The 55,461-nt window shown below is 61.0% G+C and carries 56 protein-coding genes (1 of these 56 running past the window's edge); 28 read left to right on the top strand and 28 right to left on the bottom strand.

Annotated elements, in window-relative coordinates; genetic code table 11:
• From ACA043_RS27760 to ACA043_RS27740, 5 genes are all read right to left on the bottom strand, one after another.
• A protein-coding gene (locus ACA043_RS27760) for a M16 family metallopeptidase (RefSeq protein ID WP_497658261.1) crosses the window boundary here: on the bottom strand, positions 1–1,319 show its 5' portion. Its footprint begins 94 nt before the window's first position; 1,319 of the gene's 1,413 nt are visible here — the first part of the coding sequence; its start codon is at positions 1,317–1,319; its stop codon lies off the left edge, out of view.
• Between the two features lie 82 nt (positions 1,320–1,401).
• Entirely contained in the window at positions 1,402–2,745 is a 1,344-nt protein-coding gene (locus ACA043_RS27755; RefSeq protein WP_489879314.1) for a M16 family metallopeptidase, read from the bottom strand.
• A gap of 116 nt (positions 2,746–2,861) precedes the next feature.
• The gene (gene rsmD / locus ACA043_RS27750; RefSeq protein WP_401270302.1) at positions 2,862–3,464 is read right to left on the bottom strand and encodes a 16S rRNA (guanine(966)-N(2))-methyltransferase RsmD; all 603 of its coding nucleotides are present in this window, start codon (positions 3,462–3,464) and stop codon (positions 2,862–2,864) included.
• On the bottom strand, positions 3,464–4,951 hold the full coding sequence (locus ACA043_RS27745; protein WP_401270299.1) for a M16 family metallopeptidase: 1,488 nt from the start codon (positions 4,949–4,951) through the stop codon (positions 3,464–3,466). The genes rsmD and ACA043_RS27745 overlap by 1 nt, the downstream gene beginning before the upstream one ends.
• Entirely contained in the window at positions 4,944–6,299 is a 1,356-nt protein-coding gene (locus tag ACA043_RS27740; protein ID WP_497658260.1) for a M16 family metallopeptidase, read from the bottom strand. Before ACA043_RS27740 ends, ACA043_RS27745 begins: the two co-directional genes overlap by 8 nt.
• Before the next feature lie 344 nt (positions 6,300–6,643).
• On the opposite strand from ACA043_RS27740, the gene ftsY reads away from it, so the two are divergent.
• From ftsY to rpoH, 4 genes are all read left to right on the top strand, one after another.
• Complete coding sequence (ftsY, locus tag ACA043_RS27735; protein WP_497658259.1) at positions 6,644–8,161, top strand: signal recognition particle-docking protein FtsY; 1,518 nt, start codon at positions 6,644–6,646, stop codon at positions 8,159–8,161.
• The gene (ftsE, locus tag ACA043_RS27730; RefSeq protein WP_008065082.1) at positions 8,158–8,829 is read left to right on the top strand and encodes a cell division ATP-binding protein FtsE; all 672 of its coding nucleotides are present in this window, start codon (positions 8,158–8,160) and stop codon (positions 8,827–8,829) included. The genes ftsY and ftsE overlap by 4 nt, the downstream gene beginning before the upstream one ends.
• Positions 8,826–9,851 carry a permease-like cell division protein FtsX gene (gene ftsX / locus ACA043_RS27725; protein WP_187679044.1) on the top strand — a complete coding sequence of 342 codons (1,026 nt, stop codon included), beginning with the start codon at positions 8,826–8,828 and terminating at the stop codon, positions 9,849–9,851. The genes ftsE and ftsX overlap by 4 nt, the downstream gene beginning before the upstream one ends.
• A 116-nt stretch (positions 9,852–9,967) precedes the next feature.
• Positions 9,968–10,822, top strand: coding sequence for an RNA polymerase sigma factor RpoH (gene rpoH, locus ACA043_RS27720; protein ID WP_007913617.1), 855 nt, complete (start codon positions 9,968–9,970; stop codon positions 10,820–10,822).
• 153 nt (positions 10,823–10,975) lie between these two features.
• Here rpoH and mtgA read toward each other — a convergent pair whose 3' ends face one another.
• Positions 10,976–11,698 carry a monofunctional biosynthetic peptidoglycan transglycosylase gene (mtgA, locus tag ACA043_RS27715; protein WP_187679043.1) on the bottom strand — a complete coding sequence of 241 codons (723 nt, stop codon included), beginning with the start codon at positions 11,696–11,698 and terminating at the stop codon, positions 10,976–10,978.
• 74 nt (positions 11,699–11,772) lie between these two features.
• On the opposite strand from mtgA, the gene ACA043_RS27710 reads away from it, so the two are divergent.
• From ACA043_RS27710 to ACA043_RS27690, 5 genes are all read left to right on the top strand, one after another.
• On the top strand, positions 11,773–12,144 hold the full coding sequence (locus tag ACA043_RS27710; protein ID WP_401269382.1) for a DUF423 domain-containing protein: 372 nt from the start codon (positions 11,773–11,775) through the stop codon (positions 12,142–12,144).
• Positions 12,145–12,234: 90 nt separating this feature from the next.
• Positions 12,235–12,435, top strand: coding sequence for a sulfur carrier protein ThiS (gene thiS, locus ACA043_RS27705; RefSeq protein ID WP_167394879.1), 201 nt, complete (start codon positions 12,235–12,237; stop codon positions 12,433–12,435).
• A gap of 60 nt (positions 12,436–12,495) precedes the next feature.
• The gene (locus ACA043_RS27700) at positions 12,496–13,290 is read left to right on the top strand and encodes a thiazole synthase (RefSeq protein WP_042561554.1); all 795 of its coding nucleotides are present in this window, start codon (positions 12,496–12,498) and stop codon (positions 13,288–13,290) included.
• 9 nt (positions 13,291–13,299) lie between these two features.
• On the top strand, positions 13,300–14,025 hold the full coding sequence (gene trmB / locus ACA043_RS27695; protein ID WP_489879318.1) for a tRNA (guanosine(46)-N7)-methyltransferase TrmB: 726 nt from the start codon (positions 13,300–13,302) through the stop codon (positions 14,023–14,025).
• Between the two features lie 221 nt (positions 14,026–14,246).
• Positions 14,247–15,014 carry a hypothetical protein gene (locus ACA043_RS27690; protein ID WP_497658258.1) on the top strand — a complete coding sequence of 256 codons (768 nt, stop codon included), beginning with the start codon at positions 14,247–14,249 and terminating at the stop codon, positions 15,012–15,014.
• A 19-nt stretch (positions 15,015–15,033) separates the two neighbouring features.
• On the opposite strand, the gene ACA043_RS27685 is transcribed toward ACA043_RS27690, so the two are convergent.
• From ACA043_RS27685 to ACA043_RS27635, 11 genes are all read right to left on the bottom strand, one after another.
• Positions 15,034–15,582, bottom strand: a complete 549-nt coding sequence (locus tag ACA043_RS27685; RefSeq protein ID WP_401269376.1) for an RNA 2'-phosphotransferase — start codon at positions 15,580–15,582, stop codon at positions 15,034–15,036.
• 25 nt (positions 15,583–15,607) lie between these two features.
• Entirely contained in the window at positions 15,608–15,931 is a 324-nt protein-coding gene (locus ACA043_RS27680; RefSeq protein WP_008083808.1) for a DUF3392 domain-containing protein, read from the bottom strand.
• A 35-nt stretch (positions 15,932–15,966) separates the two neighbouring features.
• Positions 15,967–17,172, bottom strand: coding sequence for a radical SAM family heme chaperone HemW (hemW, locus tag ACA043_RS27675; RefSeq protein ID WP_497658257.1), 1,206 nt, complete (start codon positions 17,170–17,172; stop codon positions 15,967–15,969).
• Positions 17,169–17,765 (bottom strand): RdgB/HAM1 family non-canonical purine NTP pyrophosphatase, encoded by a 597-nt coding sequence (gene rdgB, locus ACA043_RS27670; protein ID WP_095186987.1) that lies wholly within the window; start codon positions 17,763–17,765, stop codon positions 17,169–17,171. The genes hemW and rdgB overlap by 4 nt, the downstream gene beginning before the upstream one ends.
• Positions 17,762–18,196, bottom strand: a complete 435-nt coding sequence (locus ACA043_RS27665; protein WP_187679038.1) for a DUF4426 domain-containing protein — start codon at positions 18,194–18,196, stop codon at positions 17,762–17,764. The genes rdgB and ACA043_RS27665 overlap by 4 nt, the downstream gene beginning before the upstream one ends.
• Positions 18,197–18,222: 26 nt before the next feature.
• On the bottom strand, positions 18,223–18,843 hold the full coding sequence (metW, locus tag ACA043_RS27660; RefSeq protein ID WP_095186989.1) for a methionine biosynthesis protein MetW: 621 nt from the start codon (positions 18,841–18,843) through the stop codon (positions 18,223–18,225).
• 7 nt (positions 18,844–18,850) lie between these two features.
• Positions 18,851–19,990 carry a homoserine O-succinyltransferase MetX gene (metX, locus tag ACA043_RS27655; RefSeq protein ID WP_187679037.1) on the bottom strand — a complete coding sequence of 380 codons (1,140 nt, stop codon included), beginning with the start codon at positions 19,988–19,990 and terminating at the stop codon, positions 18,851–18,853.
• Positions 19,991–20,224: 234 nt separating this feature from the next.
• On the bottom strand, positions 20,225–20,515 hold the full coding sequence (locus ACA043_RS27650) for a DUF167 domain-containing protein (protein ID WP_401269367.1): 291 nt from the start codon (positions 20,513–20,515) through the stop codon (positions 20,225–20,227).
• Positions 20,512–21,102, bottom strand: coding sequence for a YggT family protein (locus tag ACA043_RS27645; protein WP_187679035.1), 591 nt, complete (start codon positions 21,100–21,102; stop codon positions 20,512–20,514). Before ACA043_RS27645 ends, ACA043_RS27650 begins: the two co-directional genes overlap by 4 nt.
• Before the next feature lie 10 nt (positions 21,103–21,112).
• The gene (gene proC, locus ACA043_RS27640) at positions 21,113–21,931 is read right to left on the bottom strand and encodes a pyrroline-5-carboxylate reductase (protein ID WP_401269364.1); all 819 of its coding nucleotides are present in this window, start codon (positions 21,929–21,931) and stop codon (positions 21,113–21,115) included.
• Between the two features lie 23 nt (positions 21,932–21,954).
• Entirely contained in the window at positions 21,955–22,641 is a 687-nt protein-coding gene (locus tag ACA043_RS27635) for a YggS family pyridoxal phosphate-dependent enzyme (RefSeq protein WP_489879322.1), read from the bottom strand.
• Positions 22,642–22,697: 56 nt separating this feature from the next.
• Here ACA043_RS27635 and ACA043_RS27630 point away from each other — a divergent pair, with 56 nt between their 5' ends.
• Complete coding sequence (locus tag ACA043_RS27630; RefSeq protein ID WP_187679032.1) at positions 22,698–23,732, top strand: type IV pilus twitching motility protein PilT; 1,035 nt, start codon at positions 22,698–22,700, stop codon at positions 23,730–23,732.
• A 47-nt stretch (positions 23,733–23,779) separates the two neighbouring features.
• Here ACA043_RS27630 and ACA043_RS27625 read toward each other — a convergent pair whose 3' ends face one another.
• A complete protein-coding gene (locus ACA043_RS27625) occupies positions 23,780–24,403 on the bottom strand; it encodes a C40 family peptidase (protein WP_187679031.1) in 624 nt (207 codons plus the stop codon).
• A gap of 248 nt (positions 24,404–24,651) precedes the next feature.
• On the opposite strand from ACA043_RS27625, the gene ACA043_RS27620 reads away from it, so the two are divergent.
• Positions 24,652–25,086 (top strand): NINE protein, encoded by a 435-nt coding sequence (locus ACA043_RS27620; protein ID WP_489879323.1) that lies wholly within the window; start codon positions 24,652–24,654, stop codon positions 25,084–25,086.
• Between the two features lie 93 nt (positions 25,087–25,179).
• Here ACA043_RS27620 and ACA043_RS27615 read toward each other — a convergent pair whose 3' ends face one another.
• From ACA043_RS27615 to gshB, 7 genes are all read right to left on the bottom strand, one after another.
• Positions 25,180–26,451, bottom strand: a complete 1,272-nt coding sequence (locus ACA043_RS27615; RefSeq protein ID WP_497658256.1) for a dihydroorotase — start codon at positions 26,449–26,451, stop codon at positions 25,180–25,182.
• A complete protein-coding gene (locus ACA043_RS27610; RefSeq protein ID WP_007913665.1) occupies positions 26,448–27,452 on the bottom strand; it encodes an aspartate carbamoyltransferase catalytic subunit in 1,005 nt (334 codons plus the stop codon). The genes ACA043_RS27615 and ACA043_RS27610 overlap by 4 nt, the downstream gene beginning before the upstream one ends.
• Before the next feature lie 27 nt (positions 27,453–27,479).
• Complete coding sequence (pyrR, locus tag ACA043_RS27605; protein ID WP_497658255.1) at positions 27,480–27,986, bottom strand: bifunctional pyr operon transcriptional regulator/uracil phosphoribosyltransferase PyrR; 507 nt, start codon at positions 27,984–27,986, stop codon at positions 27,480–27,482.
• 97 nt (positions 27,987–28,083) lie between these two features.
• Positions 28,084–28,521: a Holliday junction resolvase RuvX gene (gene ruvX, locus ACA043_RS27600; protein ID WP_497658254.1), complete on the bottom strand. Its 438-nt coding sequence runs from the start codon at positions 28,519–28,521 to the stop codon at positions 28,084–28,086.
• The gene (locus tag ACA043_RS27595; RefSeq protein WP_100846946.1) at positions 28,521–29,093 is read right to left on the bottom strand and encodes a YqgE/AlgH family protein; all 573 of its coding nucleotides are present in this window, start codon (positions 29,091–29,093) and stop codon (positions 28,521–28,523) included. The genes ruvX and ACA043_RS27595 overlap by 1 nt, the downstream gene beginning before the upstream one ends.
• Before the next feature lie 76 nt (positions 29,094–29,169).
• Entirely contained in the window at positions 29,170–30,069 is a 900-nt protein-coding gene (locus tag ACA043_RS27590) for an energy transducer TonB (RefSeq protein WP_008077848.1), read from the bottom strand.
• Positions 30,070–30,176: 107 nt separating this feature from the next.
• Positions 30,177–31,148, bottom strand: a complete 972-nt coding sequence (gene gshB, locus ACA043_RS27585) for a glutathione synthase (RefSeq protein WP_489879325.1) — start codon at positions 31,146–31,148, stop codon at positions 30,177–30,179.
• 225 nt (positions 31,149–31,373) lie between these two features.
• Here gshB and pilG point away from each other — a divergent pair, with 225 nt between their 5' ends.
• The 15 genes from pilG (at position 31,374) to madM (ending at position 48,805) form a co-directional block, all read left to right on the top strand.
• Entirely contained in the window at positions 31,374–31,778 is a 405-nt protein-coding gene (gene pilG / locus ACA043_RS27580; protein WP_497658253.1) for a twitching motility response regulator PilG, read from the top strand.
• Positions 31,779–31,838: 60 nt separating this feature from the next.
• Complete coding sequence (gene pilH, locus ACA043_RS27575) at positions 31,839–32,204, top strand: twitching motility response regulator PilH (RefSeq protein WP_027926574.1); 366 nt, start codon at positions 31,839–31,841, stop codon at positions 32,202–32,204.
• 10 nt (positions 32,205–32,214) lie between these two features.
• On the top strand, positions 32,215–32,754 hold the full coding sequence (locus ACA043_RS27570) for a chemotaxis protein CheW (RefSeq protein ID WP_497658252.1): 540 nt from the start codon (positions 32,215–32,217) through the stop codon (positions 32,752–32,754).
• Positions 32,755–32,866: 112 nt separating this feature from the next.
• Entirely contained in the window at positions 32,867–34,927 is a 2,061-nt protein-coding gene (locus ACA043_RS27565) for a methyl-accepting chemotaxis protein (protein WP_401269345.1), read from the top strand.
• A gap of 11 nt (positions 34,928–34,938) precedes the next feature.
• On the top strand, positions 34,939–40,863 hold the full coding sequence (locus tag ACA043_RS27560) for a hybrid sensor histidine kinase/response regulator (RefSeq protein WP_497658251.1): 5,925 nt from the start codon (positions 34,939–34,941) through the stop codon (positions 40,861–40,863).
• On the top strand, positions 40,856–41,326 hold the full coding sequence (locus ACA043_RS27555) for a chemotaxis protein CheW (RefSeq protein WP_489879327.1): 471 nt from the start codon (positions 40,856–40,858) through the stop codon (positions 41,324–41,326). The genes ACA043_RS27560 and ACA043_RS27555 overlap by 8 nt, the downstream gene beginning before the upstream one ends.
• Before the next feature lie 233 nt (positions 41,327–41,559).
• Positions 41,560–43,230, top strand: a complete 1,671-nt coding sequence (gene mdcA / locus ACA043_RS27550) for a malonate decarboxylase subunit alpha (protein WP_497658250.1) — start codon at positions 41,560–41,562, stop codon at positions 43,228–43,230.
• Positions 43,230–44,102 carry a triphosphoribosyl-dephospho-CoA synthase gene (locus ACA043_RS27545; RefSeq protein WP_497658249.1) on the top strand — a complete coding sequence of 291 codons (873 nt, stop codon included), beginning with the start codon at positions 43,230–43,232 and terminating at the stop codon, positions 44,100–44,102. Before mdcA ends, ACA043_RS27545 begins: the two co-directional genes overlap by 1 nt.
• A complete protein-coding gene (locus tag ACA043_RS27540; protein WP_497615520.1) occupies positions 44,102–44,401 on the top strand; it encodes a malonate decarboxylase subunit delta in 300 nt (99 codons plus the stop codon). Before ACA043_RS27545 ends, ACA043_RS27540 begins: the two co-directional genes overlap by 1 nt.
• The gene (locus tag ACA043_RS27535) at positions 44,394–45,245 is read left to right on the top strand and encodes a biotin-independent malonate decarboxylase subunit beta (protein WP_497615519.1); all 852 of its coding nucleotides are present in this window, start codon (positions 44,394–44,396) and stop codon (positions 45,243–45,245) included. Before ACA043_RS27540 ends, ACA043_RS27535 begins: the two co-directional genes overlap by 8 nt.
• The gene (mdcE, locus tag ACA043_RS27530) at positions 45,242–46,027 is read left to right on the top strand and encodes a biotin-independent malonate decarboxylase subunit gamma (RefSeq protein WP_497658248.1); all 786 of its coding nucleotides are present in this window, start codon (positions 45,242–45,244) and stop codon (positions 46,025–46,027) included. The genes ACA043_RS27535 and mdcE overlap by 4 nt, the downstream gene beginning before the upstream one ends.
• A complete protein-coding gene (locus tag ACA043_RS27525) occupies positions 46,021–46,641 on the top strand; it encodes a malonate decarboxylase holo-ACP synthase (protein ID WP_497658247.1) in 621 nt (206 codons plus the stop codon). The genes mdcE and ACA043_RS27525 overlap by 7 nt, the downstream gene beginning before the upstream one ends.
• The gene (mdcH, locus tag ACA043_RS27520) at positions 46,638–47,558 is read left to right on the top strand and encodes a malonate decarboxylase subunit epsilon (RefSeq protein WP_497658246.1); all 921 of its coding nucleotides are present in this window, start codon (positions 46,638–46,640) and stop codon (positions 47,556–47,558) included. The genes ACA043_RS27525 and mdcH overlap by 4 nt, the downstream gene beginning before the upstream one ends.
• Before the next feature lie 64 nt (positions 47,559–47,622).
• The gene (gene madL, locus ACA043_RS27515) at positions 47,623–48,039 is read left to right on the top strand and encodes a malonate transporter subunit MadL (protein WP_401269322.1); all 417 of its coding nucleotides are present in this window, start codon (positions 47,623–47,625) and stop codon (positions 48,037–48,039) included.
• A 1-nt stretch (position 48,040) separates the two neighbouring features.
• Positions 48,041–48,805 carry a malonate transporter subunit MadM gene (madM, locus tag ACA043_RS27510; RefSeq protein WP_401269319.1) on the top strand — a complete coding sequence of 255 codons (765 nt, stop codon included), beginning with the start codon at positions 48,041–48,043 and terminating at the stop codon, positions 48,803–48,805.
• Between the two features lie 111 nt (positions 48,806–48,916).
• Here madM and ACA043_RS27505 read toward each other — a convergent pair whose 3' ends face one another.
• Positions 48,917–49,831 carry a LysR family transcriptional regulator gene (locus ACA043_RS27505; RefSeq protein ID WP_095187015.1) on the bottom strand — a complete coding sequence of 305 codons (915 nt, stop codon included), beginning with the start codon at positions 49,829–49,831 and terminating at the stop codon, positions 48,917–48,919.
• Between the two features lie 162 nt (positions 49,832–49,993).
• Between ACA043_RS27505 and trhA the strand changes: the two genes are divergently transcribed.
• Positions 49,994–50,611 (top strand): PAQR family membrane homeostasis protein TrhA, encoded by a 618-nt coding sequence (gene trhA, locus ACA043_RS27500; RefSeq protein WP_489879333.1) that lies wholly within the window; start codon positions 49,994–49,996, stop codon positions 50,609–50,611.
• Between the two features lie 186 nt (positions 50,612–50,797).
• On the opposite strand, the gene ACA043_RS27495 is transcribed toward trhA, so the two are convergent.
• Together ACA043_RS27495 and ACA043_RS27490 are read right to left on the bottom strand one after the other, a co-directional pair.
• Entirely contained in the window at positions 50,798–51,517 is a 720-nt protein-coding gene (locus ACA043_RS27495) for a 16S rRNA (uracil(1498)-N(3))-methyltransferase (RefSeq protein ID WP_497658245.1), read from the bottom strand.
• Between the two features lie 205 nt (positions 51,518–51,722).
• Complete coding sequence (locus ACA043_RS27490) at positions 51,723–53,129, bottom strand: adenosylmethionine--8-amino-7-oxononanoate transaminase (RefSeq protein ID WP_497658244.1); 1,407 nt, start codon at positions 53,127–53,129, stop codon at positions 51,723–51,725.
• A 222-nt stretch (positions 53,130–53,351) separates the two neighbouring features.
• Between ACA043_RS27490 and ACA043_RS27485 the strand changes: the two genes are divergently transcribed.
• On the top strand, positions 53,352–55,121 hold the full coding sequence (locus ACA043_RS27485; RefSeq protein ID WP_497658243.1) for a flavin monoamine oxidase family protein: 1,770 nt from the start codon (positions 53,352–53,354) through the stop codon (positions 55,119–55,121).
• Positions 55,122–55,461 lie beyond the last annotated feature (340 nt).

The following is a 55,461-nucleotide window of genomic DNA, read 5'->3' as shown; positions in this document are numbered from 1 at the left end:
ACGGTGGCCCCGACTGTCACCACGCGCCAGCGGTCGGCGGTCAAATGCCGATTCAGCGCCTCATGGATTTGTTTGAGTGTCAGGCGTTGCACCTGTTGCACGGTGTGGTCGAGGTCGAGTGGCAGATCATGGCGATTGATTGTCACCAGTTGCTTGAGAATCTGCCTGTTGCTGGAGCTGTTCAGTGCACTCCTGTTGGCGACTTGAAGCTTGACCTGATCGAGCTCCTGTTGTGTCGGCCCGTCGCGCAGGTAGTCACTGAACAGCGACCGGGTCAACGCCAGCGTAGCCTGGCTGAATGCTGGATTGACCTGCAGGGAAATGGTCAGCAAACCCGCCGTGGCCCAAGGGGCGTTTTCTGAATAGACGTCGTACACCAGCCCGCGCTTTTCCCGTAGTTCGTTCATCAGTCGGCTGTTGGTCGTGCCGCCAAAAATCAGGTTGGCGGTGTACAGCGCGGCATAGTCCGCATGGCTTCGCGACACGCTGGGCTGGGCGAGTATCAGGTTGATCTGGGCCAGTGGCTGTTCCTCGTGCAGGGTTCGTTCGGTGCCAACGGGTTTGTGCCCGGGCATTGGCATGACGGTGCCTGCAGGCATGACCGGTAAGGCGTTGCTGATTTGCAGACTGATCGCCTTTGCCTGCGCCAGCGTCAGGTCACCGACCAGGGTGATTTGCGCCTGACTGGCGCTGTAGAAACGCTGGTGGAAATCTTTTACCTCCGTCCCGGTCAGCGCCTGCAACCCTTGAACCGTGCCATAGAACGGCAGCGAGTATGGGCCGTAGGGCGCGAGCAGTGTCTTGACCAGATGCTCTGGCGAATTTCCTGCATCCTGCGCGGCGGCAGTGAGGCTGTCGCGCAGCTCGATTTTCACCCTCTTCAGCGCATCGTCGGTCAGTGTCGGCGCGCCTAGAATCTGCGAAAACAGCTGCAACGCCGGAGCACGTTTCTGTTCATCGCTCAAGCTGCGCAAAGCCAATGTGGCGCGGTCATGATCGATGTTCATGTCGAGTTGCGCGCCCAGACCGTCAAAGACTTCAACGATGGCGGACAGGTCTTTGCCCGGTATGCCTTCATTGAGCATGCTGAACGTGGCGGCGGCGAGGCCCGGCGTGTTGCCATCTCGCGCGCTGCCTGCGGCGAAGCTGACATGCAGATCGAACATCGGCAGCTCTGTGGTGCGGATGAACAACACTTTGGTGCCGGTCAGGGTTTTCCAGCCTTTGATCGACAGTGCTCGCGCAGTGCCGGCGACAGGAACCGGCCCCAGTAGCGATTGCAGACGTGGCGCGGGGTAATTTGCCGGCGCGACCGTCACGGTATCTGCCTGCGTTTGAAAGCCCGTCAGGCCTGCTACGATTCCCAGCCCGAGCAAAACGCCCCTTGCCTTCCGAAGGCCATTATTCATGAGCCGCCTCCGCCAATACATGCGCAACCGTCAGGCGTTCGCGGGTCAAAAACGTTGACGCCGCCTGCTGGATGTCAGCCGGTGTCACCTGTGCTAGCTCGTCTGAGTCCTTATCCATCAACTGCCAGGGCAGGTCGATACTCGCCAATGTGGCCAGCTCGTGGGCCTGCTCGACGATGGAGTCTTGTGTATAGATCTGTCGGGCAATCAATTGAGTGCGTGCGCGCTCCAATTCTTCGGCTGTCGGCGGGTGGGCATGCAGTTCTTCAATCAGTTGCCAGACCCGTGCCTCGGCCGCGTCCAGATCGTCAGCGTGGGCGCTGGCGAGTTCGGCCGTCATGAATAGAAGACTGTCGCCGCGTGTGAGCGCGTCATAAGAAGTACTGACGTCGCTGAACAACTGTTCGGTGAATTCCAGGCGTTTTTTCAGGCGTGCACTTTGTGTCCCTCCCAGTAATGCGTCGATCAGGCGCAGGGCGTGTACAGATCGCCGATTTTCGGCGGTGGCAAGCCCCGGCACGTTAAAGGCCATGATCAGTTGGGGGGTCGGGACGGCCAGAGACAGCGTCAGTTTGCGCTCACCTGCCTGTGCCAGCTCAGTGGGCCGTAGCAGGCGAGGAGCAGGGTGCGCTGGCAAGGGGCCAAAGTGGCGCTGCGCCAACCGTTTGACCTGATCGAGCGTCACATCACCGACAACCACTAGCGTGGCGTTGCCAGGTGAGTAGCGGAGCGCATACCAGTGGCGCAGATCGTCGGCATTCAAACGGTGCAGGTCATGCATCCAGCCAAGAATCGGTGTGCGATAGCTATTGGCCAAATGCGCCACACCGGTCAGACGCTCCAGTGCCAGATCATGGGGGTCATCGTCGGTGCGCAAGCGCCGTTCTTCGCGTATCACCGCCATTTCCGGGGTCAAGTCCGAGGTGCGCAAGTGGGCGGTCGACATCAGATCGGCCATCAACTCGAATGCCACGCCCAGATACCTGGGTGCCAGGGTTTGGTAATAGGCGGTGGCATCTTTGCTGGTGAAGGCGTTTTCCCGGGCACCGAGTGTTTGCAAAATGGCCGAGGCCTCGCCGGCGCAGGTTTTGCTGCTGCCTTTGTAGAGCATGTGTTCGAGTGCGTGGGAGATTCCGCTCTGGCCGGGCGCCTCGTCGGCAGAGCCAACCTTGAACCAGAGTTGTGAGGTCACCAGCGGTGCACGATGGTCTTCACGCACAAGCACGTTCAGACCATTGTCCAGGGTGAATTGATGAGTCGGTGGGGGTGGGGCGGCCAGGGACATCAATGGCGCCAGGCCAAGAATGAGCAGCATCCTGCTGCATAACGTATCCATACATGAATCGTCCGAAGTGGTTAACGCAGATTGCGGTAACCACTTTGGCGAGATGCGAGGAGCGATGTGCGGTATCTATTTATTGCTGATGCATTGAGCGCACATCAAACCCGGGATCAGGCGCTGCGTTGCCACAACGCGTAATACACGCGCCCGGATTTCTGTTCGCGGTGCAAGCGCCAGTTGGCCGGGAAGCCGAGGGTCGATGGTGCCGTTTCGCTTTCGGTATACACCCAGGCGTCGTCGGCCAGCCACTGACGCTCTTCGAGCAACGTGCACACGGCTGGCAGCAGGTTCTGGTTGAACGGCGGGTCGAGGAATACCAGGTCGAACGGCGTAGCGGTCTGGGTTTCCAGGTAGCGCAGGGCGTCGGCAGTCTGCACCTGACCGTTGGTGCAGCGCAGCGTGCCGAGGTGCTCTTTAAGGCTGGAAACCGCGATATTGCTGGCGTCCAGCGCCTGCCCCATGGCCGCGCCACGGGACAAAGCCTCGAGAAACAGCGCGCCGCTGCCGGCGAACGGGTCAAGGACCTTGGCGCCGGCCACGTAGGGTGCGAGCCAGTTGAACAGGGTTTCACGCACGCGATCCGGCGTCGGGCGCAGGCCCGGGGCGTCGGGGAAGCTCAGCTTGCGGCTGCGCCATTCGCCACCAATGATGCGTAACTGATTCACGCCGTTATGCACGTTTTGCGCAGGTTTTTTCGGTGCTCGAGTAGCCATTAATGCTCCGGAACCCCGAGCGGTTGCTCGGCAGGTTTATCAGATGGGGCCGGTAACGGCTTTTGCGGCACGGTCGGGCCAGCGGTGACGATGACCATTTTGTCCGTGCTCAAGTGTTTGTTCAGCGCGTCGCGGACTTGTTCCACGGTCAGGCTCTGGGACTCACGCATGAAGTCATCCAGATAACTCAGCGGCAGATTGTAGAAGCCCATGGCGCCGAGTTGGCCGACGATGTCGGCGTTGCTCGCGGTGGACAGCGGGAAGCTGCCGGCCAGTTCGCGTTTGGCGTCGTCGAGTTCTTTCTGGGTCGGGCCGGTTTTCAGGTAATCGGCGAGAACGTCCTGCACCAGTTTCAGGGTGCCCTCGCTCATTTCCGCGCGGGTTTGCAGGTTGATCATGAACGGGCCACGGGCCTGCATCGGGCTGAAGCCGGAGTACACGCCGTAGGCCAGGCCACGTTTCTCGCGGACTTCGCTCATCAGGCGCGTACCGAAACCGCCGCCGCCGAGGATCTGGTTGCCCATCGACAGTGCGGCGTAGTCCGGATCGTCGCGATCGATGCCCAGTTGCGCGAGCATCAGGTTGGTTTGCTTCGACGGAAACTCGATATGGCCAACGCTGGCTTTCGGCTCTTGCGGCTGAGCGATCTTCGCCAGCGCCGGACCCTTCGGCAGGGCGGCGGACACCTGATTGGCAATCGACTCGGCATCGGCGCGGGACAAGTCACCCACCAGCGCGATCACTACATTGCCCGCCGCGTAGGCCTTGGCGTGGAATTCGCGCAGCTGTGCCACGGTGATTTTCGGCACACTTTGCGCACTGCCATCACTCGAGTGCGCGTAGGGGTGATCGCCGTACAAGCGCTTCATCAGTTCCAGACTGGCGAGTTTGCCGGGGTTCTGTTTCTGGTATTCGAAACCGGCGAGCATCTGATTCTTGATGCGTGCGAATGAGTCGGTCGGGAAGGTCGGTTTGCCGATCACTTCCGAGAACAGTTTCAGCGCGGGTTCACGTTGTTCGGTGGCACTCAGGCTGCGCAGCGAAGCCAGCGCCATGTCCTTGAAGGCACCGTTGCCGAAATCTGCACCAAGACCTTCGAAACCCTGCGCGATGGCGCCGACGTCCTTGCCCGCAACGCCTTCGTTGAGCATCGCGTTGGTCAGTACTGCCAGACCCGGCGCATTGCCGTCCTGACTGCTGCCGGCAGCGAAAATCAGGCGCATGTCGAACATTGGCAACTCGTGGGCCTCGACGAACAGCACCTTGGCGCCTTCGGCGGTGTTCCAGGTCTGCACGTCAAGCTTGCGGCTGGCCGGAGCCTTGCCGTCGAGTTCGGCCAGCGATTGAAGTTTCTGGCTGGACTTGGCGCTGTCCAGCGCTTCGCTGGCGTCGGTTTTCGCGCCGGGAGCCAGATAAAATGCGGCGGAACCGATGACCGCTACGGCGATCAGGCCGAGCAACAGGCGTGGGGTCTTGCGCTTACTCATGAGTCGTCTCCAGTGGCAGGACGTGGGCGACGCTGAGACGTTCGCGGGTGAAATACAGCTTGGCGGCGTTCTGGATGTCTTGCGGGGTTACGCTTTCCAGATCGGCGAGCTCGGTGTCCATCAGTTTCCATGACAGACCGACCGTCTCCAATTGGCCGATGGCAGTGGCCTGGCTGGTGATCGAGTCACGCTCGTAGACCAGGCCGGCAATCACTTGAGCCCGCACGCGTTCCAGCTCTTCGGCGGACGGTGCGGTGGTTTTCAGTTGTTCCAGCAGCTTCCAGAGACCGGCCTCGGCTTGCGCCATGGTCTTTTTCTTCTGGGTGTTCGGCGTCGCCGACAGGGTAAACAGACTGTCGCCACGGGTGTAGGCGTCGTAGCTCGACGAACCGCCGGACACCAGCTCTTCGCCGCGCTCCAGTTGGGTCGGGATGCGACCGCTGTAACCGCCGTCGAGCAGCGCCGAAATCAGGCGCAGGGCGTTGACCGAACGTTTATCTTCAGCAGTGGCGATGCTTGGCACGTTGAAGCCGAGCATCAGGCTAGGCAGTTGCGTCTGCACATGCAGGGTGATCTGCCGTTCGCCGGGTTCGGCCAGTTCCAGCGGTTGTTTTGCCGGTGGCACGTCGCGTTTGGCGATCGGTCCGAAGTAACGCTGGGCAAGGGTTTTAACTTCATCCGGCGTGACGTCGCCAACCACCACCAGTGTGGCGTTGTTCGGCACATACCAGGATTGATACCAGTGGCGTAGCTCTTCGACCTTCATCCGGTCCAGGTCAGCCATCCAGCCGATGGTCGGCGTGTGGTAGCCGCTGGCCGGGTAAGCCATTGCCTTGTAACGCTCGTAGGCCTTGGACATCGGCTTGTCGTCAGTGCGCAGGCGGCGCTCTTCCTTGATGACTTCGATTTCCTTGGCGAACTCGTCGGCCGGCAGGCGCAGATTGGCCATGCGGTCGGCTTCCAGTTCGAAGGCCACACCCAGACGGTCGCGGGCCAGCACTTGGTAATAGGCGGTGAAGTCGTCGCTGGTGAAGGCGTTCTCTTCGGCGCCGAGGTCGCGCAGGATCAGCGAGGCTTCGCCGGGGCCGACTTTCTCGCTGCCCTTGAACATCATGTGCTCAAGGGCGTGGGACAGACCGGTCTGGCCCGGGGTTTCGTAGCTGGAGCCGACCTTGTACCAGACCTGCGACACCACCACCGGCGCGCGATGGTCTTCGCGCACGACGACCTTCAGGCCGTTATCGAGGGTGAATTCGTGAGTCGGTTGCGGGTCGGCCGCCAGGGCCGAAAGTGGCAGGCAGACTGTGCTGAGCAGCAGGCCTGCAGCGCGGCGGGCTAGAGCATTCATTCGTTTTTTAACCTGTTGGGCTGCCCGCTTGGTCTTAGCGTCGGCGGGCGAGAGGGTGCTAGGATACTGATCCGTTTTACCGGCGACCACGTCTATCAGGTTTTCAGGCTTGATCAGGCTGTATGGGTTTGCGGCAGAAAGCTGCGGTTTATCGACTAAACTACGCTTTTTCGCCGATTTTGCCGGTTTAGTCCTTCGTTAATACGATTCTTTGGGGTGCCGCTGGCGCCTCGACAAAATGTTGCGCGTGAACAAGCTGGGTGAAACACAGTCTGTTCTGCATCGAATATTTATTTGCCGGGGCGCCCTTATGGCGCGTCGCTACCGTGAGATAGCCGTCCTCCATGTTTGGTTCCAACGACGACAAGAAGACCCCAGCTGCGGCTGGCGAGAAGAAAAGCCTGTTCGGATGGCTGCGTAAGAAACCGCAGGAACCCGTCGTCGAACAGCCGCCCGCGATTCCTGAGCCGGCCCCTGCGCCTGCTCCCGTAATAGAAGAAGAACCGACGCCGATCGTTCTGCCGATTGCCGAGCCGGTGCTGCAACCGGCGGCCGAGCCTGAGACTGAAATCCCGGTGGCCGCCGAATTGCCGCTGACCCCGGCCGCCGAACCGTGGCTGACTTTGCCAGTGGCGGAAGAGCCGGTGGCGCTGGTGGAAGAGGCCGCGCCCCATGTGACACCGCCAATTCCTGCGCCTGCCGCGTTCGTTGCCGAGGTTGCTCCGGCGCCTTTGGTTGAGCCGTTTGTCGAGCCTGCGCCGGTTGTGGCAGAGGCTGTTGCGCCAGTGTTTGCCGAGCCGGTTGCTCCAGTTGCTCCAATCGTTCAGCAACCAGAGCCAGTACCCGCGCCGGTTGTCGTTGCGCCAATCGTTGCGGTCGAAGCTGCGCCCGTCGAAGTTCCGGCCGAAGCCCCGCGTACCGAGGAGACCAAAGCCGGTTTCTTCGCCCGCCTCAAGCAAGGTCTGTCGAAAACCAGCGCCAGCATCGGCGAGGGCATGGCCAGCCTGTTTCTAGGCCGAAAAACCATCGACGACGACTTGCTCGACGACCTCGAAACCCGTCTGCTGACTGCCGACGTCGGCGTCGAAGCCACTACGCAGATCATCCAGCGCCTGACCCAGAAGGTCGCTCGCAAGGAACTGGCCGACGCCGACGCGTTGTACAAATCCCTGCAGGCCGAGCTGGCTGCGATGCTCAAACCGGTCGAGCAGCCGCTGAAGATTGTTTCGCAGAACAAGCCATTCGTGATTCTGGTGGTCGGCGTCAACGGCGCCGGCAAGACCACCACCATCGGCAAACTGGCGAAGAAGCTGCAGCTGGAGGGCAAGAAAGTCATGCTCGCCGCCGGTGATACCTTCCGCGCCGCCGCTGTGGAGCAATTGCAGGTCTGGGGTGAACGCAACAAGATCCCGGTGATCGCCCAGCACACCGGCGCTGATTCGGCTTCGGTAATCTTCGACGCCGTGCAAGCTGCCAAGGCCCGTGGCATCGACGTGCTGATCGCCGACACCGCTGGCCGTCTGCACACCAAAGACAACCTGATGGAAGAACTGAAAAAAGTTCGCCGGGTAATCGGCAAGCTCGACGCCGACGCGCCGCACGAAGTGCTGCTGGTGCTCGATGCCGGCACCGGTCAGAACGCCATCAACCAGGCCAAGCAATTCAACCAGACCGTCGAACTGACCGGCCTGGCGCTGACCAAGCTCGACGGCACCGCCAAGGGCGGGGTGATTTTCGCCCTGGCCAAGCAGTTTGGCTTGCCGATCCGCTACATCGGCGTCGGTGAAGGCATCGACGATTTGCGTACTTTTGAAGCCGAACCCTTTGTCCAGGCACTGTTTGCCGAGCGGGAGCGTTCATGATTCGTTTCGAACAGGTCGGTAAACGGTATCCGAACGGTCACGTCGGCTTGCATGAGCTGAGCTTTCGAGTCCGTCGTGGCGAGTTCTTGTTTGTCACCGGCCATTCTGGCGCCGGCAAATCAACGCTGTTGCGCCTGTTGCTGGCGATGGAGCGTCCAACCAGCGGCAAATTGCTGCTGGCCGGGCAAGACCTGAGCACCATCAGCAATGCACAGATTCCGTTCCTGCGCCGGCAGATCGGCGTGGTGTTCCAGAATCACCAGTTGCTGTTTGATCGCACGGTGTTCAACAACGTCGCATTGCCGCTGCAGATTCTCGGGCTGTCCAAGGCCGAGATCGCCAAGCGTGTCGACTCGGCGCTGGAGCGCGTGGCGCTGTCGGATAAAACCGATCTGTACCCCGGCGACCTGTCCACCGGTCAGCAACAGCGCGTCGGCATTGCCCGCGCCATCGTCCATCGCCCGGCCTTGCTGCTGGCGGATGAACCGACCGGTAACCTCGATCCGCGTCTGGCAGCCGAGATCATGGGCGTGTTCGAAGACATCAACCGGCTGGGCACCAGCGTGTTGATCGCGAGTCACGACCTGGCACTGATCGCGCGCATGCGTCATCGCATGCTGACCTTGCAACGTGGCCGATTGATCGGCGACGGGGAGGCCGGCGAATGAGTGCGACACGTAGCCCCAAGGTTTCCGAGCGCGTGGCCCCCAAGGCCGCCGATCCGCAGCCGCAAAAGAAGAAAAAGCACGACGATGACGACGGCCCGGATTTCGCCACGCTGTTCCGCGCCTGGGTCGAAAGCCATCGTGCCAGTTTGCTCGACAGCCTGCGTCGTCTCGGCAAGCAGCCGATCGGCAGCTTCTTCACCTGCATGGTGATGGCCGTGGCGCTGAGCCTGCCGATGGGGTTGTCGCTGCTGCTCAACAACGTCGAGCGTCTCGGCGGTTCGTGGCAGCGGGCGGCGCAGATTTCGCTGTACCTGCAACTCGACGCCAGCCCGGAGCAGGGCGAATCGTTGCGCGAGCAGATCAAAGGCATGCCCGGCGTAGCTGATGCTGAATATGTCGGCCGCGATCAGGCGCTGGAAGAGTTCCAGCAGCAGTCCGGATTGGGCGAAGCCCTGCGCGAGCTGCCGGAAAACCCGTTGCCGGGTGTGGTGCTGGTGACCCCGAACGAGGTCGACAAGCCGACCCTGGAAGCATTAAGACAAAAACTTTCCGAGCTGCCCAAGGTACAACAGGCACAACTTGATCTAGTCTGGGTCGAGCGTCTGGCCGCCATCCTCAAGCTCGGCGATCGTTTTGTCTTCGGTCTGACGGTGTTGTTGGTTTCTGCATTACTTTTGGTGATAGGCAATACCATTCGTCTTCATATTGAAAACCGCCGCACCGAGATAGAAGTGATTAAACTCGTCGGCGGCACCGACAGCTATGTACGTCGTCCCTTCCTTTATATGGGCGCGTTGTATGGCTTCGGTGCGGGACTGCTGTCCTGGGGCGTATTGGCGTTCGGCCTGAACTGGTTGAATGATGCGGTGGTTGGACTGGCCGGCTTGTACGGCAGTGATTTCGCACTGGCCGGAGTGCCAGTTGCCGACGGTCTGTCGCTCTTGCTTGGCGCGGTGCTGTTGGGTTATATCGGTGCATGGATTGCAGTCGCACGTCATCTCAGGGAGCTGGCGCCGAAGTAGAATCTTTTTTGCGCGTGATTGGCCTTGCGGTTTTTTTGGGAACTTGTACTTGAGTTCCCGGTCAATTTTTCGCAGTGCCGAAAGGCGCGAGTTATGTAAGTCGGAGGTTTTTTCGTATGACCAATTCTTTGCAACCTGCGTACGCGTTGGTTCCAGGTGCGAACCTGGAAGCCTATGTGCACACCGTGAACAGCATTCCACTGCTGACGCCGGAGCAGGAGCGTGAACTGGCCGAGAGTCTCTACTATGAGCAGGATTTGGGGGCGGCTCGGCAGATGGTGCTCGCCCACCTGCGTTTTGTCGTACACATTGCCCGTAGCTATTCCGGCTACGGTCTGGCTCAGGCTGACCTGATCCAGGAAGGTAACGTCGGCCTGATGAAGGCTGTGAAGCGCTTCAACCCGGAAATGGGTGTGCGTCTGGTGTCGTTCGCCGTGCACTGGATCAAGGCGGAAATTCACGAGTTCATCCTGCGCAACTGGCGCATTGTGAAAGTCGCGACCACCAAGGCCCAGCGCAAGCTGTTCTTCAACCTGCGCAGCCAGAAGAAACGTCTGGCGTGGCTGAACAACGAGGAAGTCCACCGTGTGGCGGAAAGCCTCGGCGTCGAGCCGCGGGAAGTGCGCGAGATGGAAAGTCGCCTGACCGGCCACGACATGGCCTTCGACCCGGCCGCGGAAGCGGACGACGACAGCGCTTTCCAGTCGCCGGCCAACTATCTGGAAGACCACCGGTACGACCCGGCGCGTCAACTGGAAGATGCCGACTGGAGCGACAACTCCAACAGCAATCTGCACGAAGCGCTGGAAGTGCTGGACGAACGCAGCCGTGACATCCTTTACCAGCGTTGGCTGGCAGAAGAAAAAGCCACGCTGCACGACCTTGCGCAGAAGTACAACGTGTCGGCCGAGCGTATCCGTCAGCTCGAAAAGAGCGCGATGAACAAGCTCAAGTTGTCGATTGCCGCGTAACCGGCGCCTCGGCAAATAAAAACGCCCCGATCAGCAATGATCGGGGCGTTTTCGTTCAGCAGATCAAAAGATCGCAGCCTTCGGCAGCTTCTACAGGTGAAATGCAATCCTGTGTAGGAGCTGCCGAAGGCTGCGATCTTTTGCTTTATGGCGCTACTGCGCCCAGGGCGCCCGGCGCGAATCATTGAGCCCGAGCAGATAGCTCGTCCCGCCCAACTGACTCATCTGCTGGCGAATCCACCCGGCTCGGCGCGAAACATACGCTGTCGGATGGCTCGCACTCCAGACCCGTGGGTTCGGCAGGACAGCCGCCAGATAGCTTGCCTGCTGCCGGGACAGCGACTTGGCGCTCACGCCAAAGTGATGCCGGGCCGCCGCTTCAGCGCCAAATACCCCGTCATCCCACTCGACGCTGTTCAGATACACCTCAAGAATCCGCTGCTTGGGCCAGAACACCTCGATCAGCGCGGTAAACCAAGCTTCCAGACCTTTTCGCAGATAACTACGACCGGCCCACAGAAACAGGTTCTTCGACACTTGCTGGCTCAACGTACTGGCGCCGCGAATCGAGCCTCCGAGTTCGTTATGGGCCAGCGCGGCCTGGATGGCGCTGAAATCAAAGCCCCAATGCTCGGGAAACTTCTGATCCTCGCCGGCCATGACCGCCACCTTAAGATCATCGGAGATCTCATCCCACGGTTTCCAGGTGCGTTGCAGGTCGATCGGCTCGCCGTCGACCCAGGATTCGACCTTGCGCTCGACCATCAGCGCCGTGCCGGGCGGCGGCACGAAGCGAAACAACAGGACCAGCAATACGCTGCCGCCCGCGAACCAGAGCAGGGCCTTCGTGAGACGACGGAAAATTGAACGCAGCATAGAGATGGCTTGGCCGAACCCGTGGAGCGGGCCATTATACAGACCCTGCCGATCGAGTCTGACTGGAGTTCCACATGCTGCGTGGCTTTCTGATGCTGGCCGCTTTCTTTGGTTTTACCGGGGTTGCATTGGGTGCATTCGCCGCCCACGGCCTGAAAAACCGCCTGACGCCCGAGTATCTGGCGATTTTCCACACCGGCGTCACCTATCAACTGGTGCACACTTTGGCGCTGTTCGGCGTGGCGCTGCTGGCCACACAGATTCAGGGTCGGCTGGTGACCTGGGCTGGCGTTTCGTTCTCCATCGGCATTTTGTTGTTCTCCGGCAGTCTGTACCTACTGACCATCACCGGCATCAGCAAGCTTGGCATCATCACCCCGTTCGGCGGCCTGGCGTTTCTGATCGGCTGGCTGTGCCTGGGGCTGGCCGCCTGGCGGCTGAGCTGACCGGGTAGTCCATTTCACGATGAATGGCTTGGGTCGCCCCGTCTGATCGGGCTAGAATGCCAGCCCCTAAAAATGATGGCGGCCTTGCGCATGCGCATTCAGTTGAACGGCGAATCCCTTGAACTGCCCGACGGTGAAACCGTTGCGGCCCTGCTGACCCGTCTGGATCTGACCGGACGCCGGGTAGCAGTCGAACTCAATCTGGATATCGTCCCGCGCAGCCAGCATGCCGACACCACGCTCAACGACGGCGACAATGTCGAAGTCGTGCACGCCATCGGCGGCGGCTAGTCGTTCGGCCCGCAAGGGCACAGAATTTTGCAAGACCCTCACCTTTAAAGAGGATTCCCCATGAGCATCGTTCGTAGCGACAAGCCTTTTGTGCTGGCCGGTCGTACTTACCAGTCGCGTTTGCTGGTCGGTACCGGCAAGTACCGTGACATGGAAGAAACCCGCCAGGCGATCGAAGCCTCGGGTGCCGAAATCGTCACCTTCGCCGTGCGCCGCACTAACCTCGGCCAGATCGAAGGCGAGCCGAACCTGCTCGACGTGCTGTCGCCGGATCGCTACACCTTCCTGCCGAATACCGCTGGTTGCTACGACGCCATCGAAGCCGTGCGCACCTGCCGCCTGGCCCGCGAACTGCTCGACGGCCACAACCTGGTGAAGCTGGAAGTGCTGGCCGACCAGAAAACCCTGTTCCCCAACGTGATCGAAACCCTCAAGGCCGCCGAAACGCTGGTCAAGGAAGGTTTCGACGTGATGGTCTACACCAGCGATGACCCGATCATCGCCCGTCAACTCGCGGAAATCGGCTGCATCGCGGTGATGCCGCTGGCCGGTCTGATCGGTTCGGGTCTGGGGATTTGCAACCCGTACAACCTGCAGATCATCCTGGAAGAAGCCAAGATCCCGGTGTTGGTGGATGCCGGTGTCGGTACCGCTTCCGACGCTACCATTGCCATGGAGCTGGGCTGTGACGCGGTGCTGATGAACTCGGCCATCGCCCACGCCGGGCAACCGGTGATGATGGCCCAAGCCATGCAACACGCGATCGTCGCGGGCCGTCTGGCCTACCTCGCCGGCCGCATGCCGAAAAAACTCTATGCCAGCGCCTCTTCGCCGCTGGATGGTCTGATCAAGTAAGAGCCATTGATGACTGAATCGAACGACACGCCTATCCAGACGGAAGAGGGCGACGAGCGCCAACACCGCCGCATCAAGAGTTTCGTGATGCGCGCCGGGCGCATGACCGAAGGCCAGCAGAAAGGCCTGGATCAAGGCACGCCGCTGTTCGTGCTGCCATTGGCTGACGCGCCGGTGGATTACGATCAGGTGTTCGGCCGCTCGGCACCGCGCTCGCTGGAGATCGGTTTCGGCATGGGTCACTCGCTGCTGGAAATGGCTGCAGCGGCACCGGAGCAGGATTTCATCGGCGTTGAGGTTCACCGTCCGGGTGTCGGCGCGCTGCTCAATGGCGTGCTGACTCAGGGCCTGACCAACCTGCGCGTTTACGATTGCGACGCGATCGAAGTGCTCAACCGCTGCATCGCCGACAACAGCCTTGATCGCCTGATGCTGTTCTTCCCGGATCCGTGGCACAAGAGCCGTCACCACAAGCGTCGTATCGTTCAGGCGTCGTTCGCTGAACTGGTGCGCAGCAAGTTGAAGGTCGGCGGCATTTTGCACATGGCCACCGACTGGGAACCGTACGCCGAATACATGCTTGAAGTGATGAGCGTCGCCCCGGGCTACCGCAATCTCGCCGAAGACGGCAAGTGCGTGCCACGCCCGGCCGAACGCCCGATCACCAAGTTCGAACGCCGCGGCGAACGACTTGGCCACGGCGTATGGGACCTGAAGTTCGAAAAACTGTCCTGAGCCTTACGCAATAAAATCTGTAGATAAACCTGTGGGAGCGAGCTTGCTCGCGAATGCGATGGATCATTCAGCACTGAGTTGACTGACACCAAGTTTTCGCGATCGAGCTCCCACAATTGTTTTCGGAGTTTGTTCAAGATTGCTGGTGATCCGCCGAAAGATCTTCGTCCCCCCCCCCCACTTGTAAAGGAAGACGAGTCTTGAAAGCCCTTTTCACCTGCATGCTGTTGTTGGGTCTGCTGTTTTCAGCGGCTTGCGAGCGCGTGGTAACGCCCGATGAATACTTCGCCAGCGCGCAAAGAGTGGCCGAAAAAATCCAGCGTGACGCCGATGAGCGGATCAGGCGGGAAGGCGCCGGGGAGCCGGAACTCGCGTATACGCCGGAGCAGTTGCGCAATGCCGAAGGCGATTTTGCAGCGCTTGCAGACAATCTGAAAAAGGCCTCGGATGGCGGGCATATGCTCGCAACGTACTTGCTGGCCAACCTTCAGGACAATCCGATGTTCTCTGAGCGAACGCGGATGGAGGCCTGTGGCCTTTACCAGAAAGCCATGGATCAGGGGTTGCTGGCGGCTGCGGTGGGTTACTACCATTTATGCGACAAGGCATACGAAAGGTTTGATCTGCAAAACGCGGATCATTTGAAGTTCTTGCAGTCGCTGCAACAGTTATTGAGCAAGCCCGACGCTTATGCCCACGTCTATCCTTTGCAGGCCAAGCGTTCGCTGTGCTTCTTCGACGAGAGGGCGACCGCCGGACAGCAAGGCAAATTGGCGGCAATGCGGGCCCGCGCTGTCGCGCTGTTATTGTCAGAAGATCAATATCGGGCTGAGGCCAACTACATTCTTGCGCTGACGCGTGTAAACGAGAATGACCGTCACGACGGTCAGAATATTGCGTATCTGGACAATGCAGAAGCGTTGGGCTGTAAGGACTACTACGGGCTCAGTGCGATGATTCGAAGTGAGGTCAAAGCCAGCGCTGAATAGATGACGAACGTGTCGAGGACTACAACGTAGAGATGAAGCGCACTGGTACTTGCTCTGTTAGCCAGACGCCATTCTCGGCCTGATAGAACTTGAAACCTTGTTCCTGCATCTGCCGCGCGGCGACTTTCAGGATCACCACGGTGCCGTAGCGTTGGCCTACGGCTGAGGCGGTGGTGGTTTCTGCCGAGAGATGCACGTGGTGACGCGATCCGGGGATCAAGCCTTGCTGGTTGATCGAGTCCATGAAGCGCGTCGCCGTGCCGTGATACAGCGTTTCTGGTGGCTGCTTTTCCTCAAACTGCAGCTCCACGCTCTTGGTCGAGTGACCCTGCACGGCGCGGATCTGCTGGCCGTCCTCGGATATCGAAAAGCGTTTCTTGTCGCTGCTCGCCACGACAGTTTCGATCAGCGCGCGATCGAGAGTGCGACCGTCGCGTGCCGCGCCGCTGATCAGCGCTTCGATATTCGCCCAGCCTTCAGAGTCCAGCCTCAGGCCAATGGCCTGAGGCTCGTGGCGCAACACATAGCTGAGAAACTTGCTCGTTTCGTCCATCTGTTTCTTGCTCATGAACTTCCCTGTTTGAATTCAATGATCAGCGGCGGTCTGCGACTACGCCGATCAACACCAGCACCACCAACAGCACCGGTGCCAAGCTGTAATTGTTGAACTGGCTCAATCCCTTGATTACCCAAGGTGTGGCGTAGATCAGTGCTGCACCGCTGCCAATCAAGCACAGCAGGGCCATCAGCGGTACGCGCAGGGCGCCGGCGATGCTGCCCAAGCGTTGTTCGACCCAGCCTTTGAAGTCGGCGCCGAACAGCACCAGCAGGCAGCCGACCAGCGCCAATGCGATTTCCGAGAGGTTGCTGCGGCTCCAGCGGGAGACGGTAGCGAGCAGGTCGAGTATCAAATCCATGCGTTTTCCCTTGGGACAGAAGTTGAGGGTTGGGCTCAGTTCAGGAATTGTTGCAGCAAGTCGTTGAGGAACAGCTGTCCGCGCTCGGTGGCCGCCAGACGTGACGGTTCGACCTGCAACAGACCGCTTTGTTCTGCCGCTGCCCGGCCTTCGGCGAGGCTTTCCAGCGACAGGCCGGTGCGTTCCGGATACAGGCGCGATTCGACGCCTTCGGTCAGGCGCAAGGCGTTCATCAGGAACTCGAACGGCATCTCATCGTTGGCCAGGGCTTTCTCGCCGGCCTGGAAGCTTTTCGCCGGGTTGAGATAGTCCTTCGGCAGGCGCGTCTTCCAGGTACGCACGATGCGCCCGTCCGGATGGCTGAGTTTGCCGTGAGCGCCGGCACCGATGCCAATGAAGTCGCCGAAACTCCAATAATTGAGGTTATGCCGCGCCGGGCGACCGGGTTGGGCGTAAGCCGACACTTCGTATTGCGCGTAACCGTGCTCGGCCAGTAGCGCTTGCCCGGCCTCTTGAATGTCCCACAGCGTGTCGTCTTCCGGCAGCACCGGCGGCTGGTTCCAGAACACCGTGTTCGGCTCAAGCGTCAGCTGATACCAGGAAATGTGCGTCGGCTGCAGTTCGATGGCCTGGCGCAGATCGCTCAAGGCGTCGTCCAGCGACTGATCGGGCAAGCCGTGCATCAAGTCGAGGTTGAAGTTATCGAACCCGGCCTGCCGCGCCATGCCTGCCGCGCGTACTGCTTCGTCGCCGTTATGAATACGGCCGAGCGCCTTGAGCTTTTCCTGCTGGAAACTCTGGATACCAATCGACAGGCGATTGATCCCCAGCTTGCGGTACGCGACAAACTTCTCTTGTTCGAAGGTGCCGGGATTGGCTTCCAGAGTGATCTCGATGTCTTTGGCAAACGGAATGCGCTGCTCGACGCCTTCCAGCAAACGCCCAAGGGCTTCGGCACTGAACAGGCTCGGTGTACCGCCACCGAAGAAAATCGAGCTGATTTCACGGCCATAAACCGCATGCAGGTCCTGATCGAGATCGGCCAGCAACGCGTCGACGTATTCCTGCTCCGGCAGCACCGGGCTGGCGGTGTGCGAGTTGAAATCGCAATACGGGCATTTGCGCACGCACCAAGGGATATGGATGTACAGCGCCAGGGGCGGCAGCGTTGGCAGTGGCGCCCGAGGCGAAGAAGCGGCGCCGCCGATGATCAGCGACGACGCAGAGGGGGTGTCGGTCATTTCAGGCCCAGACGCTGGCGCAGCAGATCCATTGCACGGGCGCGGTGGCTGATCTGATTCTTGTCGGCCGGGCTCAGTTCAGCGCTGGAAACATCGCGCTCCGGCACCCAGAACAGCGGGTCGTAGCCGAAACCGTGTTCGCCGCTGGCGGCAGTCAGGATGCGTCCGTGCCACAGGCCTTCGCAGAGGATCGGCAACGGATCGTCGGCGTGACGCACCAGTGCCAGCACGCAGACGAACTGCGCGCCGCGTTCGGCTTCAGGCACGTCTTTGAGGGCGTCGAGCAGTTTGGCGTTGTTCGCTGCATCGCCCTTGCCGTCGGCATAACGCGCCGAATAGATGCCCGGTGCACCGCCGAGGAAATCCACTGCCAGACCGGAGTCGTCGGCCAGCGCCGGCAGCCCGGAAATACGTGCGGCGTTACGCGCCTTGAGGATCGCGTTCTCGACGAACGACAGACCGGTTTCCTCCGGCTCGACCTTGCTCCACTCGCCGATCGAGCGCAGTTGCACCGAGTCGCCGAGCATGGCCTGGAGTTCTTTGAGTTTGCCGGCGTTATGGCTGGCCAGTACGAGCTGCTTGAGATTCATCATTCGCCGGGGAAAAGTTCTTGGTTGAAGTTGATGGTGTCGATCTTGTCACCGGTCTGCACCTTGATTTCAAAAGTGCGGGTTTCCTGCTGAGGCACCGGGTATTGGGCGATGTAATAGATCGCACCCTGCTCGGTGACTTGCTTGAAGTTCAGCGGCACGCTCTGGCTGGTCAGGTCTTTGACCGTGCCGGTAACGTTGGCGATCAACGGTTTGCCGCCCTTGATCACCGAGACGTTGATCACGCCCTGATTCTTGCTGCGGATCAGCTCGGCAGCCTTGGCGATGTCCGGCGTCAGGAAGGTGGAGTTGAAGGTGTTGTAGTGCACGGTGACATCACCGAACACTTCCTTTCGCTCGCCCTTGATGACATCGGCGGCCATGGCGCCGACGCTCAGGCAGGCAGTGATTAACAACAACGCTAAACGACCCATGATCATCCTCCTCGAAATGTCGTGGCTCAGACCGCGACCCGATGATCTGCAAGCACCGGGCTGCTGACGCGGTAGATACCAATTTCACCTAACAGATTAGGCCATAGCTTACTGGCCCACCCGTGGCGGTGCTGTTGATCCACGGCAAGCCGATCAATGACCTTCGCATCACGTTCGCGACAAAGTTCTTCAAAGTCTTCGAAGGTGCAGAAGTGGATGTTCGGCGTGTTGTACCAGGTGTACGGCAGAAACTCGGAGACCGGCATCCGCCCCTTGCTCGCCAGATACCAGCGGCAGCGCCAGTGACCGAAGTTGGGGAAGGTGATGATGCACTGACGGCCGACCCGCAGCATTTCGTCGAGGATCTTGTCCGGGTAATGCACGGCTTGCAGCGCCTGGGTCATCACCACGATGTCGAAACTGTTGCTGGCGAAGTTGCCCAGGCCTTTATCCAGATCCTGCTCGATGACGTTGACGCCTTTGGCCACGCATTGAGCGATGTTGTCGGCGTCGTTTTCCAGGCCATAACCGGTGACCTGCTTGTGGTCGCGCAGCCAGGTCAGCAACTCGCCGTCACCACAGCCCAGGTCGAGGACGCGGCTGCCGGCGGGGATCCATTCCTGGATGATTTCCAGATCAGCTCTCATGGCTTTCTCACAACGAAATGCGGTTCATGTAATTGCCGAACGCCTGCAAATAGCGCGGGATCGGAATCAGGAAGGCGTCGTGGCCCTGCGGCGCGTCGATTTCCAGGTAGCTGACGTCTTTACGTGCTGCCATCAGCGCGTCCACCAGTTCGCGTGAACGAGCCGGGGAAAAACGCCAGTCAGTGGTGAACGACATCACGCAGAACTTGGCCGTGGCGTTCTCGAAGGTTTTCGCCAGGTTATCGTCGAAGTTCGCTGCCGGATCGAAGTAATCCAGCGCCTTGGTCATCAACAGATAGGTGTTGGCGTCGAAGCGTCCGGAGAACTCTTCGCCCTGGTAACGCAGGTAGCTTTCGACCTGGAACTCGACACTGTGGAAGTCGTAGTTGAGCTTTTCGCTCTTCAGGCCGCGGCCGAATTTCTCGCCCATGGAATCGTCGGACAGGTAAGTGATGTGTCCGACCATCCGCGCCAGCATCAGGCCGCGCTTGGGGATCACGCCCGCTTCCTGGAACGAACCGCCGTGGAATTCCGGGTCTGTAAGAATCGCCTGGCGCGCCACTTCGTTGAAAGCGATGTTTTGCGCCGACAACTTGGGGGCCGAGGCGATCGCCAGACAATGGCGCACGCGATCCGGGTAAGTGATGGTCCATTGCAGCGCCTGCATGCCGCCGAGGCTGCCGCCGATCACCGCTGCCCATTGGCCGATGCCGAGCAGGTCGGCCAGACGCGCCTGGCTGTGTACCCAGTCTTCCACGGTGAGTACCGGGAAGTCGGCACCGAACGGTTTGCCGGTCTCCGGGTTAATACTGCTCGGGCCGGTGGAACCGTTGCAGCCGCCCAGATTATTCAGGCTAACCACGAAGAATTTGCTGGTGTCGATCGGTTTGCCGGGGCCGATGCAGCTGTCCCACCAACCGGGCTTGCGGTCGTCGGGGCTGTGATAGCCAGCGGCGTGGTGATGGCCGGACAAGGCGTGGCAGATCAGCACGGCGTTGCTCGCCTGCGCGTTCAGCGTGCCGTAGGTTTCGTAGATCAGGTCATAAGCGGCCAGCGAACGGCCACAGGCCAGGGCCAGCGGTTCGCTGAAGTGCGCCGTTTGCGGCGTCACCAGACCAACAGAATCGGGGGGAAAGGCAGTTGGCATCGACCCTGCTCTCGTTGAAATGAGGCGTAAGTCTAAAGACCGGGGGGGTTAGCGGCAAGCAACGATCGGGCATGATCGTTCATTGAGCGAAGTCCCCTGTGGTGAGGGGATTTATCCCCGATGGGCTGCGTAGCAGCCCTGTAATCACTTGGCAGTGCCAAGTGATTGGGGTTGGCAACAACCAGGGGGCCGCTCCGCGACCCATCGGGGATAAATCCCCTCGCCACAGGGTGATCAGGAGCGCATCAGGTCAGGCAATTCCGGCAACTTCTTCGGCGAGCAAATCTTCACCCGCTTCTGCCGGTTCAACTCACCGCTGAGTAAGCTGACCTGGCTCTTGGATACCCCAAACGCCTTGGCCAGAAAGCCCATCAGATAGGCGTTGGCCTTGCCCTCGACCGGCGGCGCGGTCAGGCGGATCTTCAGCCGATCACCATGCAGCCCGGCGAAGTCATCGCTACGGGCCGCAGGTTGCAGGTGACATTCCAGAATCAGGTCGTCACCGTCCCAGCGAAACCAGCTCACATCAGCAGGCGCAGGATTTCCGGCATCATCGTCATCGCCGCGAGGTTGTTGATCACCAGCATGTCGATCAGCTTCAGCGCCAGGAACGCGAAGATCGGCGACAGGTCGAGCCCGCCGAGGCTCGGCAGGAACTTGCGGAACGGCGCCAGGGCCGGTTCGCAGATCTGATTGACCAGCTCAGCGCCCGGGTTGTGGCTGCCCGGGGCGACCCACGACAGGATCACGCTGATGATCAGGGCGAAGAAGAATATCTTCAGGAACAGCGCGGTCACGCCGATCAGCGACCAGATAAACAGTTGCAGCGGGTTACCGGTGGTGCCGTAAGTCAGCAGCAGGGTCAGCGCCATCAACGCCAGCTGCACCAGAATCGCCAGCACCAGCGACGACATGTCCAGGCCGAACATGCTCGGGATGATCCGGCGCAGTGGCTTGAGTAGCGGCTGAGTCGCTTTGACAATGAACTGGCAAAGCGGGTTGTAGAAATTCGCCCGTACCAGTTGCAGGACGAAGCGCAGCAGTACGATCAGCAGGTACAGACTGCCGAGGGTTTGCAGCACGTAAACCGCTGCGGTGTTCAATCCAATCATGTAAGGCTCCTTATTTGCCCAGTTGTTCGGCCATTTCGGCCGAGCGGTGCGCGGCGGCGCCGAGTGCTTTTTCTACCAGGGCTTCGAAACCACCGGCCTGGAACGATTTGATTGCAGCTTCTGTAGTCCCGGCCGGCGAGGTCACGCGGCGGCGCAGTTCGGCAGCATCGACGTCACTGGAAGCCGCCATGTGCGCGGCGCCCAGAGCGGTTTGCAACGTCAGTTGTTCGGCAGTTTCTTTCGGCAGACCGAGTTTGACGCCAGCGGCGGTCATGGCTTCGATCAGCAGGAAGAAATACGCAGGGCCGGATCCGGACACGGCAGTCACCGCGTCCAGTTGCTGTTCTTCGTTCAGCCACAAAGCGATGCCGACGGCGGACAGCAGCTCTTCGGCTTGCTGGCGCTGTTGGGCGGTGACTTCGCTGGTGGCGTACAAGCCGCTGACGCCCTGACGCAGCAGTGCCGGGGTGTTGGGCATGCAACGCACGATCGGCTGCTCGCCGAGCCATGCGGTCATGCTGGCGCAAGTGATGCCGGCGGCAATCGAGACCACCAGTTGATTCGGTTTCAGGCTCGGGCGAATCGCTTCGCACACGGCTTTCATTGCCTGAGGTTTGACCGCCAGGACGACGACGTCGACGCCATCGATGGCCTGGGCGTTGTCGGCAAAGGTTTCGATGCCGTGTTCGGCGCTGACTTTGGCGCGGGTTTCTTCACCCGGGTCGCTGGCGCGGATGTGCGCGGCTTCCAGACCCTTGGCCCGCAGGCCGCCGATGAGGCTGGCGGCCATGTTGCCGGCACCGATAAAGGCAATACGTGTGTCGCTCATGTCAGGTCCTTATCCAGAAATGTTCAAGATTGGGAATAGTCGCGGGCGCCGAAAAGGGCCGTACCGATACGAACCCAGGTGGCGCCCTGGGCAATGGCCGACTCGAGGTCGTGGCTCATGCCCATGGAAAGTGTGTCGAGCGGTAGATTCAGGCTGTCCTGCAAACGTTGCACGGCAGCAAAAGCGGCATCCTGTTCGGCGCGATCTTCGGTCGGCTCGGGGATCGCCATCAAACCGCGCAGTTTCAAGCGCGGCAGGGCGCTGATGGCGTTGGCCAGGGCCGGCAGGTCGTCCGGGGTGCAGCCGGACTTGCTGGCTTCACCGCTGACGTTGACCTGAATGCAGATGTTCAGTGGCGGCAGATCCGCCGGGCGCTGTTCGGACAGACGCTGGGCAATTTTCAGACGATCCACGGAATGCACCCACTCGAAATGCTCGGCGATGGCGCGAGTCTTGTTCGATTGAATGGGGCCGATGAAGTGCCAGATCAAGGGCAGGTCGGCCAGTTCGAGCTGTTTGCTCAAGGCTTCCTGCAGATAGTTCTCGCCAAAGTCGCGCAGGCCGGCGGCATACGCTTCACGCAGGGCTTCGGCGGGTTTGGTCTTGCTGACCGCGAGCAACTGCACGCTGTTTTCAGTGCGCCCGGCCGCTGCGGTGGCAGCCTGGATGCGCGAACTAACCAGTTGAATGTTGTCTGCTATCGTGGACATCAAGAGGCGCCAGCGGTCTGAAGGTTCGCGGCATTCTACTGGAATTGAGGAGCGCTATGGATATCACTGAACTACTGGCCTTCAGCGCCAAACAGGGAGCTTCCGACCTGCACCTGTCGGCCGGTCTGCCGCCGATGATCCGCGTCGATGGTGATGTGCGGCGGATCAATCTGCCGGCGCTGGATCACAAGCAAGTGCACGAATTGATCTACGACATCATGAACGACACCCAGCGCGTCGACTTCGAGAAACATCTGGAAACCGACTTTTCCTTCGAAGTCCCCGGTGTCGCGCGGTTCCGGGTCAACGCTTTCAATCAGAATCGTGGTGCCGGCGCGGTATTCCGCACCATCCCGTCGAAAGTGCTGAGCATGGAAGACCTCGCCATGGGTGATGTCTTCCGCAAGATCACCGACGCCCCGCGTGGACTGGTGCTGGTGACCGGGCCGACCGGTTCCGGCAAATCGACCACGCTGGCGGCGATGATCGATTACCTCAACACCCATCGCCATCACCACATCCTGACCATCGAAGATCCGATCGAATTCGTTCACGAATCGCGCAAATGCCTGATCAATCAGCGCGAAGTCCACCGCGATACCCGCAGTTTCGCCACCGCTTTGCGTTCAGCGTTGCGGGAAGACCCGGATGTGATTCTGGTGGGCGAGATGCGCGATCTGGAAACCATTCGCCTCGCACTGACCGCCGCGGAGACCGGGCATCTGGTGTTCGGCACGCTGCACACCACTTCGGCAGCCAAGACCATCGACCGGGTTGTGGACGTATTCCCCGGTGACGAGAAGTCGATGGTGCGCTCGATGCTGTCGGAGTCGTTGCTGGCGGTGGTGTCGCAGACGCTGATCAAGAAAATCGGCGGCGGGCGCGTGGCGGCGCACGAGATCATGCTCGGCACGTCGGCGATCCGTAACCTGATCCGCGAGGACAAGGTGGCGCAGATGTATTCGTCTATTCAGACGGGTGGGTCGTTGGGGATGCAGACACTGGACATGTGCCTGAAGGATCTGGTGACCAAGGGCTTGATCAGCCGGGAGCATGCGCGGGAGAAGGCGCGTACGCCGGATAACTTCTGAGAGAGGCGTGATCGTTCCCACGCAGAGCGTGGGGACGATCCGCGGTGTTAGCGTTGAACTACACGCAGCTGCTTGCTGGCAGGTTCTTTCGGTAATACCCGCTTGGCAACCACGTAATGCTTTTGCCAATACGGCTTGTTCAGCGTATCGATGCTCACCGATTTGCCACGGCGCGGGGCGTGGATGAAGCGGTCGTTGCCCAGGTAGATGGCAACGTGGTTGACCTGACGGCTCTTGATGTTGAAGAAGATCAGGTCGCCTGGTTTCAGATCCTTGCGCTCGACTTTCTCGCCGTGGCCGCTGGCCATGGCGTTGGAGGTGCGTGGCAGGTCGAACGTGGCGTCGTTGAACGCGTATTTCACCAGACCGCTGCAGTCGAAGCCTTTACTTGGGCTACTGCCGCCCCAACGATAAGGAGTACCAAGGACGTTCACCGCGCGGCTAAGGACATTGCTGCTTTCCTTGCTCGCCATCGGTGGCACCAGCTTGCTGTTGCCCTTGCTGCTCAGCGTGGTGACTTTGCTTTGCTTGCTTTTGCTCGAAGGGGCAGAAGCATGGGATTTAGGGGTAAAGCCGTTAACGTTGGGAAGACGTTGCTCACGATTGGTGGCGTGGGCGGCCAGTGGCATTAATAGGCAAATAGTTAGCCATGTCTTGAAAAATGGTCGCATTAGGCGTGGCTCTTAAGTGGTAGCGCGCAACTTTATAACAGCTTTTTTGTCCCTTCCGAGTCCGTTGGTCGATTCAATCGGCAGGCAACGGAACCAAATAAGCGGCAAATTGACGCGATTGTCTGACAGAAGTCCGGTGCTATAAGGCTTTGACGGTTGCAACGGTAACATTTGCCATACGTCGGCTACCTGTAAAAAAGTCACAAAGAATTCAAGAATATTTATCTATCGAGTGAAACGAGGTCTTCATGAACAGCTATCAGCTACCCCGTGTGAAGGAAAAAGACACCCACAGCAAACTCATCGGTTACCTGCTGTGGATCTTCGGATTTACCGGCGCTCACCGCTTTTATTACGGCAAGCCAGTGACCGGAACGATCTGGTTCTTCACCTTCGGTTTGCTGGGCATTGGCTGGCTGATCGACTTGTTTCTGATCCCGGCGATGGATCGCGAGGCAGATTTGCGGTTTGCCGAAGGGCCGATCGAGTACAACGTAGCGTGGATTCTGCTGACGTTCCTTGGGGTGTTCGGTGTGCACCGGATGTATCAGGGGAAGTGGATCAGCGGGTTGATCTACCTGCTGACGGGCGGGTTGTTCTTTATTGGCGTGCTGTATGACTTCTGGACGCTGAATGACCAAGTGTCGGTGCGCAACATGCAGAATCGCGGCGCCTTCCAGTAAGTCTTCGCGAGCAAGCTCGCTCCCACAGGGGATTTGTGTCGTTCACAGATCCAATGTGGGAGCGAGCCTGCTCGCGAATGGGGCAACCCGGTATCAAGCCTGGTGGCTGATCCGCCCATCCACCAGGGTGTAACGAACCACACCCGGCAGACTGTGGCCGAGGAACGGGCAGTTCTCGCCCTTCGACAGCCAGCCTTCACCGGCCACGGTGGAAGCCTTCGGATCGAACAGCACGATATCCGCCGCACCCCCCACCGCCAGTTTGCCCGCCGGCAGGCGCAGCGCCTCGGCCGGGCCAGCGCTCAAGCGCGCCAGCAGTGTCGGCAGATCGAGCAGGCCATCCTCAACCAGCGTCATCGCCAGCGGCAGCAGCAGTTCAACACTGCTGATGCCTGGCTCGGTCGCGCCGAACGGTGCCAGTTTGGCATCACGCTCGTGGGGTTGGTGATGGCTGGAAATCGCCGAGACCACACCGGACTTCACTGCTTCACGCAGGCCATCGCGATCCGCGCGGGTGCGCAGCGGCGGCTGGACGTGATAGAGGCTGCTGAAATCGATCAGCGCTTCGTCGGTCAGGATCAGTTGGTACAGCGCGACATCCGCCGTCACCTTCAGGCCACGGGCCTGCGCCTGAGCGATCAGGGCCACGCCGCGAGCGCTGGTCAACTGGCTGAAGTGCGCGCGCACGCCGGTTTGCTCGACCAGCAGCAGATCACGGGCCAGCGCCACGGTTTCAGCGGTTTCCGGAATGCCCGGCAGGCCGAGGAAACTGGCGACCGCGCCTTCATGGGCCAGGCCGCCTTCTGCGAGATCGTGATCCTGCGAGTTGAAGATCACCGTCAGGTCGAACGTCGCCGCGTAATCCAGCGCCCGGCACAGGGTGCGGGTGTTGCGGAAACTCTCCAGACCGTTGCCGAACGCCACGCAACCGGCGTCGCGCAGCGCAACCAGTTCGGCCAGTTGCTCACCTTCCAGACCTTTGCTCAGCGCGCCAATCGGGAACACCTTGGTGTTGCCGGCCTCGCGGGCGCGATCAAGGATCAGCTCGGCCACGGCGGAGGTGTCGAGCACCGGTTTGGTTTTTGGTGGGCAGCACAGGCTGGTCACGCCGCCGGCCGCTGCCGCGCGGGTTTCGCTGGCGATCGAACCTTTGCGGCTGTAGCCCGGCTCGCGCAGGGCGACGTTCAGATCGACCAGCCCCGGAGCGGCCACCAGACCTGTGGCGTCGATAGTTTCTACAGCGGTGAAACCGGCCGGTGCCGCGCCGAGGGCGACGATCTTGCAGGCTTCAACGTGAATGTCGGTGATTTGATCCAGGCCGCTGCTTGGATCGATGACGCGGGCGCCGAGAATGCTGAGCTTCACTGGGCGTTCTCCTGCTCGAATTGGCGCTGGGCTGTTTGCCCGCTCATGGCCATGGACAACACAGCCATACGAATCGCGATGCCGTAGGTGACCTGATTGAGGATCACCGAGTGCGGGCCGTCGGCCACTGCCGACTCAATCTCCACCCCACGGTTGATCGGCCCCGGGTGCATGACGATGCAATCGGGCTTGGCCCCGGCCAGGCGCGCGGTGGTCAGGCCGAACAGGCGGTAGAACTCGCCTTCGCTTGGCAGCAGGCCGCCGGTCATGCGTTCACGCTGCAGGCGCAGCATGATCACCACGTCGACGTCTTTCAGGCCTTCGGTCATGTCGGTGTAAACCTTCACGCCGTATTGCTCGATGCCGATCGGCAGCAGGGTTTTCGGCGCGATCACGCGGATGTCCGGGCAGCCGAGGGTTTTCAGGGCAAGCATGTTCGAACGCGCGACCCGCGAGTGCAGGATGTCGCCGACGATCGCCACCGAAAGGTTTTCGAAACCGCCCTTGTGCCGACGGATTGTCAGCATGTCGAGCATGCCCTGCGTCGGGTGAGCGTGACGGCCGTCGCCGCCGTTGATGATCGCCACTTGTGGGCAGACATGCTCGGCGATGAAGTGCGCGGCGCCGGAATCCCCGTGACGCACGACGAACATGTCGGCGGCCATGGCTTCAAGGTTGCGCAGGGTGTCGAGCAGGGTTTCACCTTTACTCGCCGACGAAGTCGACACGTTCAGGGTGATCACGTCCGCCGACAGCCGCTGGGCCGCCAGTTCGAAGGTGGTGCGGGTGCGCGTGGAGTTTTCGAAGAACACGTTGCACACGGTCTTGCCGCGCAGCAACGGGACTTTTTTCACGGCCCGGGCACCGACTTCGAGGAACGAGTCGGCAGTGTCGAGGATTTCCGTCAGCAACTCGCGGCGCAGGCCGTCGAGCGAGAGGAAGTGGCGCAGCTGGCCCTGATCATTGAGCTGCAGCGGGCGCTTGGTATCTAGAGGCGTCATCGCGAGGGGGACTCTCAATAGGGCGGATTAAAGGGCAAAGTCTTGCAGTTCGAGCGTCAGCGGCTCGGGGCCGGACAGCTTCACGCGCTCGTGGGTGGCCAGCGACAGGGTCGCGCCCACCACGTTCGGGCGGATCGGCAGCTCGCCGGCGTCCAGGTCAAGCAGGCAGACCAGTGTCACGCTGGCCGGGCGGCCGTAGTCGAACAGTTCGTTCATGGCGGCGCGGATGGTGCGGCCGCTCATCAGTACGTCGTCGATCAGCACCAGATGCTGGCCTTCGATCTCGAAGGGCAGGGCGGACGGGCGCACTTGCGGGTGCAGGCCGTTCTGGCTGAAGTCGTCGCGGTAGAAGGAAACATCCAGCGTGCCCAGCGGCGCGTCGCTGCCCAATTCCTTGAGCAAGGCTTGCGCGACCCAGATGCCGCCAGTGTGGATGCCGATGTAACGCGGTTCGCTGATGTCGCGCTGTGCAAGGTGCGCCTTGAGGCGTGTCGCCATCTGGCTGATCAGATCGGCGGGATTGGGCAGGCTCATGGTTGCTCCTTCTTCGACCCGAGCCGCGTCCTGCCGGACGTGGCTGGGGGTTTAGCCAAAAGAAAAGCGCCGTAGCGCTTTTCAGAATTAAATGCAGTCAGGATTCAAACAGTGCGGTGTTTTCATCGAGCCAGCCCTGCAACAGCAGGGCGGCGGCGATGGCGTCCACCGGGTTGTCGCGGTAACTGCCCTTCTGGCCGCCACGCACCAGACGTTCGCCCTTGGCCTCGAAAGTGGTCAGGCGTTCGTCGTGGGTATAGAAGGGCACATTGAAGCGGCCGTTGAGGCGGCGGGCGAACTTCTCGGCGCGCAGACACATCTCGCTGGGCGTGCCGTCCATGTTCAGCGGCAGGCCAACGACGACGGCGTCGGGTTTCCATTCCTTTATAAGGGCTTCGACCTTATTCCAGTCGGGCACGCCGTTCTGTGCTTTCAAGGTGCACAGCTCGCGGGCCTGACCGGTGATCACCTGGCCGACGGCAACGCCGATCTGTTTGGTGCCGTAGTCGAAGCCTAGAATCAAGCGCAGGGCCATCAGGCGTGACCTGCCTGGCTGGTCAGCAGGTTGAGGTCGATCCCCAAGTGCCTGGCTGCCGCGTCCAGACGCAGTTCGCTGCTGGTGTTGAACAAAATGTCGGTGTCATATGGGCAGGTCAGCCAGGCGTTGTCGGCCATTTCGGCTTCCAGTTGCCCGGCTTCCCAACCGGCGTAACCGAGGGCGATCAGGCTTTTCGCCGGGCCCACGCCGTCAGCGATGGCGAACAGCACGTCCTGCGAAGTGGACAGTGCCAGGTCGCCGTCGAGCTGGGCGGTGGCCTGGAAGGTCTTGCCCGCCGGGTGCAGGACAAAACCGCGATCGGTTTGCACCGGGCCGCCAATGAAGATCGGTACATGCTGGCAGAGGCCCGGCGGATCGATGTCCGGTCGCAGTTGCTCGAGGATGTCAGCCAGATTCAACTCTTGCGGCCTGTTGACCACAATCCCCATGGCGCCATTGGCCGTGTGCTCGACGATGTAGGTCAAGGTGTGGGCAAAGTTCGGGTCGGCCATGTGCGGCATGGCGATCAGGAAGTGATGCTTGAGGTAGCTGGGGCTGACGTTTTTCATGTGCGCTAGTGTGGCGTTCAAGGGGCGAACTGACAAGCTGGGGATGTAAGCAGTACACAGATCAAATGTAGGAGTGTCAGTTGCTGGAGAGCTTGTCGCCCCGGGCGAATTTCCAGGTGCGGATGATTTCCAGTCGGTCGATATCCGACAGATCACCGGTAAACGGTGCAAATGGCGCCGCCAGTCGGACAATGCGCTGTGCCGCCTGATCCAGCAGCGGCTGCCCCGACGATTCCAGCACCAGCACCTCATACAGCGAGCCGTCGCGGTTGATCGAGACCATCAGGCGCAAATTGCCGTAGATCTGCTTGCGCCGTGCTTCTTCCGGATAATTCAGGTTGCCGATGCGCTCGACCTTCTTGCGCCAGTCGTCCTTATACCAAGCGCCTTTGTCACGCATGGTCGACGCCGCGCTCAAGCGGTGAATTCGCGGACGCTTGGCGTACAGCTGTTGTTCCTTGGCCAGTTCCGCTTCGAGGCTGGCGATGTCGCTGGACAACTGCGAGCTGTCGAACTCCGGCGCGTCGACGGTCGGTTTGACCTCGGTCTTGGTTTCTTCTTTTTTGGTCGGGGCTTTTTTCGGCTTAGGCGCGACAGTCGTCACCGCAGCCTTGGGCGCGGCTTCCTGTACTTCAGGCTTGGCGGCGGGCGGCGGCGTGACCTTTTTGACCTGGTTGTCCTGGAACGGCGCGACCTCGGTGGTCTTCGGAATCGCCTTCTTGTCCAGCGTGCCGCTGCCTTCCTGATGCTCTTGCGCGAGGAAGTCAGCCTTCTCGGGCTTCTTTTCGCTCTTGAAGGTGGCGAGGGTGATTTCCAGGGTTTTGCTGATCTGCTTGGGCTCGACCATGGTGAAGCCGACGCCCAGCAGCAGCGCCAAGTGAATCAGCGCTGCGAGAAACAGGGTAAATCCGAGGCGATCGGCCGGGCGCACGCCACGATGGGCGAGTTCTGCGGGCAGATCGGACGGGAGGGTCATGACAAGAAAACCAACATCGCGCTTTTCAGAGGCTGCGCATGATAACGCAATGTTGGTTTCACGCCTTGGGCTTCACGCTTCAAGCGACAGACTGCATGTGACACACATCAAGCTTGCGGCTTTTTGCCGGCGGCTTGCAGCTTCTTGTCGATGGCATCCATCAGCATGCCGCCGATGTCGGTGCCGAAAGCGTTGTCGATTTCGCGGATGCAGGTCGGGCTGGTTACGTTGATTTCGGTGAGGCTTTCGCCGATCACGTCCAGACCCACGAACAGCAGGCCCTTCTCGCGCAACGTCGGGCCGACCTGAGCGGCAATCCAGCGATCCTTTTCAGTCAGCGGACGCGCTTCACCACGACCACCGGCCGCGAGGTTGCCACGGGTTTCGCCCTGGGCCGGAATCCGCGCCAGGCAGTAATCCACCGGTTCGCCGTCGATCATCAGGATGCGTTTGTCGCCGTCCTTGATCGCCGGCAGGTAGGCCTGGCCCATGATCTGCTGGCCGCCGAGGGCAGTCAGGGTTTCGAGAATCACCGACAGGTTCGGATCGCCGGCACGGTGACGGAAGATCGAGGTGCCGCCCATGCCGTCCAGCGGCTTGAGGATCACGTCGCCGTGCTTGGCAGCGAATTCGCGCAGGACATCGGCGCGGCGGCTGACGATGGTCGGCGGCGTGCACTGCGGGAACAGCGTGGCGAACAGCTTTTCATTGCAGTCGCGCAGGCTCTGCGGTTTGTTGACCACTAGCACGCCAGCGGTTTCTGCCTGCTCGAGCAGGTAGGTGGAGTAGACGAACTCCATGTCGAACGGCGGATCCTTGCGCATCAGGATCACGTCCAGATCGCTCAGCAGGTTGTCCTGCTCGGCGTCCAGTTCGAACCATTTTTCCGGATTGGCGAAGACTTGCAGCGGCTTCATCCGCGCCCGTGCCTGACCTTCGGCCTGATACAGGTCGCGCTGTTCCATATAGAACAGTTCCCAGCCGCGCTTCTGCGCAGCCAGCAGCATGGCCAGCGAGCTATCCTTTTTATAGGAAATGCTGGCGATAGGGTCCATGACAATCCCGACGCGAACGCTCATTGGGTTTTCCTCGAAAATTGGCTACCGGATCGGTATGAAAAAAGTGCCGCCAGAGTGGCGCCGGGCGGGTTTGCGGTCAAGGGAAAACCCGTCGATAGATTGCATCTGGAGACTGTGCTAAAAAGGCTGCCATGCAGTGCTGGCCCTTGAACATCAAGGGTTTCCAGCCATTACTCATCGCAAAACGGACAATTTGATTCGCAAAGGCGACGGTAGAGCCCCCTTATGGAACAGCAGTCCAGCGCCTTGAAGGTCATGGTGATCGACGACTCGAAAACGATTCGCCGCACCGCTGAAACCTTGTTGAAAAATGTGGGGTGCGAAGTCATCACGGCGATCGACGGTTTCGACGCATTGGCGAAGATCGCCGACAACCATCCCGGCATCATCTTTGTCGACATCATGATGCCGCGTCTGGATGGTTATCAGACCTGCGCTTTAATCAAGAACAACAGCGCGTTCAAGGCCACGCCGGTGATCATGCTGTCGTCCCGTGACGGGCTGTTCGACAAGGCCAAGGGGCGGATTGTCGGCTCCGATCAATTTTTGACCAAGCCTTTCAGCAAGGAAGAACTGCTCAGCGCGATCCAGGCCCATGTTCCGGGCTTTTCCGCCGCTTTGCCGCAGTAAGACACGTACAGTGACGCTCGGCCAGCGGGCCGGATGTCGACAAGAAAAATGGGGAAAACCATGGCACGTATCCTGATCGTCGATGATTCGCCGACTGAAATGTACAAACTGACCGGCATGCTGGAAAAGCACGGCCATGAAGTGCTCAAAGCCGAAAATGGCGCCGACGGCGTTGCCCTGGCCCGTCAGGAAAAACCCGACGCGGTGCTGATGGACATTGTCATGCCCGGCCTCAACGGCTTTCAGGCGACCCGTCAGTTGACCAAGGACCCTGACACCGGGCACATCCCGGTGATCATCATCACCACCAAGGATCAGGAAACCGACAAGGTCTGGGGCACCCGCCAAGGCGCCAAGGACTACCTGACCAAACCGGTCGATGAAGAGACTCTGATCAAGACCCTGAACAACGTGCTGGCCGGTTGATCGCGCGGCCATGAGCGAATCGCTGACCGCGTTCGAACTGCTCTGGCAGATTGACCAGCGCTGCCGCTTGCTCGCGGCCGACCTGCCATCGCAACCGGCGCGTCAGGATCGCTGGAGCGGTATCGGTTTTCGCCTCGGCGAACACTGGTATGTCGCGCCGATGGGCGAAGTCAGCGAAGTGTTGCACGAACCGCGCTGCACTCAGTTGCCCGGGGTCAAGCCGTGGGTCAAAGGGGTGGCTAACCTGCGTGGGCGGCTGCTGCCGATCATGGACCTGTGCGGTTTCTTCGGGCATGAGCTTTCACCGCTTCGTAAGCAGCGGCGGGTATTGGTGGTGGAGCATGGCGACGTGTTTGCCGGGCTGATGGTCGATGAGGTCTTCGGCCTGCAGCATTTCGAGCAGGGCAGCTTTGAACCGCTGTCGATCAGCAAGCGCCAGGGCTCCAAGGCCGAGTTCGTCAAAGGGTACTTCCGGCGTGAGCAGAACTGGCGGGTGTTCAGCCTGTTTGCGCTGGCCAAATCCCCGGTGTTCATGAGCGTCGCAATTTAGTCGAAACACCACCCAAACCTGTGGGAGCGGGATTTGTGGTGAGGGGATAAATCCCCTCGCCACAGAGCTCGTTCCCACAGTGGGCCGTTGCAGGTTTCATAGGCGAGGACCGATGACAAAAGCAAAAACAGGCAAGCCGGCGGAAGGATCGCGCAGTCGCTCGCAGATCATCGTGCTGTTCATCGCACTGATCGTGTTCATCATGCTGCTGTTTGCCAACTTCGCTTACCTCAACACCCAGGCGAACTACGACAAGCAGTACATCGGTCACGCCGGTGAGCTGCGCGTGCTGTCGCAACGCATTGCCAAGAACGCCACTGAAGCCGCCGCCGGCAAGGCTGCGGCGTTCAAGTTGCTCAGCGATGCGCGCAACGATTTCGCCCAGCGCTGGAGTTACCTGAAGAAGGGCGACCCGGCCACCGGCCTGCCCCCGGCGCCGTCGACCGTGCGCCCGGAAATGCGCGCCGTGCAGCTCGACTGGGAACGCCTGCTGAAAAACACCGACGCCATTCTCTCCAGCGAACAGACCGTGCTGTCGCTGCATCAGGTCGCCGCGACCCTGGCCGAAACCGTGCCGCAGTTGCAGATCGAATACGAAAAAGTCGTCGAGATCCTGCTCCAGCGCGGTGCTCCGGCGGCACAAGTGGCGATGGCCCAGCGCCAATCGTTGCTGGCCGAACGCATTCTCGGTGCGGTGAACACCGTGCTGGCCGGCGATGAAAACTCGCAGCAGGCTGCCGATGCGTTTGGCCGCGATGCCACTCGCTTCGGCCAAGTCCTCAACGGCATGCTTCAGGGCAACCCGGCGCTGAAGATCAGTCAGGTCGAAGACCGTGATGCCCGCGCGCGCCTGAGTGAGATTTCCGAGCTGTTCCAGTTCGTTTCCGGCTCTGTCGATGAAATCCTCGAAACCTCGCCGGAGCTGTTCAAGGTTCGCGAGTCGGCCAGCAACATCTTCAACCTCTCGCAAACCCTGCTCGACGAAGCCTCGCACCTGGCCAACCGTTTCGAAAACCTCGCGGGTGGGCGCAACACCGACACCATCGGTGGCTACGTGCTCGGCTTGCTGGCGCTGGCGTCGATCATCCTGATCGGTCTGGTCATGGTCCGCGAAACCAATCGCCAGTTGCGCGAGACCGCCGAGAAGAACGAACGCAATCAGAACGCGATCATGCGTCTGCTCGATGAAATCGAGGATCTGGCCGACGGCGACCTCACCGTGACCGCCTCGGTGACTGAAGACTTCACTGGCACCATCGCCGACTCGATCAACTATTCCGTCGATCAATTGCGCGATCTGGTGGCGACCATCAACCTCACCGCCGGCCAGGTCGCGGCGGCCGTGCAGGAAACCCAGGCCACCGCCATGCACCTGGCCCAGGCCTCGGAACATCAGGCCCAGCAGATTTCCGAAGCCTCGACCGCGATCAACGATATGGCCCAGTCCATCGATCAAGTCTCGGCCAACGCCGCCGAGTCCTCGGCGGTAGCGGAGCGTTCCGTGGAAATCGCCAACAAAGGCAACGAGGTGGTGCACAACACCATCCACGGCATGGACAACATTCGCGAACAGATTCAGGACACCGCCAAACGCATCAAGCGTCTAGGCGAGTCGTCGCAGGAAATCGGCGATATCGTCAGCCTGATCGACGACATTGCCGACCAGACCAACATCCTCGCCCTCAACGCCGCGATTCAGGCGTCGATGGCCGGCGATGCCGGGCGTGGTTTTGCCGTGGTCGCCGACGAAGTACAACGGCTGGCCGAGCGCTCGTCGGCCGCCACCCGGCAGATCGAAACGCTGGTGCGGGCGATCCAGACCGACACCAACGAAGCGGTCATCTCCATGGAACAGACCACCACCGAAGTGGTGCGCGGCGCGCGGCTGGCGCAGGATGCCGGGGTGGCCCTGGAAGAAATCGAAGGCGTGTCGAAGACCCTTGCGGCGCTGATTCAGAGCATCTCCAACGCGGCGCAGCAGCAGACGACGTCGGCCGGGCAGATCTCGCTGACGATGAACGTGATCCAGCAGATCACCACGCAAACGTCGTCGGGCTCCACGGCCACCGCCGAGAGCATCGGCAACCTGACGAAAATGGCCAGTCAGTTGCGTCGTTCGGTGTCAGGGTTCACCTTGCCGGCGGCATCCGCGTCGGCGACGGATAAAGTGTGATTGGAGCGGTTATGGGTGATCGCCACGACTACGTGGCCCTCGAGTGGGTCAAAGGCGAAATTGCCGAAACGCTGAAACTGGCGCATCAGGCGATTGAAACCGTGCTCGATGATCCGCACGCATCCGGCGGGCTGGACGAGTGCCTGGCGTACATCCATCAGGTTCACGGCAGCTTGCAGATGGTCGAGTTCTACGGCGCCGCGCTGCTCGCCGAAGAAATGGAGCATCTGGTCGAAGCCTTGCAGCAGGGGCGCGTCAGCCATCGCGACGAAGCCCTGCACTTGCTGTTGCAAGCCTTGGGGCAATTACCGATCTACCTCGACCGCGTACAGAGCGCCCGCCGTGATCTTCCGCTGGTCGTGCTGCCGCTGCTCAATGATTTGCGCAGCGCTCGCGGCGAAAGCCTGCTGTCGGAAACCAGCCTGTTCAGCCCGCAACTGCCCGAGCTGCCGCCGCTTGGCGAAGAGGCGCTGGCGCTGCTGGAACCGGCAGAGCTGCCGAATGTGCTGCGCAAGTTACGCCAGATGCTGCAAATGGCGCTGGTCGGTTTGCTGCGTGAGCAGGATGACCAGACGCACTTGGCTTATCTGGCGAAAGTCTTCACCCGTCTCGAAGCGCTGAGCGGTGACGCCCCGTTAAGTCCGTTGTGGCAGGTCGCATCCGCCTTGGTCGAAGGTATGCGCGAAGGCGTGATCGCCAACAGCCCGGCACTGCGCAGCCTGTTCAAGGACGCCGACAAGGAACTCAAGCGCCTGCTCGAACAAGGCATGGCGGGCCTCAATCAGCCGCCCCCGCCAGAGCTTCTGAAAAGCCTGTTGTTCTATATTGCCAAAGCCGAACATCCCACCAGGCAGATGCTGACCATGAAAGATCGCTACTCCCTGGACGACGCCTTACCCGACAGCGCGATGGTCGATGAAGAACGCGCGCGCCTGGCCGGCCCCGACCGCGATGCGATGCGCTCGGTGCTGGCGGCATTGTGCGAAGAACTGGTGCGGGTCAAGGAACGCCTCGACCTGTTCGTGCGCAGCGACCGCCAACACACGTCGGACCTGGAAAGCCTGCTGGCGCCGTTGCGGCAGATCGCCGACACCCTCGCGGTGCTCGGTTTCGGCCAGCCGCGCAAGGTCATCATCGATCAACTGGCGGTGGTGCTCAGCCTTGTCCAAGGCCAGCGTGAACCCAACGACGCGATCCTGATGGACGTTGCCGGCGCCTTGCTCTACGTCGAAGCGACACTCGCCGGGATGGTCGGCACCGTCGAGCCGGAAAGCCCCGAAGACTCGCGCCTGCCCACCACCGACCTGACGCAGATTCATCAGATCGTGATCAAGGAAGCGCGCATCTGCTTGCAACAGGCCAAGGACATGATCGTCGACTATATCGACGCCGACTGGGACCGCCAGCAACTGCAACCGCTGCCAGAACTGCTGACTCAGGTGCGCGGGGCGCTGGCGATGATTCCGCTGAGTCGTGCGGCGAATCTGGTCGAGGCCTGCAACGGTTTCATCCGCGAACATCTGCTGCTCGATCCGCACGAACCAGGCTGGCAGCAACTGGACAACCTCGCCGACGTCATCACCAGCCTCGAGTATTACCTTGAACGCTTGAGCGATGACCCGCTGGCGCCGAGCGAACAACTGCTGGATGTCGCGCAGAAGAGCCTCGCCAGTCTCGGTTATTTTGCAAACGAAGAGGCCAATGAGCAGCCCGGCGAACAGCGTGTGCCAGTGCTCGATGACGTGCTCAGCCCCAGCGAAGCACTGGTGATGCAGGACCTGCAGGCGCTGGACGACCCGGACATCGTGCAGTCGCTGGCCGATGTGTTGGCCAGCCCGGTGCCGGCGATCAATCCGCCCGCCGTGGTCACACCCGGCAGCCTGATGCCGCCGCCGGCCGACGAAGAACCGGTGGACGACGAACTGCGCGAAGTGTTCCTCGAAGAGACCGATGAGGTACTTGAGGTTCTCCACGAATACCTGCCGCGCTGGACAGCCAATCCGCAGGATCGCGCCGCGCTGACAGAGCTGCGCCGCGCCTTCCACACCTTGAAAGGCAGCGGACGCATGGTGCGTGCGCTGATCCTCGGTGAACTGGCCTGGGCGGTGGAAAACCTGCTCAATCGCGTGCTGGAACACAGCGTCGAACCCGGCGCCGTGGTGCCGCAATTACTCACCGACACGGTGTTGCTGCTGCCGGAACTGGTCAGCGAATTCGCCACCAACAGCCAGCGTCAGCGCAGCGATGTCGATCAATTGGCGGCGCGCGCCCATGCCTTGGCCAAGGGGGACGAACCGCTGGCCGCCGAAGACGTCGATGACGTTGCGGCGCTCGATCCGCTGTTGCTGGAGATCTTCCGCAACGAAGCCGAAACCCATCTCGCCAGCCTCAACCGCTTCCTCGATCAAGCGGCCGAGCATGTTCCGCTGCCGGCCAGCGACGAGTTGCAGCGCGCTTTGCACACCCTCAAGGGCAGCGCGTCGATGGCCGGTGTGTTGCCGATTGCCGAACTGGCGGCATCGCTTGATCATTTGGCCCGAGAGTTCAAGGCCCATCAGTTGCCGCTCGATCTCGATGAAGTCGAGTTGCTGCTCGAAGCCGAAGGGCTGTTCCGTGTCGGCTTGCGCCAGCTCAAGCATGATCCGCTGGCGCCGATTGTCGGCGCGCAGTCGCTGATCAAACGCACCGATGCGCTGCTCGGCGAGCGTCTGGAAGCGATCCTCAATGCACCGAACACTGGCCTGCGGATCAAGCACGATCCGCAACTGATCAACAACTTCCTTGCCCAAGGCATGGACATCCTGTTCGACGCCGAAAACCTCTTGCAGCGCTGGCAGCAACACCCCGGCGAACGCCAGGAACTCAGCGCGTTGCTGGATGAGCTGACCACCCTCGGTGAAGGCGCGCACTTGGCAGATCTGCTGCCGGTGGATGTTCTGTGCGAAGCCTTGCTCGATCTCTATGGCGCCGTGGAAGAAAGCAGCCTGGCGGTCAGCGACCGGTTTTTCCAGGAAGCGCAGTACGCCCACGAAGCGCTGATCAACATGCTCGACGAACTGGCCGCCGGCCAGGAAGTCACGCCGCAGCCGGAGCGCATTCGCGCCTTGCATGATCTGCTCGACGAAAGCCTCGACCCCTCGTCCATGGGCCTGATTCGCAGCGACGGCAGCCGCACCTTGAGCATCCGCGAACTGGGCGCGGCCACCGCCGAGCTTTCGCAAACCAGCGCTGCCCAGGAGCCGGACGACGAAATCGTCGAGATCTTCCTCGAAGAGGCAGTGGACATTCTCGACAGCGCCGAGCAAGCCTTGCAGCGCTGGCTGAGCGACCCGGACAACGCCGCGCCGCTGTCCTCGTTGCAGCGTGATTTGCACACCCTCAAGGGTGGTGCGCGCATGGCCGAAGTCGACGCCGTCGGCGATCTGGCCCAGGAGCTGGAAAGCCTTTACGAAGGTCTGGTCGATCGTCGCTACAGCCACAGCGAAGCCCTTGGTCGCTTGTTGCACAAGAGCCATGAGCGTTTCACCCGGCTGCTTGAGCAACTGCAAAACCATCAGCCGCTGGAGCCGGCAGAGGATCTGATCGAAGCGCTTCGCCAGGTACGCCAAGGCTCGCCGACCCCTGCCGAAACGACGCAACCTGCCGTCGATCACGAAGGTGCCGGGCACGATCCCGAGTTGCTGGAGATCTTCCTCGAAGAAGGTTTCGACATCATCGAGAACTCCGGCGCCGCGCTGCTGCGCTGGCAGGCTGAGCCGGGCAACCGTCAGGAAGTCGAAACCCTGCTGCGCGACCTGCACACCCTCAAGGGCGGCGCGCGGATGGTCGAGATCGGCCCGATCGGCGACCTCGCCCATGAGCTGGAATACCTTTACGAAAGTCTCTCCGCCGGCTCGTTGCAAGCGTCTGGCGAATTGTTCGCGCTGGTGCAGCGCGGCCATGACCGACTGGCGCAAATGCTCGATGGCGTGCGCGCCGGGCAACCGTGTCCGCCAGCGGATCGGTTGATCAATGCGATCCAGAACTTCAGTCATCCCGTGACGCCTGAAGCGCCGCCGTTGCTGCCGCTGCCGGTTAAAACCGAGACCGCAGCACCGGCCACCGACGCCGGCGCGGACATGGTCAAAGTCTCCGCCGAACTGCTCGACGAATTGGTCAATCTGGCCGGGGAAACCTCGATTTTCCGTGGACGCATTGAACAGCAAGTCAACGACGCGCAAGTCGCGCTCAACGAGATGGAAACCACCATCGAGCGCATGCGTGATCAGTTGCGCCGCCTCGATACGGAAACCCAGGGGCGCATCCTCAGCCGTCAGCAAGTCGACGGCGAACGCCTCGGTTACGAAGAATTCGATCCGCTGGAAATGGATCGCCATTCGCAGTTGCAGCAACTGTCGCGCGCGCTGTTCGAATCCGCCTCCGACTTGCTCGACCTGAAGGAAACCCTCGACCGCCGCAACCACGACGCCGAGAACCTGCTGCAACAACAAGGGCGAATCAACACCGAATTGCAGGAAGGCCTGATGCGCTCGCGCATGGTGCCGTTCGAACGGATGTTGCCGCGCCTCAAACGCATCGTCCGCCAGGTTGCCGAAGAGCTGAACAAAGACGTCGCTTTCGTCGTCGGCAACGCCGAAGGCGAGATGGATCGCAACGTGCTGGAGCGCATGGCCGCACCGTTGGAGCACATGCTGCGCAACGCCGTCGACCATGGTCTGGAGTCCACCGAGGTGCGGCTGGCGGCGGGGAAACCGGCGCAAGGGCAGATCAGCCTCGAGCTGTCCCGCGAGGGCGGCGACATCGTTTTCGACATCCGCGACGACGGTGCCGGTGTGCCGCTGGAAGCGGTGCGGAACAAGGCAATCAAACGTGGCTTGCTGGCGCCGGACGCCGAAATCAGCGACCGCGATGTGTTGCAGTTCATCCTCCAGCCGGGGTTTTCCACCGCCGAAAAAATCACCCAGATCTCCGGGCGTGGCGTCGGCATGGACGTGGTGCATGAAGAAGTCCGCCAGTTGGGCGGCAGCATGAGCATCGACTCGGTGCCGGGGCAGGGCGTGCATTTTCGCATTCGCCTGCCGTTCACCGTGTCGGTCAACCGTGCGTTGATGGTGCAGTGTGGTGAGGATCAATACGCGATTCCGCTGAACACCATCGACGGCATCGTCCGCGTGTTGCCGAATGATCTGGATGGGCATTTCCGTCTTGATCCACCGAGCTATCAATACGGCGGCCAACGCTATGAGCTGTGCTACTTGGGCGAGCTGCTGAAAACCGCGCCACGCCCGAAACTGCTCGGCCAGAGCCTGCCGTTGCCGGTGCTGTTGGTGCAGTACAACGACCGGCGCATCGCGGTGCAGGTCGACACCATGGCCGGGACGCGCGAGATCGTGGTCAAAAGCCTCGGCGCGCAATTCGCGGCGGTGCAGGGCGTGTCCGGCGCGACGATTCTGGGCGATGGCCGGGTGGTGCTGATTCTTGATCTGCTGGCGCCGATCCGCGCGATGCAGGCACCGGTTGCGCAGTATCCGATTCAACCGGATATCGACAGCGAACCGCAGAAACCGCTGCTGGTCATGGTGGTCGACGACTCGGTCACCGTGCGCAAGGTCACCAGTCGTTTACTCGAACGCCACGGCATGAACGTACTGACCGCCAAGGACGGTGTCGACGCCATGCTCCTGCTCGAAGAACACATGCCCGACCTGATGCTGCTCGACATCGAAATGCCGCGCATGGACGGCTTCGAAGTCGCCACCCAAGTGCGCAACGACGAACGCCTGCAACACCTGCCGATCATCATGATCACCTCGCGCACCGGGCAAAAACACCGCGACCGCGCCATGGCTATTGGCGTCAACGACTACCTCGGCAAGCCCTATCAGGAATCGGTGCTGCTCGAAAGCATTGCCCACTGGAGCAAGAAACATGCATGAGCGCCGCCACAACGCGCGTACCAGCCAACTCACCGGGCTGCTGCTGCCGCTGGCGGATCGTAACCTGATCTTGCCCAACGTCGCGGTGGCCGAGCTGATCGACTATCAGGCCAGCGCCTTCGATCTGGATACACCGCCGTGGTATCTGGGGCGCGTCATGTGGCGCGAGCGGCAGATTCCGTTGCTGAGTTTCGAGTCGGCGTGTGGGCAGAAAGTGGTGATTGGCGAGCGAGCGCGGATTGTGATTCTCAATGCGCTGGGTGGCTTGCCGCAGCTGAAATTCATTGCGTTGCTGGTGCAGGGGATTCCTCGGTCTTACAAGCTCGATAGTCAATTGAGCTATGTCGATGTGCCGTTGTGTGCGCTGGAACAGGCGGCGGTGCAGGTGGGGGAGCAAGTGGCGAAGGTGCCGGATTTGTTGGCACTTGAGCAGTTGTTGGTGGAGGCGGGACTGGTCCACTGATCCAGAGTTTTTAGTGGTCTGACTGGCCTCTTCGCGAGCAGGCTCGCTCCCACATTGGATCACCAGTGAACACAGATCAGGTGTACGACACAGATCCCCTGTGGGAGCGAGCCTGCTCGCGAAGAGGGCCTGAACCATTACGCTAAGCGTAATGATTCACCACCCTGCTTGATTGATGCCCCCACCCCACACGCCTAACTTAGCTCCACGACAGCGAACCCCGTGGAGTGAGCATGACAACAACAATTTCCCCCGACTCGCGCTGGACGCGGCGGCGTGACGAGAAGCAGCGTCGCCTCGACAAGGTGCGCGGGCTGGCCGACGGTGTGGTGTTGCCCACCGACAAGATCGTCGCCGCGCTCGAAGCGCTGATTCATCCCGGCGACCGTGTGGTGCTGGAGGGCAATAACCAGAAGCAGGCAGACTTCCTTTCTCGCTCGCTGGCCAAGGCTGATCCCGAGAAGCTCCACGACCTGCACATGATCATGCCCAGCGTCGGCCGCTCCGAGCACCTCGACCTGTTCGAACGCGGCATCGCCCGCAAGCTCGATTTCTCCTTCGCCGGCACCCAGAGCCTGCGCATCAGCCAGTTGCTTGAAGACGGCCTGCTGGAAATCGGCGCGATCCACACCTACATCGAACTCTACGCCCGGCTGGTGGTGGACCTGATCCCCAACGTCGTGCTCTCGGCCGGTTTCATGGCCGACCGCGCCGGCAACATCTACACCGGCCCGAGCACCGAAGACACCCCGGCGCTGATCGAACCGGCCGCTTTCAGCGACGGCATCGTCATCGTCCAGGTCAACCAGTTGGTCGACGACGTCAGCGAATTGCCCCGTGTGGATATTCCGGCGTCGTGGGTCGATTTCGTCGTGGTGGCCGACAAGCCGTTCTACATCGAACCGCTGTTCACCCGCGACCCACGGCACATCAAGCCTGTCCACGTGTTGATGGCGATGATGGCGATTCGCGGGATCTACGAAAAACACAACGTGCAGTCGCTCAACCACGGCATCGGTTTCAACACAGCGGCCATCGAACTGATCCTGCCGACCTACGGCGAATCCCTCGGCCTCAAAGGCAAGATCTGCCGCAACTGGACGCTCAATCCGCACCCGACGTTGATCCCGGCGATTGAGAGCGGCTGGGTCGAAAGCGTGCATTGCTTCGGCACCGAACTGGGCATGGAAAACTACATCGCCGCGCGCCCGGACGTGTTCTTCACCGGCCGCGACGGCTCGCTACGTTCCAACCGGATGTTCTGCCAACTGGCCGGGCAATACGCGGTGGATCTGTTTATTGGCGCGACGTTGCAGGTTGATGGCGATGGCCATTCCTCGACCGTTACCCGTGGCCGTCTCGCCGGTTTCGGCGGCGCGCCGAACATGGGCCATGACCCGCGTGGCCGCCGTCACGGCACGCCGGCATGGCTGGACATGCGCCACGACGACTCGCCGCAACCGATGCTCGAACGCGGCAAGAAACTCGTGGTGCAAATGGTCGAGACCTTCCAGGAGGGCGGCAAACCGACCTTCGTCGAAACCCTCGACGCGGTGGAAGTGGCGAAGAAAAGCGGCATGCCGCTGGCGCCGATCATGATCTACGGCGACGACGTCACCCACCTGCTCACCGAAGAAGGCATCGCCTATCTGTACAAGGGGCGTTCGCTGGAAGAGCGCCAGGCGATGATCGCTGCAGTCGCCGGGGTCACCGCCATTGGCCTGCGCCACAACCCGAAAGACACCGAACGCATGCGCCGTGAAGGCCTGATCGCCTTGCCCGAAGACCTCGGCATCCGCCGCACTGACGCCACGCGCGAACTGCTGGCGGCGAAAAGCGTGGCCGATCTGGTCGAGTGGTCCGGCGGCCTCTACAACCCGCCCGCCAAATTCAGGAGCTGGTAATGCACGCACTTAACCTGCAAGCGAAACCGATTTCCCTGGCCGAGCGATTGGCGGACATGGCGGTGGATGCGTTGATCGACGAAGCGGATCTGTCGCCGAAACCGGCGCTGGTCGACCGTCGTGGCAACGGCGCGCACACCGATCTGCACTTGGGCCTGATGCACGCCTCGGCGCTGTCGTTGTGGCCGGCGTTCAAGGAGATAGCCGAAGCCGCCATTGAAGTCGGCGAGATCAATCAAACGCTGCGTGAAAGCATTGGCCGCATCGGCCGTGAAGGCGAGCAAGCGATGCTCGCGACCACCAACGGTGTGAACACTCATCGCGGTGCAATCTGGGCCTTGGGCCTGTTGGTGACCGCCGCCGCGCTCGAAGCGAAATCCACGGGTGCCAACGCCGTCACCCTGCGCGCTGCACGGCTGGCGCTGCTCGATGATCGTTTTGCACCTCGTCCCCTGAGCCACGGTGCACAAGTCGCGCTGCGTTACGGCGCTCGCGGCGCCCGAGAGGAAGCGCAACTCGGCTTCCCGTCCGTGCTGCAACGTGGCCTGCCACAACTGAAAAAAAGCCGCACTGCCGGCCACGGCGAACAGAATGCCCGGCTCGACGCCTTGCTCGCGATCATGACTGACCTGGCCGACACCTGCGTGCTCTACCGCGCCGGCGAACAAGGCCTGCACGCCATGCAGCAGGGCGCGCAAGCGGTGCTCGACGCCGGTGGCAGCGCCAGCCTCAGCGGTCGCCGTCGTCTGCATGAACTCGATCAACAACTCATCGCATTGAATGCCTCGCCCGGTGGCGCCGCCGACTTGCTCGCCGCCACGCTGCTGCTCGACCGAATCGAGTGCGACGGCACCTTTCAGGGAGCGTTTTGATGGAAACCCTATCGTTTGAATTCCCCGCCGGGCAGCCGCCTCGCGGTCGGGCGCTGGTCGGTTGTGTCGGCTCGGGTGATCTGGAAGTGCTGATCGAACCGGGGCTGGCCGGCAAGTTGACGATCAACGTGCAAACCTCGGCCAACGGCGCACAGCTGCGCTGGCAGCATCTGTTTGCGCGGATGTTCGACGGCACCACGCCGCCAGCCATGGCCATCGATATCCACGATTTCGGCGCGACGCCGGGTGTGGTGCGTTTGCGCCTGGAACAAGGTTTCGAGGAGATCGGCCATGACTGACAGCGCAGCGCTTCTCCATAAACACAGCTTCGTCGAACTCGGCGCGCGGCAACGGGCGAAAGCCTTGCTTGATGCCGGCACCTTCCGCGAATTGCTCGACCCGTTTCAACGCGTCATGTCGCCGTGGCTTGAACGCCAGGGCGTGGTGCCGCAAGCCGATGACGGCGTAGTGATCGCCAAGGGCAGCCTCGACGGTTTACCGGTGGTGATCGCGGCCATCGAAGGCGCGTTTCAGGGTGGCAGCCTCGGCGAAGTCGGCGGGGCGAAGATTGCCGGTGCACTGGAACTGGCCGCCGAGGACAACCGCAACGGCATTCCGACCCGCGCCGTGTTGCTGCTGGAAACCGGCGGTGTGCGGCTGCAGGAAGCCAATCTCGGCTTGGCGGCGATTGCCGATATTCATGCGGCGATTGTCGATTTGCAGCAATACCAACCGGTGGTGGGTGTGGTCGCGGGCAGCGTCGGTTGCTTTGGCGGCATGTCGATTGCCGCTGCGTTGTGCAGCTATTTGCTGGTGACTCAGGAAGCACGCCTGGGCCTGAATGGCCCGCAGGTGATCGAGCAGGAAGCCGGGATCGAGGAATACGACTCCCGCGACCGGCCGTTTATCTGGAGCCTGACCGGTGGCGAGCAGCGTTTTGCCAGTGGCTTGGTGGATCGATTTGCCGCCGATGATGTGGCGCAGATTCGTCAGCAGGTCGGCGAGTTGCTGCAACAAGGCTTGCCAGCGCAACCGCGCAGTCAGCGGGCCGAATGGTTCCTGCAACGGCTGGCCAGCCTGGACACTGACAAGCAAATCGAGCCTTCGGTGGTTCGCGATCTGTATCAAGGAGAGCGCTCATGAGTGGTTATTCATTGCGCGGTTTGAACTGGTTCAACGCGTTGAGCGCGGGCGCGAAAGCTGTAGAAGGTTTGCCGCCCTCGTTGAAGGTTGCCGATGCTGAACTCGGGCGTTTTATCGCCGTGGTCGCTGACCCTGACAACCGTTTCCCCCGTGCCCGTAACGGCGAAGTCGGGTTGCTGGAAGGCTGGGGCCTGGCCAAAGCCGTCGACGATGCGATCAACGCTGACCGCGACAAACCGCAAAAGCGTCCACTGATTGCCATCGTCGATGTACCGAGCCAGGCCTACGGCCGTCGCGAAGAAGCCCTCGGCATTCATCAGTCGCTGGCCGGTGCGGCGGACAGTTATGCCCGCGCACGCCTGGCCGGGCATCCGGTGATTGCGCTGCTGGTGGGCAAAGCCATGTCCGGTGCGTTTCTCGCCCACGGCTATCAGGCCAACCGCTTGATCGCCCTGCGTGATCCCGGCGTGATGGTGCATGCGATGGGCAAAGCATCGGCGGCGCGGGTGACTTTGCGCAGCGTCGAAGAACTCGAAGCACTGGCCGCCAGCGTGCCGCCGATGGCCTATGACATCGACAGTTACGCCAGCCTCGGGCTGCTTTGGGAAACCCTGTCGGTGCAGCAGATCGAACAGCCGACTGCCGAAGATCTGACACGAGTGACCGAGTGCTTGAAGCAAGCCATCAGCGATGTCACTGGCAATGATTTGAGCAATCGTCTCGGTGCGAAAAATCGTGAAGCGTCCAGTCGCGTGCGTGAACTGTTGAGGGCGCAGTGGTGAATACGCCTCTGGCCCACGACCTGCTCTGGGGCATGACCCCGGCGCAGCTACCGGCGGATGCGCCGCAGTGGGCAGTCGAGTCGCTCAGCGCCGGGCAACCGGTGGTGGTGCGCCGTGCGTTAAACGTTGAGGGTTTTGTCGCCGTGGGCGTGCGCGGTGTGTCGCGCGAGCAACGCTTGGCGGCGTTCATGGCGCTTGATTCGATTGGCTGTCGGGTCGGTCCGGAGGCGTTGTGTCATGTCGACAGCGAGCGTGATCTGCCGGCCCTGCGTGCGCTCAAGCAACTGCGGCCGATGCTCGATGATTGCGGTTGGATCTGGGGCGTCAGCGGCAGTGCCGGATTTGAGTTGGCCAGTGGTTTTGCGGCGATGCATGAGGGCAGCGATCTCGATCTGATCCTGCGCACACCGCAACGGCTGACCCGCAATCAGGCGCGCAAACTGGTGGCGCTTTTCGATCAGGCAGTGTGCCGGGTCGACATGCAATTGCAGACGCCATTCGGCGCCGTAGCCCTGCGTGAATGGGCCAGCACTTCGGCGCGGGTGCTGCTGAAAAACGCGCATCAGGCGTGTCTGGTAGTAGACCCGTGGAACCCGCAGGAGCAGGCAGCATGAGCAGTCTGTTGGTGTTCCCCGGTCAGGGCGCGCAGCAACCGGGCATGCTCCAGCGTTTGCCTCGGGAAACGTTGACCGAGGCCAGTGATGTGCTGGGTGAAGATGTCTTGCTGCTTGATTCTGCCGAAGCGCTGCGCAGTACAAGGGCGGTGCAGCTCTGCCTGCTGATCGCCGGTGTCGCGGCTTCGCGACAGTTGTTGCAGGACAGTTTGAACGCGGACTATGTCGCGGGCCTGTCCATCGGTGCTTACCCCGCAGCGGTGGTGGCCGGGGCCTTGAGCTTCAGTGATGCGCTGCATTTGGTCAGCCTGCGCGGTGAGTTGATGCAACAGGCTTATCCACAGGGCTTTGGCATGACCGCGATCATCGGTCTGCAACTGTCCACAGTCGAAACGTTGCTGGCGCAAGTTCACAGCGCCGTAACGCCGGTTTATCTGGCCAATATCAACGCCGATAACCAGGTGGTGATTGCCGGCAGCGACAAGGCGATGCAAGCGGTGGCCGAACTCGCGCGCAGCCGTGGCGCGGGTCTGGCGAAACGTCTGGCGGTCAGCGTGCCGTCGCACTGTCCGCTGCTGGAAAAACCGGCGCAAACCCTCGCCGAAGCCTTCGCCAAAGTACAACTGCAAGCCCCGAAAATCGCCTACCTGAGCGGCAGCCGCGCGCGCCCGGTAATCAAGGTCGATGCCCTGCGCGACGACCTCGCTTACAACATGTGTCGCATCGTGGATTGGCGCGGCACCGTGCAAAGCGCCTACGAGCGCGGCGTGCGGCTACAGATCGAACTGCCGCCCGGTGCGGTGCTGACCGGGCTGGCGCGCCGGGTGTTCGAGCAAGGCACCGTCACTGCCTTCGACAGTGCTCGCCTCGACACCTTGCAGGCGCTGTTGCGTGAGGAGGGAAGCCGCCGAACCTAAAACGCCGACTCAAGCTTCGAACAACAAAAACAACATTCGACGATGCACTTTGAGGACTACAACAATGATTATTTACGGTGTGGCGCTGTTGGCGATCTGTACGCTGGCAGGGGTGATCATGGGCGACATGCTCGGCGTGTTGCTGGGCGTCAAATCCAATGTCGGCGGGGTCGGCATCGCGATGATCCTGTTGATCTGCGCGCGGTTGTGGATGCAGAAACGCGGCGGCATGACCAAGGAGTGCGAGATGGGCGTCGGCTTCTGGGGCGCCATGTACATTCCGGTGGTGGTGGCGATGGCCGCGCAACAGAACGTCGTCACCGCGCTGCACGGCGGCCCGGTGGCGGTGCTGGCGGCGATCGGTTCGGTGGTGATTTGTGGTTGCACGATTGCCTTGATCAGCCGCACCCACAAGGGCGAACCGTTGCCCGACGAACCGGCGGAAATCTCCCCGGTCGGCACGCCGGTAGGGGGTCGCTGATATGTGGGATCTCATCGAAAAAGGTCTGGAACATAACGGTCTGATCACTGCCTTCGCTTTTGTCGGCGTGATCATGTGGGTCTCCGTGGTTCTCTCCAAGCGCCTGACCTTCGGACGCATTCACGGCTCGGCGATTGCCATCGTCATCGGTCTGGTGCTGGCGTGGGTCGGCGGCACCATGACGGGCGGGCAGAAAGGTTTGGCGGATCTGACGCTGTTCTCCGGCATCGGCCTGATGGGCGGGGCAATGCTGCGTGATTTCGCGATTGTTGCCACCGCGTTTGAAGTGCAGGCGACCGAGGCGAAAAAGGCCGGGATGATCGGGGTGATTGCGTTGTTGCTGGGCACGATCCTGCCGTTCATTGTCGGCGCGAGCATGGCCTGGGCGTTTGGTTATCGCGATGCGGTGAGCATGACCACCATCGGTGCTGGCGCGGTGACCTACATCGTTGGCCCGGTGACCGGTGCGGCGATTGGTGCGAGTTCGGATGTGATGGCGCTGTCGATTGCCACCGGGTTGATCAAGGCGATTCTGGTGATGGTCGGCACGCCGGTCGCGGCGCGCTGGATGGGCCTGGATAACCCGCGTTCGGCGATGGTGTTTGGCGGGTTGGCCGGGACGGTGAGTGGTGTGACTGCCGGGCTGGCGGCGACGGATCGGCGGTTGGTGCCTTATGGGGCGCTGACGGCGACGTTCCACACTGGGCTTGGGTGCTTGCTTGGGCCTTCGTTGTTGTTCTTTATTGTTCGCGCGATTGTTGGCTAGGTTCGGGTTTTGAGTCGTCTGGGCTGACGCCTTCGCGAGCAGGCTCGCTCCCACAGGGAAATGCATTCCAACTGTGGGAGCGAGCCTGCTCGCGAAGGAGACGACACGGTCTCAAGCCTGCCGATTGGCATACATCCGACACTCCGCCAGCAACGCCAGCAAATTCGGATCGCGCTCCTTGGCCTTCAGAAACACCACGCCAATGTGCTGCTGCAACCGGTACTTCTCCTGCAACGGAATCAGCTTCACCCGATTCTCATACACCGCCGCAATCCTTCCCGGCAGCAGCGCATAACCCACGCCGGAACTGACCATGCTCAACAGCGTGAAGATGTCATTCACCTGCATCGCCACCTTCGGTTCGAACCCTGCCTGCTTGAACACCCGATTGCCGTCCTGATGGGTGGCGAAGCCTTGGGTCAGGGTGATGAAGGTTTCGTCGCGAACTTCTGCCAGATCGACTTCACTGCGCTGAGCGAACCTTGAATCCGCTGGCGTGGCGAGGAAGATGTCGTCGGAGAACAGCGCAATCTGCTCGCAGTCCGGGTCGTTGATGCTGTCGTCCAGCGACACCAGGATCGCGTCCACTTCCATGTTTTTCAGCTTGTAGAGCAGGTCGATGTTCGAGCCGAGGATGAGGTCGATGTTGAGTTCGCTGCGGCGGATCTTCAGGCCCATGATCAGTTGCGGCACGGTCTTCACTGTCAGCGAATACAGCGAGCCGAGCTTGAAGCGTTCTGCGGAGAACCCGGCGGCTTCGCGGGTCAGGCGCACGCTTTCGACCACGTCCTGAATCAGCTTCTGCGCGCGTTCTTCTAGCACATAGGCACTTTCCAGCGGCGTCAGGTTGCGCCCTTCGTGTTTGAACAGCGGGCAGCGCAGGGCGCTTTCCAGCGAATGAATCGCGCGGTGCACGCTGACGTTGCTGGTCTGCAACTCCGCAGCGGCGCGGGCCAGATTGCCGGTGCGCATGAAGGCGAGGAACACCTCGAGTTTTTTCAGGGTCAACTCTTCGTCGATCAACATGGCGCGGACTCTTTTTTATGTCGGCCGATTGTGCACGGAAGATCAAAAGATCGCAGCCTTGGGCAGCGCCTACAGGAGATCGTGTTTAACGGAAACATTGCGCTTTTACGCTCAAGGCCCGAGCCTTGCGCGCTGCGGTAACGAATTTGAGGTGAGCGATACATGTATCACGGGGAACGATTGAACGCCTGGACGCATCTGGTCGGGGCGGTGGCGGCTTTTATCGGTGGGGTGTGGATGCTGGTGATTGCCTGTCTGGATGGCAGTCCCTGGAAGATTGTCAGTGTGGCGATTTACGCCTTTACCTTGCTGGTGCTCTACAGCGCATCGACCGTGTACCACAGCGTGCGCGGGCGCAAGAAAGCGATCATGAAGAAGGTCGATCACTTTTCGATCTACCTGCTGATCGCCGGGAGTTACACGCCGTTCTGTCTGGTGACCCTGCGCGGGCCGTGGGGCTGGACGTTGTTCGGGATTGTCTGGGGGCTGGCGCTGATCGGTATTCTGCAAGAGATCAAACCGCGCTCCGAGGCGCGGATTCTGTCGATTGTGATCTACGCGGTGATGGGCTGGATTGTGCTGGTGGCGGTCAAGCCGTTATTGGCGGCACTGGGCACCACCGGTTTCGCCTGGCTGGCCACGGGCGGGGTTTTGTACACCGTGGGGATTATCTTTTTTGCCCTGGATCACCGATTGCGGCATGCGCACGGGATCTGGCATCTGTTTGTGATTGCCGGGAGCTTGCTGCACTTTGTGGCGATTATGTTTTACGTCTTGTAGACCGAATCATCCCCAATCCCCTGTGGGAGCGAGCCTGCTCGCGAAGGCATCAGTCCAGCCGATGCTGATGTTGGCTGATACACCGCTTTCGCGAGCAGGCTCGCTCCCACAGTAGATATCCAGTGAACACAACATTTGTGCACACCCAAGATGTCTTGTGGGAGCTGGCTTGCCAGCGATGGCGCCCTAGAAATCACCCCAAAGTTGCTGGGCCACCGCCAGTGCAACCACCGGCGCGGTCTCGGTACGCAACACTCGCGGCCCGAGGCGGGCCGCGTGGAAACCATTGCCCTTGGCCTGCTCGACCTCGGCATCGGACAACCCACCCTCCGGCCCGATCAGGAACGCCAGTGTCGAAGGTTTTGCATGGCTCACCATCGGCTCAGCCACTGGATGCAGTACTAGCTTCAGATCAGCTTCAGTCTGCTTGATCCAGTCTGCCAACAGCACCGGCGGATTAATCACCGGCACCCGCGAGCGCCCGCATTGCTCACAAGCGCTGATCGCCACTTGGCGCCAGTGGAGCAGGCGTTTGTCGGCGCGTTCGTCCTTCAGGCGCACTTCGCAGCGCTCACTGAAGATCGGGGTGATTTCAGTGACGCCCAGTTCGGTGGCTTTCTGAATCGCCCAGTCCATTCGCTCGCCACGGGACAGGCCTTGGCCGAGGTGGATTTGCAGCGGCGATTCGATCTGACCGGCAAGTTGTTCGTCGATCTGCACGACGACGCGTTTTTTGCCGACTTCCACCAGCGATCCGCGAAACTCATGGCCGGAGCCGTCGAACATCTGCACCGCATCGCCCTCGGCCATGCGCAGCACGCGGCTGATGTAATGCGCCTGGGCTTCCGGCAATTCGTGTTGGCCGGTGCTCAGCGGGGCGTCGATAAAGAAGCGGGACAGTCTCATTTCGGGTCTCTAAAAAATGGCTCATAGTCGCTGTGGTACAGAGCTTATGTGGCGAGGGGATTTATCCCCGATGGGGCGCGGAGCGCCCCCAAAATCAGCAACCGAGTTCTTCAGTTGAAAAGTGCGATCAGGGATTGGGGCGGCTTCGCCACCCATCGGGGATGAATCCCCTCGCCACAGGGTTCTAGTCAAACCATCAATCCAATCAGCCCGGATCACGGAAACCGGGATGGAAATCTTTCGGCACCGCCACGCTGACGCTCTCACGCGTAGCGATGTCGATGCCTTCGCTGGCGACGTCGGCGAGGAAGTCGATCTGCTCCGGGGTAATCACGTAGGGCGGCAGGAAATACACCACGCTGCCCAGCGGACGCAGCAACGCGCCACGCTCCAGCGCATGCTGGAACACCTTCAAGCCACGACGTTCCTGCCAAGGGTAGGCCTCTTTGGTGGCTTTATCCTTGACCATCTCGATGGCCAGGACCATGCCGGTCTGGCGCACCTCGGACACATTCGGGTGATCGACCAGATGCGCGGTGGCTGACGCCATGCGTTGGGCGAGCGCCTTGTTGTTCTCGATCACGTTGTCCTGCTCGAAGATATCCAGCGTCGCCAACGCCGCCGCACAGGCCAGCGGGTTGCCGGTGTAGCTGTGCGAGTGGAGGAAGGCGCGCAGGGTCGGATAGTCGTCGTAGAACGCGCTGTAGACCTCGTCGGTGGTCAGGCACGCCGCCAGCGGCAGGTAGCCGCCGGTCAGGGCCTTGGACAGGCAGAGGAAGTCCGGACGGATGCCGGCCTGTTCACAGGCGAACATGGTGCCGGTGCGGCCAAAGCCGACGGCGATTTCGTCGTGGATCAGGTGCACGCCATAACGGTCGCAGGCTTCGCGCAGCAGCTTGAGATACACCGGGTGATACATGCGCATGCCGCCGGCGCCCTGGATCAACGGTTCGACGATCACGGCTGCAACGCTGTCGTGATTCTCAGCCAGTGTCTGTTCCATCGCCGCGAACATATTGCGCGAGTGTTCTTCCCAGCTCATGCCTTCGGGGCGCAGGTAGCAATCCGGGCTCGGCACCTTGATGGTGTCCATCAGCAGGGCTTTATAGGTTTCGGTGAACAGCGGCACGTCACCGACTGCCATCGCCGCCATGGTCTCGCCGTGGTAGCTGTTGGTCAGGGTAACGAAGCGCTTCTTGTTTGGCTGGCCGCGATTGAGCCAGTAGTGAAAGCTCATTTTCAGCGCGACTTCGATGCAGGACGAACCGTTATCGGCGTAGAACACCCGGTTCAGGCCTTGCGGCGTCATCTTTACCAGACGCTCGGACAGCTCGATCACCGGTTGATGGCTGAAGCCGGCGAGAATCACGTGCTCCAGCTGATCGACCTGATCCTTGATGCGCTGGTTGATTCGCGGGTTGGCGTGGCCGAACACGTTGACCCACCAGGAGCTGACCGCGTCGAGGTAGCGCTTCCCTTCGAAGTCTTCGAGCCAGACGCCTTCGCCGCGCTTGATCGGGATCAGCGGCAGCTGTTCGTGGTCTTTCATCTGGGTGCAGGGATGCCACAGCACCGCGAGATCGCGTTGCATCCACTGGTTATTCAGGCCCATTTTCAGTCTCCTCGAGGCGGCTCGCGTCAGGCGCGGGCGAACAATCGCGCAAGCCTATGCAATGCATCGCGCGGGGACAACCCATTGTGTCGATTGAGCTACTTTGTATGAGCCGATAGACGTCGCTGGCGGCGTTTTGATGGCTAACGTATTCTTCGCGGTTCTTTGGGTCGTCTGACCCGCAAAACTGCTTTTTCCTATGTGTTTTCCGGAGTTCGCTGAATGTCTGTCGGTTGGCTGCGCGCCTGTGCGCTGGTGATGTTGGGGCTGTTCAGCGTTACGGCGCTGGCCAAGGATAAAACCGCAATCGTGATCGGTGGCGGCCTTTCGGGTCTGACCGCTGCTTATGAGCTGCAAAACAAAGGCTGGCAGGTGACGCTGCTGGAAGCCAAGCCAGGCATGGGCGGTCGCTCGGGCATGGCCACCAGCGAATGGATCGGCAACGACAAGACGCAGCCGGTGCTGAACAAGTACGTCTCGACCTTCAAACTGGGCACCACGCCGGCCCCGGAATTCGTGCGTACCCCGGGTTATCTGATCGACGGAGAGTATTTCTCCGCCGCTGATCTGGCGACCAAGCAACCGGCCACTGCCGATGCCTTGAAGCGCTACCAGAAAACCCTCGATGATCTGGCGCGTTCTATCGACGATCCGCAAAACCCGGCGGCGACCAGCACCCTGCACGCGCTGGACCAGATCAACGTGTCGAACTGGCTCGACAAGCAAAACCTGCCAGCCACTGCGCGCCAGTTGATCAACCAGGACATCCGCACTCACTACGACGAACCATCGCGTCTGTCGCTGTTGTATTTCGCCCAGCAGAACCGCGTCTATCGCGGCATCTCCGACCGTGACCTGCGCGCCTCGCGTCTGGTCGGCGGCAGTCAGGTGCTGGCGCAGGCCTTCGTCAAACAGATCAAGACCATCAAGACCAACTCACCGGTATCGGCCATCAGCCAGGACAAGGACGGCGTGACCGTCAAGGTCGGCAGTGTCGGTTATCAGGCCGATTACGTGGTGTTGGCCGTGCCGCTGCGTGCGCTGAGCAAGATTCAGCTGGCGCCTGCGCTGGATGCCCAGCATATGGCGGCGATCAAGGGCACCAACTACGGCTGGCGCGACCAGATCATGTTGAAGTTCAAGACGCCGGTTTGGGAAAGCAAGGCGCGTATGTCCGGTGAAATCTACAGCAACGCAGGTCTGGGCATGCTCTGGATCGAGCCGGCGCTGAAGGGCGGCGCCAACGTGGTGATCAACCTGTCCGGCGACAACTCCCGTGTGATGCAGGCGTTCGGCGACAAACAGATGGTCGATCAGGTGCTGATCCGTCTGCACGCGTTTTATCCACAGGCCCGTGGCTCGTTCACCGGTTATGAAATCCGTCGCTACAGCACCGACCCATCGATGGGCGGCGCTTACCTGGCCTACGGCCCGGGCCAGATCAGCAAGTTCTGGCGTATCTGGGAACGTCCGCTGCAACGCGTAGCGTTCGCCGGTGAACACACCGACACCTTGTACCCGGGCACGCTGGAAGGCGCTCTGCGCACTGGTCAGCGTGCGGCCAGCCAGGTTGAAGATCTGGCGGCAGGCAAGTCGTTCGAACCGGCCAAAGTGGTTCCGGCCGCTGCAGCGGCAGGCGCGGCGGGTGCCGTGGCGGCGAAGAAGGGCAACTTCTTCAGCAACCTGTTCGGCGGTTCGGATGACGACAAGAAGCCAGAGCCAGCCAAGGCCCCGGAACCGGCTCCAGCACCCGTTGCTCCAGCGCCTGCGCCAACCCCGGCACCTGCGCCAGCTCCGGTGGAAGCACCGAAACCAGCGGCCCCGGTAAAAGCCGAGCCAGCCAAGAAAGCAGCGGCCAAGCCTGCGGCGAAGAAGCCGGCGGCCAAGACCGAAGCGAAAAAAGCTCCGGCTAAACCGGCGGTAAAAAAGGCTGAGCCGGCGAAGAAACCCGCGGCCAAGCCTGCTGCAACGACAGAGACCAAGGCGCAGTAAGCCTTCGCTTCAACAAAAAACGCGGCCAAATGGGCCGCGTTTTTTTTGCAATTAAACCTCCACACTTATCTCTGCTGTGCAGTCTCGAGGCTTACCTCTGCACAGGAAGTTTCCCACATAGTATTCAGAGCGAAATGATAGCGGGCACGCGATCTCAAATTTTATGCTTGGATAAATTGGAGGTGACCCGCTATGAAAATACTTACGATACTGCTCGTGTTCTTGACGCTTTCCGGCTGTGCAAATGGCCGTTTTTTTCCGGGCGGATATAGTTCGGAGCTTGCTCACAAATGCAAGATAGACCCTTATAGCGCAGATTGTTTACAGCCGCCGGCTGTTC

It is taken from the genome of Pseudomonas sp. LBUM1648 (assembly GCF_059716145.1).
This window is presented reverse-complemented; position numbering and strand designations above follow the sequence as displayed.

What these genes read in the sequence shown, in the direction of transcription:
- ACA043_RS27755 (WP_489879314.1), bottom strand. Translation starts at nt 2,745, where the DNA reads ATGGATACGTTATGCAGCAGGATGCTGCTCATTCTTGGCCTGGCGCCA.
- rsmD (WP_401270302.1), bottom strand. Translation starts at nt 3,464, where the DNA reads ATGGCTACTCGAGCACCGAAAAAACCTGCGCAAAACGTGCATAACGGC.
- ACA043_RS27745 (WP_401270299.1), bottom strand. Translation starts at nt 4,951, where the DNA reads ATGAGTAAGCGCAAGACCCCACGCCTGTTGCTCGGCCTGATCGCCGTA.
- ACA043_RS27740 (WP_497658260.1), bottom strand. Translation starts at nt 6,299, where the DNA reads ATGAATGCTCTAGCCCGCCGCGCTGCAGGCCTGCTGCTCAGCACAGTC.
- ftsY (WP_497658259.1), top strand. Translation starts at nt 6,644, where the DNA reads ATGTTTGGTTCCAACGACGACAAGAAGACCCCAGCTGCGGCTGGCGAG.
- ftsE (WP_008065082.1), top strand. Translation starts at nt 8,158, where the DNA reads ATGATTCGTTTCGAACAGGTCGGTAAACGGTATCCGAACGGTCACGTC.
- ftsX (WP_187679044.1), top strand. Translation starts at nt 8,826, where the DNA reads ATGAGTGCGACACGTAGCCCCAAGGTTTCCGAGCGCGTGGCCCCCAAG.
- rpoH (WP_007913617.1), top strand. Translation starts at nt 9,968, where the DNA reads ATGACCAATTCTTTGCAACCTGCGTACGCGTTGGTTCCAGGTGCGAAC.
- mtgA (WP_187679043.1), bottom strand. Translation starts at nt 11,698, where the DNA reads ATGCTGCGTTCAATTTTCCGTCGTCTCACGAAGGCCCTGCTCTGGTTC.
- ACA043_RS27710 (WP_401269382.1), top strand. Translation starts at nt 11,773, where the DNA reads ATGCTGCGTGGCTTTCTGATGCTGGCCGCTTTCTTTGGTTTTACCGGG.
- thiS (WP_167394879.1), top strand. Translation starts at nt 12,235, where the DNA reads ATGCGCATTCAGTTGAACGGCGAATCCCTTGAACTGCCCGACGGTGAA.
- ACA043_RS27700 (WP_042561554.1), top strand. Translation starts at nt 12,496, where the DNA reads ATGAGCATCGTTCGTAGCGACAAGCCTTTTGTGCTGGCCGGTCGTACT.
- trmB (WP_489879318.1), top strand. Translation starts at nt 13,300, where the DNA reads ATGACTGAATCGAACGACACGCCTATCCAGACGGAAGAGGGCGACGAG.
- ACA043_RS27690 (WP_497658258.1), top strand. Translation starts at nt 14,247, where the DNA reads ATGCTGTTGTTGGGTCTGCTGTTTTCAGCGGCTTGCGAGCGCGTGGTA.
- ACA043_RS27685 (WP_401269376.1), bottom strand. Translation starts at nt 15,582, where the DNA reads ATGAGCAAGAAACAGATGGACGAAACGAGCAAGTTTCTCAGCTATGTG.
- ACA043_RS27680 (WP_008083808.1), bottom strand. Translation starts at nt 15,931, where the DNA reads ATGGATTTGATACTCGACCTGCTCGCTACCGTCTCCCGCTGGAGCCGC.
- hemW (WP_497658257.1), bottom strand. Translation starts at nt 17,172, where the DNA reads ATGACCGACACCCCCTCTGCGTCGTCGCTGATCATCGGCGGCGCCGCT.
- rdgB (WP_095186987.1), bottom strand. Translation starts at nt 17,765, where the DNA reads ATGATGAATCTCAAGCAGCTCGTACTGGCCAGCCATAACGCCGGCAAA.
- ACA043_RS27665 (WP_187679038.1), bottom strand. Translation starts at nt 18,196, where the DNA reads ATGGGTCGTTTAGCGTTGTTGTTAATCACTGCCTGCCTGAGCGTCGGC.
- metW (WP_095186989.1), bottom strand. Translation starts at nt 18,843, where the DNA reads ATGAGAGCTGATCTGGAAATCATCCAGGAATGGATCCCCGCCGGCAGC.
- metX (WP_187679037.1), bottom strand. Translation starts at nt 19,990, where the DNA reads ATGCCAACTGCCTTTCCCCCCGATTCTGTTGGTCTGGTGACGCCGCAA.
- ACA043_RS27645 (WP_187679035.1), bottom strand. Translation starts at nt 21,102, where the DNA reads ATGATTGGATTGAACACCGCAGCGGTTTACGTGCTGCAAACCCTCGGC.
- proC (WP_401269364.1), bottom strand. Translation starts at nt 21,931, where the DNA reads ATGAGCGACACACGTATTGCCTTTATCGGTGCCGGCAACATGGCCGCC.
- ACA043_RS27635 (WP_489879322.1), bottom strand. Translation starts at nt 22,641, where the DNA reads ATGTCCACGATAGCAGACAACATTCAACTGGTTAGTTCGCGCATCCAG.
- ACA043_RS27630 (WP_187679032.1), top strand. Translation starts at nt 22,698, where the DNA reads ATGGATATCACTGAACTACTGGCCTTCAGCGCCAAACAGGGAGCTTCC.
- ACA043_RS27625 (WP_187679031.1), bottom strand. Translation starts at nt 24,403, where the DNA reads ATGCGACCATTTTTCAAGACATGGCTAACTATTTGCCTATTAATGCCA.
- ACA043_RS27620 (WP_489879323.1), top strand. Translation starts at nt 24,652, where the DNA reads ATGAACAGCTATCAGCTACCCCGTGTGAAGGAAAAAGACACCCACAGC.
- ACA043_RS27610 (WP_007913665.1), bottom strand. Translation starts at nt 27,452, where the DNA reads ATGACGCCTCTAGATACCAAGCGCCCGCTGCAGCTCAATGATCAGGGC.
- pyrR (WP_497658255.1), bottom strand. Translation starts at nt 27,986, where the DNA reads ATGAGCCTGCCCAATCCCGCCGATCTGATCAGCCAGATGGCGACACGC.
- ruvX (WP_497658254.1), bottom strand. Translation starts at nt 28,521, where the DNA reads ATGGCCCTGCGCTTGATTCTAGGCTTCGACTACGGCACCAAACAGATC.
- ACA043_RS27595 (WP_100846946.1), bottom strand. Translation starts at nt 29,093, where the DNA reads ATGAAAAACGTCAGCCCCAGCTACCTCAAGCATCACTTCCTGATCGCC.
- ACA043_RS27590 (WP_008077848.1), bottom strand. Translation starts at nt 30,069, where the DNA reads ATGACCCTCCCGTCCGATCTGCCCGCAGAACTCGCCCATCGTGGCGTG.
- gshB (WP_489879325.1), bottom strand. Translation starts at nt 31,148, where the DNA reads ATGAGCGTTCGCGTCGGGATTGTCATGGACCCTATCGCCAGCATTTCC.
- pilG (WP_497658253.1), top strand. Translation starts at nt 31,374, where the DNA reads ATGGAACAGCAGTCCAGCGCCTTGAAGGTCATGGTGATCGACGACTCG.
- pilH (WP_027926574.1), top strand. Translation starts at nt 31,839, where the DNA reads ATGGCACGTATCCTGATCGTCGATGATTCGCCGACTGAAATGTACAAA.
- ACA043_RS27570 (WP_497658252.1), top strand. Translation starts at nt 32,215, where the DNA reads ATGAGCGAATCGCTGACCGCGTTCGAACTGCTCTGGCAGATTGACCAG.
- ACA043_RS27565 (WP_401269345.1), top strand. Translation starts at nt 32,867, where the DNA reads ATGACAAAAGCAAAAACAGGCAAGCCGGCGGAAGGATCGCGCAGTCGC.
- ACA043_RS27560 (WP_497658251.1), top strand. Translation starts at nt 34,939, where the DNA reads ATGGGTGATCGCCACGACTACGTGGCCCTCGAGTGGGTCAAAGGCGAA.
- ACA043_RS27555 (WP_489879327.1), top strand. Translation starts at nt 40,856, where the DNA reads ATGCATGAGCGCCGCCACAACGCGCGTACCAGCCAACTCACCGGGCTG.
- mdcA (WP_497658250.1), top strand. Translation starts at nt 41,560, where the DNA reads ATGACAACAACAATTTCCCCCGACTCGCGCTGGACGCGGCGGCGTGAC.
- ACA043_RS27545 (WP_497658249.1), top strand. Translation starts at nt 43,230, where the DNA reads ATGCACGCACTTAACCTGCAAGCGAAACCGATTTCCCTGGCCGAGCGA.
- ACA043_RS27540 (WP_497615520.1), top strand. Translation starts at nt 44,102, where the DNA reads ATGGAAACCCTATCGTTTGAATTCCCCGCCGGGCAGCCGCCTCGCGGT.
- ACA043_RS27535 (WP_497615519.1), top strand. Translation starts at nt 44,394, where the DNA reads ATGACTGACAGCGCAGCGCTTCTCCATAAACACAGCTTCGTCGAACTC.
- mdcE (WP_497658248.1), top strand. Translation starts at nt 45,242, where the DNA reads ATGAGTGGTTATTCATTGCGCGGTTTGAACTGGTTCAACGCGTTGAGC.
- mdcH (WP_497658246.1), top strand. Translation starts at nt 46,638, where the DNA reads ATGAGCAGTCTGTTGGTGTTCCCCGGTCAGGGCGCGCAGCAACCGGGC.
- madL (WP_401269322.1), top strand. Translation starts at nt 47,623, where the DNA reads ATGATTATTTACGGTGTGGCGCTGTTGGCGATCTGTACGCTGGCAGGG.
- madM (WP_401269319.1), top strand. Translation starts at nt 48,041, where the DNA reads ATGTGGGATCTCATCGAAAAAGGTCTGGAACATAACGGTCTGATCACT.
- ACA043_RS27505 (WP_095187015.1), bottom strand. Translation starts at nt 49,831, where the DNA reads ATGTTGATCGACGAAGAGTTGACCCTGAAAAAACTCGAGGTGTTCCTC.
- trhA (WP_489879333.1), top strand. Translation starts at nt 49,994, where the DNA reads ATGTATCACGGGGAACGATTGAACGCCTGGACGCATCTGGTCGGGGCG.
- ACA043_RS27495 (WP_497658245.1), bottom strand. Translation starts at nt 51,517, where the DNA reads ATGAGACTGTCCCGCTTCTTTATCGACGCCCCGCTGAGCACCGGCCAA.
- ACA043_RS27490 (WP_497658244.1), bottom strand. Translation starts at nt 53,129, where the DNA reads ATGGGCCTGAATAACCAGTGGATGCAACGCGATCTCGCGGTGCTGTGG.
- ACA043_RS27485 (WP_497658243.1), top strand. Translation starts at nt 53,352, where the DNA reads ATGTCTGTCGGTTGGCTGCGCGCCTGTGCGCTGGTGATGTTGGGGCTG.